52 protein-coding genes and 1 pseudogene (2 of these 53 cut by a window edge) are annotated in these 57,671 nt (G+C 39.9%); 15 read left to right on the top strand and 38 right to left on the bottom strand.

Annotated elements, in window-relative coordinates; genetic code table 11:
* The 4 genes from HRJ06_RS17955 to HRJ06_RS17940 form a co-directional block, all read right to left on the bottom strand.
* Nucleotides 1-88, bottom strand: the start of a protein-coding gene (locus tag HRJ06_RS17955) for an AIPR family protein (RefSeq protein WP_174734341.1). The gene continues 1,595 nt to the left of window position 1, outside the view; the window shows 88 of its 1,683 coding nt (coding positions 1-88); the start codon lies at nucleotides 86-88; its stop codon lies beyond the left edge, outside the window.
* A gap of 65 nt (nucleotides 89-153) precedes the next feature.
* The gene (locus HRJ06_RS17950) at nucleotides 154-1,134 is read right to left on the bottom strand and encodes a hypothetical protein (RefSeq protein ID WP_174734340.1); all 981 of its coding nucleotides are present in this window, start codon (nucleotides 1,132-1,134) and stop codon (nucleotides 154-156) included.
* 544 nt (nucleotides 1,135-1,678) lie between these two features.
* Nucleotides 1,679-2,032: a magnesium chelatase domain-containing protein gene (locus tag HRJ06_RS17945; protein ID WP_174734339.1), complete on the bottom strand. Its 354-nt coding sequence runs from the start codon at nucleotides 2,030-2,032 to the stop codon at nucleotides 1,679-1,681.
* Nucleotides 2,014-2,592 (bottom strand): transposase, encoded by a 579-nt coding sequence (locus tag HRJ06_RS17940; RefSeq protein WP_174734338.1) that lies wholly within the window; start codon nucleotides 2,590-2,592, stop codon nucleotides 2,014-2,016. Before HRJ06_RS17940 ends, HRJ06_RS17945 begins: the two co-directional genes overlap by 19 nt.
* A 768-nt stretch (nucleotides 2,593-3,360) precedes the next feature.
* Between HRJ06_RS17940 and HRJ06_RS17935 the strand changes: the two genes are divergently transcribed.
* Nucleotides 3,361-4,158 (top strand): hypothetical protein, encoded by a 798-nt coding sequence (locus HRJ06_RS17935; protein WP_174734337.1) that lies wholly within the window; start codon nucleotides 3,361-3,363, stop codon nucleotides 4,156-4,158.
* A gap of 114 nt (nucleotides 4,159-4,272) precedes the next feature.
* Here HRJ06_RS17935 and HRJ06_RS17930 read toward each other — a convergent pair.
* From HRJ06_RS17930 to HRJ06_RS17825, 22 genes and pseudogenes are all read right to left on the bottom strand, one after another.
* Nucleotides 4,273-5,002: pseudogene (locus HRJ06_RS17930) on the bottom strand (ABC transporter ATP-binding protein).
* Nucleotides 5,003-5,293: 291 nt separating this feature from the next.
* Complete coding sequence (locus tag HRJ06_RS17925) at nucleotides 5,294-6,661, bottom strand: fibronectin type III domain-containing protein (protein ID WP_174734336.1); 1,368 nt, start codon at nucleotides 6,659-6,661, stop codon at nucleotides 5,294-5,296.
* Between the two features lie 548 nt (nucleotides 6,662-7,209).
* On the bottom strand, nucleotides 7,210-8,205 hold the full coding sequence (gene galE / locus HRJ06_RS17920; protein WP_174734335.1) for a UDP-glucose 4-epimerase GalE: 996 nt from the start codon (nucleotides 8,203-8,205) through the stop codon (nucleotides 7,210-7,212).
* A gap of 146 nt (nucleotides 8,206-8,351) precedes the next feature.
* Complete coding sequence (locus HRJ06_RS17915) at nucleotides 8,352-9,752, bottom strand: lipopolysaccharide biosynthesis protein (RefSeq protein ID WP_174734334.1); 1,401 nt, start codon at nucleotides 9,750-9,752, stop codon at nucleotides 8,352-8,354.
* Complete coding sequence (locus HRJ06_RS17910) at nucleotides 9,752-10,402, bottom strand: CatB-related O-acetyltransferase (RefSeq protein WP_174734333.1); 651 nt, start codon at nucleotides 10,400-10,402, stop codon at nucleotides 9,752-9,754. Before HRJ06_RS17910 ends, HRJ06_RS17915 begins: the two co-directional genes overlap by 1 nt.
* Before the next feature lie 7 nt (nucleotides 10,403-10,409).
* Nucleotides 10,410-11,312 (bottom strand): glycosyltransferase family 2 protein, encoded by a 903-nt coding sequence (locus HRJ06_RS17905; RefSeq protein WP_174734332.1) that lies wholly within the window; start codon nucleotides 11,310-11,312, stop codon nucleotides 10,410-10,412.
* A gap of 1 nt (nucleotide 11,313) precedes the next feature.
* Nucleotides 11,314-12,768, bottom strand: coding sequence for an O-antigen polysaccharide polymerase Wzy (wzy, locus tag HRJ06_RS17900; RefSeq protein WP_174734331.1), 1,455 nt, complete (start codon nucleotides 12,766-12,768; stop codon nucleotides 11,314-11,316).
* Nucleotides 12,761-13,876 carry a glycosyltransferase family 1 protein gene (locus HRJ06_RS17895; protein ID WP_174734330.1) on the bottom strand — a complete coding sequence of 372 codons (1,116 nt, stop codon included), beginning with the start codon at nucleotides 13,874-13,876 and terminating at the stop codon, nucleotides 12,761-12,763. The genes wzy and HRJ06_RS17895 overlap by 8 nt, the downstream gene beginning before the upstream one ends.
* Nucleotides 13,873-14,787 (bottom strand): glycosyltransferase family 2 protein, encoded by a 915-nt coding sequence (locus HRJ06_RS17890; RefSeq protein ID WP_174734329.1) that lies wholly within the window; start codon nucleotides 14,785-14,787, stop codon nucleotides 13,873-13,875. The genes HRJ06_RS17895 and HRJ06_RS17890 overlap by 4 nt, the downstream gene beginning before the upstream one ends.
* Before the next feature lie 2 nt (nucleotides 14,788-14,789).
* Nucleotides 14,790-15,896, bottom strand: a complete 1,107-nt coding sequence (locus HRJ06_RS17885; RefSeq protein WP_174734328.1) for a glycosyltransferase family 1 protein — start codon at nucleotides 15,894-15,896, stop codon at nucleotides 14,790-14,792.
* Nucleotides 15,896-17,278, bottom strand: a complete 1,383-nt coding sequence (locus HRJ06_RS17880) for a phenylacetate--CoA ligase family protein (protein ID WP_174734327.1) — start codon at nucleotides 17,276-17,278, stop codon at nucleotides 15,896-15,898. The genes HRJ06_RS17885 and HRJ06_RS17880 overlap by 1 nt, the downstream gene beginning before the upstream one ends.
* Entirely contained in the window at nucleotides 17,279-18,253 is a 975-nt protein-coding gene (locus tag HRJ06_RS17875) for an SDR family oxidoreductase (RefSeq protein ID WP_174734326.1), read from the bottom strand.
* Between the two features lie 2 nt (nucleotides 18,254-18,255).
* Nucleotides 18,256-19,638, bottom strand: a complete 1,383-nt coding sequence (locus HRJ06_RS17870; RefSeq protein WP_174734325.1) for a nucleotide sugar dehydrogenase — start codon at nucleotides 19,636-19,638, stop codon at nucleotides 18,256-18,258.
* Nucleotides 19,639-19,656: 18 nt separating this feature from the next.
* Nucleotides 19,657-20,763 (bottom strand): glycosyltransferase family 4 protein, encoded by a 1,107-nt coding sequence (locus tag HRJ06_RS17865; RefSeq protein ID WP_174734324.1) that lies wholly within the window; start codon nucleotides 20,761-20,763, stop codon nucleotides 19,657-19,659.
* A 23-nt stretch (nucleotides 20,764-20,786) separates the two neighbouring features.
* Nucleotides 20,787-21,686 (bottom strand): SDR family oxidoreductase, encoded by a 900-nt coding sequence (locus HRJ06_RS17860; protein WP_174734323.1) that lies wholly within the window; start codon nucleotides 21,684-21,686, stop codon nucleotides 20,787-20,789.
* A gap of 28 nt (nucleotides 21,687-21,714) precedes the next feature.
* The gene (locus HRJ06_RS17855) at nucleotides 21,715-22,344 is read right to left on the bottom strand and encodes a sugar transferase (protein WP_174734322.1); all 630 of its coding nucleotides are present in this window, start codon (nucleotides 22,342-22,344) and stop codon (nucleotides 21,715-21,717) included.
* A 498-nt stretch (nucleotides 22,345-22,842) separates the two neighbouring features.
* A complete protein-coding gene (locus HRJ06_RS17850; RefSeq protein WP_174734321.1) occupies nucleotides 22,843-23,058 on the bottom strand; it encodes a type II secretion system protein in 216 nt (71 codons plus the stop codon).
* A 146-nt stretch (nucleotides 23,059-23,204) separates the two neighbouring features.
* Nucleotides 23,205-24,086 carry a UTP--glucose-1-phosphate uridylyltransferase GalU gene (gene galU, locus HRJ06_RS17845; protein ID WP_174734320.1) on the bottom strand — a complete coding sequence of 294 codons (882 nt, stop codon included), beginning with the start codon at nucleotides 24,084-24,086 and terminating at the stop codon, nucleotides 23,205-23,207.
* A gap of 81 nt (nucleotides 24,087-24,167) precedes the next feature.
* A complete protein-coding gene (locus tag HRJ06_RS17840) occupies nucleotides 24,168-25,988 on the bottom strand; it encodes a nucleoside-diphosphate sugar epimerase/dehydratase (RefSeq protein WP_174734319.1) in 1,821 nt (606 codons plus the stop codon).
* A 316-nt stretch (nucleotides 25,989-26,304) separates the two neighbouring features.
* Nucleotides 26,305-27,069, bottom strand: a complete 765-nt coding sequence (locus HRJ06_RS17835; protein WP_174734318.1) for a tyrosine-protein phosphatase — start codon at nucleotides 27,067-27,069, stop codon at nucleotides 26,305-26,307.
* A gap of 216 nt (nucleotides 27,070-27,285) precedes the next feature.
* Entirely contained in the window at nucleotides 27,286-27,990 is a 705-nt protein-coding gene (locus HRJ06_RS17830; protein WP_174734317.1) for a CpsD/CapB family tyrosine-protein kinase, read from the bottom strand.
* A complete protein-coding gene (locus HRJ06_RS17825) occupies nucleotides 27,983-28,732 on the bottom strand; it encodes a YveK family protein (RefSeq protein ID WP_174734316.1) in 750 nt (249 codons plus the stop codon). The genes HRJ06_RS17830 and HRJ06_RS17825 overlap by 8 nt, the downstream gene beginning before the upstream one ends.
* A 208-nt stretch (nucleotides 28,733-28,940) precedes the next feature.
* Here HRJ06_RS17825 and HRJ06_RS17820 point away from each other — a divergent pair, with 208 nt between their 5' ends.
* From HRJ06_RS17820 to HRJ06_RS17815, 3 genes are read left to right on the top strand one after another with little or no spacing between them, the layout of a single operon-like run.
* A complete protein-coding gene (locus tag HRJ06_RS17820; RefSeq protein WP_174734315.1) occupies nucleotides 28,941-29,726 on the top strand; it encodes an SGNH/GDSL hydrolase family protein in 786 nt (261 codons plus the stop codon).
* 36 nt (nucleotides 29,727-29,762) lie between these two features.
* On the top strand, nucleotides 29,763-30,503 hold the full coding sequence (locus HRJ06_RS23360) for a M14 family zinc carboxypeptidase (RefSeq protein WP_242035288.1): 741 nt from the start codon (nucleotides 29,763-29,765) through the stop codon (nucleotides 30,501-30,503).
* Nucleotides 30,439-31,647 (top strand): hypothetical protein, encoded by a 1,209-nt coding sequence (locus tag HRJ06_RS17815; RefSeq protein ID WP_242035287.1) that lies wholly within the window; start codon nucleotides 30,439-30,441, stop codon nucleotides 31,645-31,647. The genes HRJ06_RS23360 and HRJ06_RS17815 overlap by 65 nt, the downstream gene beginning before the upstream one ends.
* A gap of 39 nt (nucleotides 31,648-31,686) precedes the next feature.
* On the opposite strand, the gene HRJ06_RS17810 is transcribed toward HRJ06_RS17815, so the two are convergent.
* Together HRJ06_RS17810 and HRJ06_RS17805 are read right to left on the bottom strand one after the other, a co-directional pair.
* Nucleotides 31,687-32,586, bottom strand: a complete 900-nt coding sequence (locus HRJ06_RS17810; RefSeq protein WP_174734314.1) for an NAD-dependent epimerase/dehydratase family protein — start codon at nucleotides 32,584-32,586, stop codon at nucleotides 31,687-31,689.
* 240 nt (nucleotides 32,587-32,826) lie between these two features.
* Nucleotides 32,827-33,150, bottom strand: a complete 324-nt coding sequence (locus HRJ06_RS17805) for an AbrB/MazE/SpoVT family DNA-binding domain-containing protein (RefSeq protein WP_174734313.1) — start codon at nucleotides 33,148-33,150, stop codon at nucleotides 32,827-32,829.
* A gap of 162 nt (nucleotides 33,151-33,312) precedes the next feature.
* Here HRJ06_RS17805 and HRJ06_RS17800 point away from each other — a divergent pair, with 162 nt between their 5' ends.
* Both HRJ06_RS17800 and HRJ06_RS17795 read left to right on the top strand, forming a co-directional pair.
* Nucleotides 33,313-33,774, top strand: coding sequence for a hypothetical protein (locus HRJ06_RS17800; protein WP_174734312.1), 462 nt, complete (start codon nucleotides 33,313-33,315; stop codon nucleotides 33,772-33,774).
* 75 nt (nucleotides 33,775-33,849) lie between these two features.
* Entirely contained in the window at nucleotides 33,850-34,404 is a 555-nt protein-coding gene (locus tag HRJ06_RS17795; RefSeq protein WP_174734311.1) for a DUF3231 family protein, read from the top strand.
* A 74-nt stretch (nucleotides 34,405-34,478) separates the two neighbouring features.
* Here HRJ06_RS17795 and HRJ06_RS17790 read toward each other — a convergent pair whose 3' ends face one another.
* Both HRJ06_RS17790 and HRJ06_RS17785 read right to left on the bottom strand, forming a co-directional pair.
* A complete protein-coding gene (locus HRJ06_RS17790) occupies nucleotides 34,479-34,937 on the bottom strand; it encodes a DinB family protein (RefSeq protein WP_174734310.1) in 459 nt (152 codons plus the stop codon).
* Between the two features lie 39 nt (nucleotides 34,938-34,976).
* Nucleotides 34,977-35,219 carry a hypothetical protein gene (locus tag HRJ06_RS17785; RefSeq protein ID WP_174734309.1) on the bottom strand — a complete coding sequence of 81 codons (243 nt, stop codon included), beginning with the start codon at nucleotides 35,217-35,219 and terminating at the stop codon, nucleotides 34,977-34,979.
* Between the two features lie 249 nt (nucleotides 35,220-35,468).
* On the opposite strand from HRJ06_RS17785, the gene HRJ06_RS17780 reads away from it, so the two are divergent.
* Nucleotides 35,469-35,912, top strand: a complete 444-nt coding sequence (locus HRJ06_RS17780) for a C40 family peptidase (RefSeq protein WP_174734308.1) — start codon at nucleotides 35,469-35,471, stop codon at nucleotides 35,910-35,912.
* Nucleotides 35,913-36,493: 581 nt separating this feature from the next.
* Here the strand turns inward: HRJ06_RS17780 and HRJ06_RS17775 are convergent.
* Entirely contained in the window at nucleotides 36,494-36,643 is a 150-nt protein-coding gene (locus HRJ06_RS17775; protein ID WP_174734307.1) for a YwzD family small protein, read from the bottom strand.
* Between the two features lie 214 nt (nucleotides 36,644-36,857).
* Between HRJ06_RS17775 and HRJ06_RS23535 the strand changes: the two genes are divergently transcribed.
* From HRJ06_RS23535 to HRJ06_RS17760, 3 genes are all read left to right on the top strand, one after another.
* Nucleotides 36,858-37,946, top strand: a complete 1,089-nt coding sequence (locus tag HRJ06_RS23535) for a C40 family peptidase (protein WP_174734306.1) — start codon at nucleotides 36,858-36,860, stop codon at nucleotides 37,944-37,946.
* 508 nt (nucleotides 37,947-38,454) lie between these two features.
* Complete coding sequence (locus HRJ06_RS17765) at nucleotides 38,455-41,499, top strand: SH3 domain-containing protein (RefSeq protein WP_174734305.1); 3,045 nt, start codon at nucleotides 38,455-38,457, stop codon at nucleotides 41,497-41,499.
* 309 nt (nucleotides 41,500-41,808) lie between these two features.
* Nucleotides 41,809-41,946, top strand: coding sequence for a hypothetical protein (locus HRJ06_RS17760; protein ID WP_174734304.1), 138 nt, complete (start codon nucleotides 41,809-41,811; stop codon nucleotides 41,944-41,946).
* A gap of 69 nt (nucleotides 41,947-42,015) precedes the next feature.
* On the opposite strand, the gene HRJ06_RS17755 is transcribed toward HRJ06_RS17760, so the two are convergent.
* A complete protein-coding gene (locus tag HRJ06_RS17755; protein WP_174734303.1) occupies nucleotides 42,016-43,245 on the bottom strand; it encodes an efflux RND transporter periplasmic adaptor subunit in 1,230 nt (409 codons plus the stop codon).
* A gap of 17 nt (nucleotides 43,246-43,262) precedes the next feature.
* On the bottom strand, nucleotides 43,263-43,928 hold the full coding sequence (locus tag HRJ06_RS17750) for a hypothetical protein (RefSeq protein ID WP_174734302.1): 666 nt from the start codon (nucleotides 43,926-43,928) through the stop codon (nucleotides 43,263-43,265).
* A gap of 435 nt (nucleotides 43,929-44,363) precedes the next feature.
* On the opposite strand from HRJ06_RS17750, the gene HRJ06_RS17745 reads away from it, so the two are divergent.
* A complete protein-coding gene (locus HRJ06_RS17745) occupies nucleotides 44,364-45,986 on the top strand; it encodes an SWIM zinc finger family protein (RefSeq protein ID WP_174734301.1) in 1,623 nt (540 codons plus the stop codon).
* Nucleotides 45,979-48,804: a DEAD/DEAH box helicase gene (locus HRJ06_RS17740; RefSeq protein WP_174734300.1), complete on the top strand. Its 2,826-nt coding sequence runs from the start codon at nucleotides 45,979-45,981 to the stop codon at nucleotides 48,802-48,804. Before HRJ06_RS17745 ends, HRJ06_RS17740 begins: the two co-directional genes overlap by 8 nt.
* Before the next feature lie 784 nt (nucleotides 48,805-49,588).
* Here HRJ06_RS17740 and HRJ06_RS17735 read toward each other — a convergent pair.
* Nucleotides 49,589-50,884: a hemolysin family protein gene (locus HRJ06_RS17735; protein ID WP_174734299.1), complete on the bottom strand. Its 1,296-nt coding sequence runs from the start codon at nucleotides 50,882-50,884 to the stop codon at nucleotides 49,589-49,591.
* 53 nt (nucleotides 50,885-50,937) lie between these two features.
* Nucleotides 50,938-51,318: a MerR family transcriptional regulator gene (locus tag HRJ06_RS23530; RefSeq protein ID WP_174734368.1), complete on the bottom strand. Its 381-nt coding sequence runs from the start codon at nucleotides 51,316-51,318 to the stop codon at nucleotides 50,938-50,940.
* Nucleotides 51,319-51,535: 217 nt separating this feature from the next.
* On the opposite strand from HRJ06_RS23530, the gene HRJ06_RS17725 reads away from it, so the two are divergent.
* On the top strand, nucleotides 51,536-52,543 hold the full coding sequence (locus HRJ06_RS17725) for a DUF3231 family protein (protein ID WP_338421119.1): 1,008 nt from the start codon (nucleotides 51,536-51,538) through the stop codon (nucleotides 52,541-52,543).
* Between the two features lie 141 nt (nucleotides 52,544-52,684).
* Here HRJ06_RS17725 and crcB read toward each other — a convergent pair whose 3' ends face one another.
* The 3 genes from crcB to HRJ06_RS17710 form a co-directional block, all read right to left on the bottom strand.
* On the bottom strand, nucleotides 52,685-53,068 hold the full coding sequence (crcB, locus tag HRJ06_RS17720; RefSeq protein WP_174734298.1) for a fluoride efflux transporter CrcB: 384 nt from the start codon (nucleotides 53,066-53,068) through the stop codon (nucleotides 52,685-52,687).
* Nucleotides 53,069-53,449, bottom strand: a complete 381-nt coding sequence (locus HRJ06_RS17715; protein WP_338421118.1) for a fluoride efflux transporter FluC — start codon at nucleotides 53,447-53,449, stop codon at nucleotides 53,069-53,071.
* A 249-nt stretch (nucleotides 53,450-53,698) separates the two neighbouring features.
* Nucleotides 53,699-54,454 carry a DUF3990 domain-containing protein gene (locus HRJ06_RS17710; protein ID WP_174734297.1) on the bottom strand — a complete coding sequence of 252 codons (756 nt, stop codon included), beginning with the start codon at nucleotides 54,452-54,454 and terminating at the stop codon, nucleotides 53,699-53,701.
* A gap of 610 nt (nucleotides 54,455-55,064) precedes the next feature.
* Here HRJ06_RS17710 and HRJ06_RS17705 point away from each other — a divergent pair.
* Nucleotides 55,065-56,693 carry an SLC13 family permease gene (locus HRJ06_RS17705; RefSeq protein ID WP_174734296.1) on the top strand — a complete coding sequence of 543 codons (1,629 nt, stop codon included), beginning with the start codon at nucleotides 55,065-55,067 and terminating at the stop codon, nucleotides 56,691-56,693.
* A 58-nt stretch (nucleotides 56,694-56,751) separates the two neighbouring features.
* Nucleotides 56,752-57,671 carry the 5' portion of an MFS transporter gene (locus HRJ06_RS17700; protein WP_174734295.1) on the top strand. It continues 325 nt past the right edge of the window, so 920 of the gene's 1,245 nt are visible here — the first part of the coding sequence; its start codon is at nucleotides 56,752-56,754; the stop codon falls past the right edge of the window.

Raw genomic sequence — 57,671 nt, 5'->3', positions numbered from 1 at the left:
TTTTACCCTCATAATCTTTTAGGTCAATTTTCTCGTTGAAAGTTTCAACCAAATAATTTTTTATAACGCCCATATGAAATTGGCTCATATATTTATCCCCCAAATACACAAATTTAGCTATTATATAACATACGTTTTCTTAACACTTAGATTTCAAATACTATCTTCTTGCTCTTTTTCCATATACTCTTCCCGTATCTGAGAAAGTGTCTTCCCAGTCTCCTGATGAACAGCGAACACATAAGTCTGAATACTAGACCAGCCAAATAGTTCCTTTAACCATTTCTGCATGGAGATTTCTTCGCCATTAACCTCAACGTTCCCATTAGGCAAAAGTGTGCCTTCATCATCCCGACCTTTTGCAACGATCGTATCACCGGCTTTAACCACGCCCCATTCAAGCATTTCATTAATTTTAGGCAGCGCTCTCCGTGTGAAGCCCTTTTTCTGGGAACTACCTTTTATAGGGCTGTCTAAGAAATTCACATAGTAATCTTTATATGTACTTAATGGTAAAACCTTTTCAATATTTATATACACTTGGTCGGTAATTTTGTATGGTATCATTTTAAAGCAACTGATATCAACATTATTACTATTCAGCCAAGCAACAGCCGATAAAGTTTGTTCATCATAGTCAGATGAAACTAGTATGATTTTTTGATTCTTATTAAAGTTGCTCTCTGCACCATTTTCTCGCAAAAACTCAGTCAGTTTTCTAGTCCCAAGCTCTGCACTAGTTAACGAGCTCTCTTCAAATTCATTACGATATTTTTCGATGTATGGTGCATAAATTTTATTAACCAAATCCTCTGGATCCTCAATCGTTGCATAACTGGCTGCATATCGTATGGCTTGAAATTCAAAGGCCTCTTTTCGCCCTTCGATATCCCTACGATCTCTTTTAATTTCAACTAAAACAATATTTCCCTTATTATCAACAGCCGTAAGATCACTAATTCCATGCTGGGCGTTTCTAACTTGCTTACCAACAATGAGCATCGATTCTTCTTCATCACATATCATATCGATATTTTTTCGAAGCAATTCTTCGATATAACTTTCTTTGTAATTAAGTTCTGCAAAAGTAGTTGCGCCAATTTTTATTGCCTTATCATTGGATACATTGTACATATTGGGTGCCTCCCCAAAAAGACTAGTCAATTTTGATAATTTTACCATATCATATTTTGCGTAAATATGACTACTGTAACTGCTAGACTAGAGTAACAGTTTTTGCTAGATAATAATGAACACCTTTTCATCTATAATACCCTTAGTTAAGCTATGATGATATTTTCATCATAGTCATTAGTTAATAACTCAATAAAAAAGGTTTAAGGTAGCAGCCATCTTCTAGAAATTAGGGATATCTAAAAACACAGTTTATAAATACCTGGAGATGTCATTTGATGAGGCAACGGAATTAAAAACCGGAGAACAATTTTTGAAGCAAAAGTGTTCAAACTTAGTGAGCAAAAACTGTTCATAACTACTTGACGGTTACACCTATGAACCTCGTTGTAAATCATCAATCTTTCCACTCCTATTTATTCCTCACTTCCATAGATTGCATTAAGTATATAGAAAGTGGGTTAATTAAGGTAAACTGTTGATTCTTATTTGTTGAAATTTGTTTATCCTTATTTGTGGAAAACTGTTGATTCTAGTTTATCGTTTACAGCTGCACTCTCCCATCCAGCGATAAAGCCCCGATAAAACCTGTATAATCCGGGTTGTCAGCTTTAAGTTCACCAACACTCTGCAGCACGCTAATGGCCATTGCTTGGTCAAACATCGGACCGTTCTTTTTCATTTCGGCCGGTGAAAGATGAATGATTATTTTTTGTCCCAATAGAGAAATGCCGAGAGAATGCAGCACAGCAGATACCCTTTCCTTCGATTCCTTGACCGATGCATCAGGGAGCCCGACAATGATAATCGCATCCATTCCCGCCAGCGCCTTTACCTCTACTTCTACCAGGTACCCGTCAATCCCTCTTAATCCAATGCTTACCGCTCTTGCGCACATGCTTTTCCCGCCCCCTCATTCATGGTAACTTCTTTCTCAACGAATCTTTTATAGTGTTCTTCATGCGGTTCTCGAAAATAGGATAACGTTTTATTGGGGTTTACATGGGGATTATTCTGAAGACTTATATAGGAGGGATAACTGCTCAAACGATAATCAACAAGATTGGAGATCATTCTGGCCTCCAATGGATTCCGATGGATATAACGGCTTACTTCCAAAAAATAAGCATCTGTCTCAATGAGCCTGGCTCCATAACGGCCCTGGAAAACATGGCCATCTGTTCTTAAGCGCTGATTTAAATAAACGGCATAACGGGAATGCATTTCTTTCATGATGTGCTGGATATGATGGCAGGTGGTTTCAAGCTGAAGGTGAAGGTGGTTGGTCATTAAACAGTAGGAGTGTAATACAAAAGGCATCATGCTGCGGACATCTTCCATAATAGAAAGATAGGTTTCATAATCAATTGGATCGGTAAAAATCGCTGCCCGCCGATTCCCCCTGGCCACAATGTGGTACATGGCTCCCGGATACCAAATCCGAGGCTTCCTGGACATAAAAAAACCTCCTTTAAACACGCAAATATAAGAACGTGTGTTCCATTAATATTTTATGCCTTTTCCTCAGCCTTGTCAATACATGGAACCAGTCACAGACTCGTATTCTTATCGGCTGAAATGACGTAAGGTTCTATCTACAGAAAAAGAGACGTCACTTACCCAGTTTTCCCTAAGTAAATAACGCACACCATGGCCTGGCACCTTATTATAAAATAAGAGCTAGTCCTACATAGAGGACCAGCATCCTTTATCTCTCCGGATCAAAATTACACTAACCCCTGACCCTTTAACACGTACCCAGGGTCAGGCACCCAGATTTAAAAAACCACTTGCTGCCTTATTTCTTTACCAAATTAACGCACCGGGGGTCAGGCACCTTGTTTTGAATTATATACGGACATTATAATCGACTAATTCTGGACAGGCAATACCGTCAACTTACGGTTATTTAAGGGTGTCAAAAACACTACTCCGCTCCTCGGCGAAGCTACTTGATCCTTATTTGAAGGTAGCGGAAAAATTAAACAGTTAACCCGGTTCATTGCTATACAGCAAATGCCACGGATTACCATATCTTTATAAATGCGCAGCTTTTTCTTTTATGGACTTTTTTAATTATTGGATTGGGAGAATGGCACTAAAACTTCATAAAAGGAAAGGTAGTATATTGCAGAAGTGAACGTTGATTATACTAAGTAAGATAAAAGAATTATATAATATAATTCTAGTGGTTAGTTCAGGATTACTTGAAGGCGAGGTGATTAAATGATGTTAGAATATATAAAAAAATATAAATGGTTGATATTCTGTGGGGTCTTATTATTTTTAATTAGTCCTATAATAGTAAATGTTATTGTAACTCTTAAACCACCTTTTGGTATGGCAGTAGCAGAAAACAATGATTGGATTGGATTTTTCGGAAGTTTTTCTGGTGCACTAGTTACCTTAGTTGGTTTAATAGCTACCATATTATATACACACTATCAATATCGAGACCAGGATAGAAAGAGAATACAGCCATATTTTAGGATCACTCAATTTAAGAGTGAGGAAATACTAAAATTAGATAAAGATAAATATAAGTTAGGTATTGAGGCTGGATTTGCAGAAATTAAAGAGAGACCTAAGGATTTGTACTTGAAAGAAATTGAGTTTCATGGTGAAGTCAAAAACATTGGCCTTGGAAATGCGGTCGAAATTGGAATAAAAGATTTAAAACTAGAGAATAGAATATTAAAAACAAACGACCTTCAAGTACTGTCCACATATGCGCTTGAAGTATTAGAAATAGGTGAGAAATTTTATTTCGAAATAAGCCTTTTTGGACTAGTATTAGAGGAGAGTTATTTTACCACCGATTTTTCCAAAGCATCCGCGGACTTCGAGCAACAGAAAATTTCCCACCTTCCTAAAATAACATTTTCGTTTATTTTTACTTTTCAAGATTTGTTAGGTAATAAATATAACCAACAGGTTACATCCACTATTCAAATTGATTATCTTTTTGAGCAACACTACGGTCCATATTATAAAAGTGTAGATCCTCCCAAATTAATAATTTAATAGGGAGTTCAGAGTCCTAGTAGGATACCACCACTCTTTTAATTATAGAAGAGTGGGGACAGTTCTGAGCTTGCCAATCGGCAAACCCAGAACCGTCCCCATTTAGCCACCCAATTAATGAATACTTAAATAAGCTCCCTGCACGATTTCATTTCTCGCAAGTTCACTCGGCTTTCCTTTAATCCTTATTTTGCCGTTTTCCAACAGGTATCCCCAGTCGGCGACTTGCAGGGCTGCTTTGGCGTTTTGTTCGACTAAAATGATAGTAGTCTCTGATTGTTTGTTTTAGCTGATACAAGGTTTCAAAGATTTCTTCCACTATAATGGGTGCAAGGCCAAGAGATGGTTCATCGAGCAGCAAAATCTTCGGCCGTGCCATCAGTCCTCTTGCAATTGCCAGCATCTGCTGCTCTCCACCGCTCAAAGTACCTAAAGCTGCTTTCTCCTTTCTTTTAAACGAGGAAAGAGCTCGTACATTCTTCTATATCCTCTTCAATTCCTTTTATGACAGCTTTTGATGCCACGTATCCTTTATAACGGTTAAAAGCGCCAAGCCGCAAACTTTCTTCAACCATTAATTCAGGAAACATCCCTCTTCGTTCCGGAACAAGGCTTATACCTGTATAGGCAAGCTTTTCGGCCGGAACTCCGGTAATATTTTTTCTTCTAAAATCACTTGTCCCGATTTTGGAAGCAGCAAGCCTGCGATTGTATTCAATAAAGTAGATTTGCCGGCACCATTTGTCCCGATGATTGTACTAAGCTGTCCCTCTTTTATTTCCAGATTTACTCGTTTTAATGCATGAATGCTTTCACGGTACACATGCAAGTCGTTGACCTTCAAGACTGTTTTCGCATCCTCAGAAACATCCTAATACCTTTAAAACGCGGAATAGTTGGTGTAAGAAGAATAGGATATATTTCTTGAGAGACAAATTGACATTTGCCTATTTATATTTCTAAAAGGTTTAGTTTTGTTTTTTCATACATTTCTTCTTTAAAAGTACCAGACTCAGGAACTTACTGCCTTCTGTAATCCATACCCCTTGAAACAGAGCCAGTGAAAAAAATTTCTAACACCGAAGTATACAAAAAGCACCAACCACAAAATAAAGTTGGCGCTTTCTTAAAGAATCTATAACTTATAATAAGCAGTTTTTGTAAATGAACTATAATGCTTCTTTCCATTTACGACTTTATACGACCTGACTTTATAATAATACGTTTTGCCCTTCGCAAGAGATGTATTCGTAAAGCTTACTGTTGAACCGGATGTGATTGCTTTTACTTTGGTGTAGGTTCCGGTTTGTGAGGTGGATCGGTAAATCTCGTATCCGGATGCTTCATTGACTTTGGACCAGGATACTTTCAGCGAGGTGCTTGACACTTTCCCCAATGTGATTTTAGCTGGCGTGGCCAGCACTGGAATTGCACTCACTATGCCAGAGAATGAACTGTACACTTTTTTGCTTCCGATTGTCCGGTACGCCCTTACCTTATAGTAATAGGTTTTACCTGTTGCAAGGCTACCATTAATATAAGAACCTGTACTGCCGTTGGTAATGGTCTTTATTTTTGAATAGGTTCCGGTTTTTGAAGTTGCCCGGTATACCTCAAATCCTTGAGCTCCGGATACTAGTCCCCAGCTGACCTTTATAGAGTTGTATCCAGCGGATGCTGCTTTAGCTGCAGGGACCGGCAATACAGGCGCTGCACTTGTTACACTTGAATAGGAACTATAATTAGTTTTGCCGGACACAGTCTTGTATGACCTTATCTTGTAATAATACTTCTTTCCATAGGAAAGCCCGCTGTTTGTATAGCTGAAAGTACTATTGTTCGTTGTAGTTGTTACTTTTCTGTAAGTCCCAGTTGAAGAGTCGGCCCTATAAATCTCATAGCCTGTTGCCTCAGGTGATTTAGTCCACGTGATCCTGACTCGGTCATATCCCGCTAAAGCAGCCTTCGAGGAAGTACCAGCAAGAACTGGGATTGCACTCACAATAGTAGAAAATGAGCTGTATACCTTTTTGCTATATTGATACTGATAAGCCCTAACTTTGTAATAGTATTTCTTCCCTGTTTGCAATCCGCCGTTTGTGTAACTTAATGATTGAGGATAATCAAGGGTTGCAATCCGTGTATAGGTTCCGGTTGAACTATCCGCTCTGAATATCTCATATCCTACGGCATCAGGTGAAGGTCCCCAGGTTAACTTTACGCTCTTGTACCCGGCTGATATTGCTTTTGGAGATGTTGGAACCTTGAAAACAGGCTTTGCACTAACAGTTTGGGAATGCTGACTTTCGATCTGCTCTCCGTCTACCACCCGATACGATTTGACCTTGAAATAGTGCGTCACTCCAGGCTCAAGAAAATCTATCGTAACACTTAACGCACCGGGGGTCAGGCACCCTGTTTCGAAAGCATTTCTTTTAACTGTGTTTTTCATACATCGAATGAATGTATTTGTCCCATAAAGTTTTCTTTCCTTCTTACTCAAAGTTGGAAAAAACTTAATTTTTCTTTAAGCTTTCTAGTCAAAATATCATTTAGATGATGTAAGCCATTAGCAATATTTTTTAGTCTAGAAGTTACAAAACACCAGCAAACGACAAAACCGCACTAACCAAAAGTAAAAAACAGATCCACCGCATCCCCAACAAACCCGTGAAACATATCTGGGAACTTTAATCGAGGAGTATTGTGCCATTTATCATTAGAAAAAACAAAAACTCTGCAAGATAGCTCCCACAGAGTTTAACAACACAAATGTGAAACGTTACGTGAAACAAGATTTTCCGGGGCGTCACTGTGATGGAAACCTCAAGATGATATTACCAAATATACAATGGTAGTAAGCAATGACAAACTATATGAAATCTTACTTAAATATCCTCATAGAATGTTACGGTTAAAAATAACTACCATGCTTATTGACTTAGAAGAGGGTAAAATTATTGATGAGCAGATATTAAATTCATAAAAATATTAAGCATAACAAATATACCCGCCAAGCATTATGCCTAGCGGGTAATTTGCTAAATCACACTATTCTTTATAATTCTTTTCAAAGTGCCAAGCGTCACGGCACATGGATATAATATCACGTTTTGCTGTCCAACAAAGCTCTCTTTTAGCTTTTGAAGCATCAGCATAACAAGAAGCGATATCTCCAGGTCTCCGCTCTAATATTTCATAAGGAACTTCAGTACCATTTGCTTCTTCAAAAGCTTTCACTAATTCTAATACGCTGGTACCTTGACCAGTTCCTAAGTTATAAACATGAGCACCAATCTTGAGATTATCTAACGCTGCAACATGCCCTTCTGCTAGATCCAATACGTGAATATAATCTCTTACACCGGTTCCATCTATTGTTGGATAGTCGTTCCCAAAAACTCGTAATTTCTCTAATTTCCCCTTAGCAACCTTAGTTACATATGGCATCAGATTATTTGGTATACCATTAGGTACTTCACCAATTAAGCCACTTTCATGGGCTCCGACTGGATTAAAATATCGAAGAAGAGCAACTGAAAATTCTGGATTTGCTTTAGCTATGTCAGTTAGAATTCGCTCACTCATTGCTTTCGTTTCACCATATGGATTGGTTGTTGGTAAAAGATCCATAGTTTCAACAAAAGGAACTTTATTATCTCCGTATACAGTTGCAGAGGAACTAAATACAAACCGATTCACATTATATTTCTGACAAGCTTTTGCAAGAACCATAGTACTAACAATATTGTTATAATAATAATTTAAAGGTATGTCTACTGATTCTCCTACCGCCTTTAACCCCGCAAAGTGAATAACTCCGTCAATCTTGTAATTTCTGAAGATACTATCAATAGCTTCTGCATCTGTGACATCAATCTCGTAAAAAGTTACTTCTTTATTAGCTATATCCATGATTTTCATAACAGTCTCACTCTTGCTATTAGAAAGATTATCAGCAATAATGACTGAATGTCCTTGTTTCAGTAATGCAACACAAGTATGGGATCCTATATATCCTGCACCACCTGTTACTAATATGTTCATTGTATTTATACACACCTCACTTCATATATTAGCTAAATCTCTTTATTAATTAGTACTATAAAGACAATTTTAACTATAAGAATAATGCATCTATTACTCATATTGAGTATTGCTCAATGCTTTGAATGGTTCTCTGCTCTCTTAATTCATTTAAGAATAACCCTTATTGTCTTTGGAAAAACATATATACATACTCCCAATGCAAGCATCCATCTTAAAACTGTTATATCAATTATTAGATAGTAAGTACAACTTGTTATAACAACACAAATCATAGGAAATAGAAATACCTTTTTCCCAATCAACCTTGAATTAACTCTCCTAATTATGAAATAGTGTAGCAATAAAGAAAACAAGTATGAAACTAGAGTTGTAAAAGCAGCACCAATTGCCCCATAAATTGGTATAATAATTAGATTTAACAGTATATTTACTACTGCACTCAAAGCACTGATTGTTGCTATTACTTTTGTTTTCTTATAGTAATATTCGACGTCCATATAAAATGATGTATAATATATAATTAAAGATGAAAAAACAATAAACGGAATAAGATATATACCTTCCCAATACTCCGAAGTTGTCATGAATTTTAAAACTTCAGGAGAAACCAAAACAATGGACATTGCAATTCCAGTTACAATAAAAATATACTCTTTTGCCCTTTGATTAATGGTAGTTACTGATCCTTTTTTCATTTCATTTGTAAACCATGGTACCCATATACTTGCAAAAACACCTGTAAATAGATTTAGAACCATTCCAAAATTATATACTAAGCTGTATATTCCTGTTTCTGACGCACTTCTCATTTCCGTTAACATTATTCTATCAACTTGAGCAAGTATGATCTCTGACAGTGAATACGCAATTAATGGTAAAGACACATTAATTGCGTATTGCCAATATTCTTTATTATAAAATGTTTTCCCTTTAAACATTACTACAGTTATTAAAATGAGCCCAATTAACAAAAAAAACATTGCATTTGGAATTATTCTTCCTAGGTGTTCATTTTCCTTAAAGACATATAGTATTAGCGGGATTGCCGTAATAATAGTAATAAAGTTTGGTAAAATCATTAAGATGGTTCTTTTAATATATTTATATTCCATCATATATTTAGCTATCATACAGTTTATAACAAAACTGGAAAACGCTTGTATAAAAGCTAATATAAGTATAGTTTTTGTTAGTTGCAATTCTATAAAATTGCTAATAAAAATGGTAAAAGTCGATATTAAGAAAAAGCTGACTACTGATAATGTAAACATTGAAGAAATATATTTATTAATAGATTCTAAATAATCCACAAATGCCATTCTAATAGAGTTAGTCATACCTAAACTTGCTATTACAGTAAAAATTGAAACCCAAGCCAAATAATTATTCACAATTCCATAATCTTCTGTAGATAATATCCTTGTGAAAATTGGTATTGTTATAAAAGCTACTGCCTTGCTAAATATCCCACCAAAGCCATAAAAAATTGTAGCATTTAAATTTTTATTATTTTTAAATTTGGATATTCCTTTAATTTTCTTCATTATAAGTCAGGTTCATTCCAAAAGTCTTTTTTTATGAAAATCCCTTTCATTTTTCTTATATCTTTTAAAGGTAATTGGGTCCAGTTTATTTTTCTTAGATACTCAACGCTTTTTTCATCAAACCTTTTTTTTATAACCTTTGCAGGAGTTCCCACAGCTATTGAATATTCCTCAATGTCCTTTGTAACAACAGCACCAGCACCTATAATTGAGCCGTTGCCTACTTTGACTCCATCCATAATAACTACATTTGCCCCTATCCAGCAGTCATCACCTATAATTGTTTTCTTTGGCTTTGATTCAAAAAATGCAGGAACACCAAGAATATTGTTTTCACTATAAATCCTAGGTGAAGTACTCATGTAATTTATCGGATGTTGACTAGCTCCAATAACACAATTCGATGAAATGGATGTAAACGTTCCTATTTGTGTATTGGTAATGTTACAATTTGAATTTATATAACTGTAGTCTCCAACCACCGTGCCTAGTGACAAAGAAGTTTCAAAATCTATAATGCACTCTCTTCCAATTTGACATGAATTACTTATGTTATACGTATTTATTATACTTTCTGAATTCTTATATTTAAGACGTATAAGCTTAAAGTGATTGACAACATATCTAGGTATAAAATCTTTAAGTTTCAATTCTACTTCACCTTTCATGTAACTTTATAGATCTATAAGCTATTCCAATAGGATATAAACAAATGGTGAGTATCTTATACGGATTATTTCTAAAAATAGGCTCCTTAGCTTTTATAGAAAATCCTATATATTTTATAATAGAAATTATTTTCCGCTTTATTTTTAGTCCCCTAGATAAATATTGAGACATTCTAGCATGTTGCAAATAATAAAGTCTATATCCCTTAGGATTATTTAGCATTAATTTTTTGGCGTTAGTAGTATATCCATCGTCTAGATATTCACACAGGTAAATAATATCCCTTAATATTAACATCTTGTAATGTTCATCAATTTTCATCCATATATAAGCTTCAGATATAAATTTTTCTCCTTCTATATATGGGAATGGAAATTTTTTCAATACGTCTGTTCTATAAACTACAGCTAAATCACCTTTATAACTATATTTGTTATAAAGGTTATAAAGGGTTTCTGTTTTAATCTCTGGAAGCATAGTTCCACCTATAGGAGTATACGTTTTTACATTTCCTCTCATTGCAATTATACCGCTTAAATTCTCACTCTTCTCTTGTGTCCAGGAAGTAATTAATTTTTCTATTGCAGATTCCGTTATATAATCATCGGAATCTACTATAAAAAATAAATCTGTTTTACAATTATTAACACCCGTATTTATAGCTTGCATTTTACCTTTATTTTTTGTTTTTATATAAGTAATGTTAAGAATATTTTCCTTCTTAAAGGATTCTACGACATCTCTAGTTTTATCTGTGCTTCCATCATCTACTATTAACCAATCAAAATTCTTATATGTTTGTAATTTTAAACTACTGTATAAATTGTATAAAAGATCAGCTCTATTATATGTGGGGGTAAATACAGTAATTGTAGTCTTTTGATAACTCATTCTATCTTTTCCTTCCTCCAGCAAGTTCAAATAACTTAATCAACACCATTGGTATAATTATTCCATAAAAGATATTTCTTACTGATAATAAAAGCGGAGATCGTGCTGTCATTAAAAGATAATAAACTAATATGGCAATATATGCGTTTCTAACAACTTTGCCCTCACTAATAATCACGTTATTAAATATCCGCACAAGAATACCACCCCAAATTGGCATTAACAATAAACCAAACCATCCAAAATTATAGTAAGTCTCTGCAATTAATGAATATCCCGGTCCATAATTAATGTTCAGTTGGTTCATGAGCCAGACATCTAGAGCAGCGTAATTTGCAAAAGAAAATCCACCTAATAATAGGCTTGGTATTACTGCAAGAAAACTAGATAAATATGAGAAACCATAAGCGAAATCAATATTTTCAGGAATAAGTCTCATTGTTTCAATAAGGGGGTATATACTATAACCTAATTCGCTAATGAATGTAATGATAAAGTTCTCTTCCCCTATATTTTTAAAAAATATATTAAGAAATTCAGTGAATGTCTTATCACTTGTTCCTCTGTATTGTATGATTGTAACCGATAGGGCCATAATAAATATCCCTAGAATTACTAATAAAAGATTTTTTTTCCCTTTAAATGGGGAAACCTGGACATGATATAACCATAAAAAACTTATAAGTAAAATTAGGGCTAAACTTCTAACACCCGTTAAAAAACTCAATAATATATTAATTACAACTAAGGAAATAACAAAGTAACGTGCTATCTTAGATTTTCTATTAACAGAAAAAAACAAATATAACCCTGGAATGAAGAATATTTCTAATGAACTGATAATATTATTAACTGATGAAGAGTCATTCGCATTATTATACAGCGCTCCATAACCACTAGTAAGTGAAACTATAGCATTGTTAATTAAATTACTATAATAAATAGGTGCTGAAATTAGTAATAGGATTACACTAGTAATCAATACTGCACTTTTATTTCTCTTATTAGTAAAAATTTCGCTTTGGGAAAAGTTTGTAATAAAAGAATTCTTTTGTGTATATAATAAAGCTGCCAATTGGAATAATCCAAACCCCAAAACTGTATAAACTATTGGACCAATTAGAGCCTTATAATCGAACCAACTTAATACTGTTCTATCAATATTAATATTTAAAGCATTTAAAAATAGCAAACCTAACCAATAGAAATATGCAACTAGTACATAGATAATATAAGCGTTAAATACGGAATTAGTTCTTTTTATAAAAGTAAAAGTGCTTAATAATAACAAAAAAATTGATAGCCAACCCCAAGACTTAATCACAAATTCTGAATTGTACACTAAGGGTTGATACAATAAACATATAACACCATATATAATACATATTAGTAATAAAAACACATAATATATTAATGCGATATTCGCTTTTGCTATTGGTTTATTTGTATCAGTCATAGTAAATCTCACTCACTAGTCTAACGGATTCCTCTATTGCATATCCTCTATTTTTTATACTTTCGTTAATTATATTTTTATCTACCCTTTCTTTTTTACTTGACTCTATTATTTTTTTAACCCAAACTTCTTTTGACTCTTCTAAAGATAAAAACACAACTAAATCTACCCCAAAGTCAGATTCTATTGATATATTATTAGATACTACACATGATAATCCCGCCGCTTGTGCCTCCACAAGGGTAACTGGCAATCCTTCAAACAATGAAGGCATAAGTAAGACATCAAAAACATTCATTAAAGTTGATATATCTGAGCGGTTTCCTAAAAACAGAATATTATTATCTACACCTAAATCCCTTGAATATTCGATACATTCTTCCATCAATTCACCTTCACCAGCAAACAGCATTTTAAAGTTAATACCCTTTTCCTTTAATTTACTAGCAATTTCTAATGAAAATTTATGATTTTTAGTTTCTTTAAACGAGCCTACCTGTCCAATGATTAATGTATTATTCAATAAAGATAATGTTTTCTTTGTCTTTTGTATGTTATTTTCAGCCACTGTATATTGACTTAGATCAATTGCATTAGGTAATAACTTTGTATTTCTCAAATAATTGCTCCCGAACAAAAACCTCCCCGCATCATCTCCACACATTAAATAATGCGTACTATACTTCTTGATTAAGGACTTCATTATTGTATTGTATATATTTCTCTTAAATGTTGACTTTCGTGGATCAACTGTCGTATGAGAATGTGCTATTCTAATAGGAACACCCGCTTTTTTTGCAGCATACATCACAACTCCTATAGACAAAGATGTATGGGCATGGATAGCCTCTATGGACTGGGCCTTAATTAGATGTTTCAATTTACTAATGAGTCCTATAGCACCCAATTCTTTAATATTATTTATTCTGTGTATAATACCATCTAGGCTCTTAATCTCTTCATCAAAATAACAAGTTTCATCAGTATAATATAAAAAGTGGAACTGAAACTTTTCCCTATCGATATTTCTAAATATATTCATTAGCATCGTTTCAGCACCACCACAATTCATAGTACTGACTACCTGTAAAACGTTTATTTTGCTCATTTCTTAGCTCCCTGAAATTTATCTAAAAATTGTACTCTAAATCTGATATAAATATTTAATAACGTTCCGGGAATTAAAGAAAATAATGTCATTATTTTCTTTGGTGAATCTCTATAAAATTCTTTGTTATGTTCAAATATACTACTACTTACATAATGTATACATGATAAAAAACGTTTTTTTAATGTTGCCCCATAAACCATATTGATTTTTCTTGCATATGAGAATCCTTTTGGACTTTCAATATACTGCTTAAAAATTGTATTGCTAGAACCTGTATCCTGGTATTCTACATAACATAACACTTCATTCAGAATTAATAATTTATAATCTTGGTCTATTAAAGTATATTTAACACCAAGAGGTACAAGTCGTTCACCTTTATATTCAGGATAATCTTGATATCTTTTTATAACATCTGTCCTATATACAAGTTTTTTATCCCCTTTTCCTCCAGTAGCATAATAACTTGATAGAGTTGTATCTTTTAAATTATCAGGAAACCCTTTACCAATTAACCGGCCATCTAAAGTAGCATCCAATCCTACTAAACCCGCATAAGTTTCATCCCCATATTTCTCCCAAAATGTTAAGATTGTATCAATTGCATTCTCAGCTATTTGATCGTCTGAATCTATGCAGATATTAAGTTCAGTGCTAATATTATTATAGGCAGTATTGTGTGCTGTATGCATACCACCATTCTCTTTATATATATATTGTATTTGTATAATATCTTCATTAATCCATTGTTCAACTAGTTCTCTAGTATTATCTGATGAACCATCATCAATTATTAACCATATAAATTCTTTACATGTTTGATTACATAAACTTTTATATGTTCTATTTATTGTATGAGCTCTATTATATGTGGGGGTAAACACAGTTATCCTTGTTTTACTTACCATAGCTACTCCTTCCAATGCTCCAAATAAAACCTTTGAATCCACATAGATGTAGCTTCAATATCATAACCTTTTGATTTTATCTGCTCATAAGTGTTTTTTCTATTATAGCCAGTAGTATATTTTAATATCTTTTCAGCCCATTTTTCTTTCGAGTCCTGTAAGGAGATTGATTCAATTAAGTTTGTTAAATAGGCATCTTGTGGAATGGTGTCCGATACAATAGTGTGTAACCCTGCTGCTTGCGCTTCTATACTGACGATGCCTAAACCTTCATATAATGATGGAAATAAAAACAAATCCATTGCTTGAAGTAGATCAGGAATATCTGATCTCACTCCCGTAAAAATTACCGAATCAATCAGCCCTAACTCTTTGATTCTTTTTTCAATAAAAGGTCGTAACTCTCCATCTCCTACTAACAATAATATTGAATTATTGTATTTATCATGGACAGCATTAAAAATATCAATTAAAAAAAGGTGGTTTTTTTGAGTTTGAAACCTCCCTATATGACCTATTACAAACTTATCTTCAATCTTTAGTTCTTTCCTTTTAAGTGTTCTTATTTGTTCAGAGAATACATACTTTTTTGCATCTATAGCATTATTAAGAACTTGTGATTCATTACTTCTCTTGCCGTACATCCACTTTGCTGCTGACTCAGAGCATGCAAATAAATAGTCAGCTATATATCGTAAAGGATATCTCATTAAAAATTTAATATATGACTTTAATGTATGTTCTCCACCAGCAATATGGCTGTGACCTATTGTTAATCTGTTTAGTGATTTTGCAATCGATAAATAAATAAATGCTGGGGAGGTATGATGTCCATGAATTATCTTCCATTCTGGATGTTGGGAGATTAACTTCTCCCATTCTCTTTTATAGAAGTAATAGTTAGTTATTTTATATCTTGGTACTCTATAAATACGTCCTCCTAAACTTTTTATTTCTGCCTCATATGAATAACTTTCATCTCGATCATTAACAACAAAGTCAAATTGAATTTTATTTCTATCAATTTTCCTATATATATTCATTATCATCGCCTCAGCTCCACCTCTGTCTAGGCTAGCTAAAACATGTAATATCCTTAAGGGTTTCATTACATCACACCGTTTATCTTAACATTATTTTTTATCATTCTAAATTTTCCACTTCTCTCTCTAGGTATCTCATTAACATGGTTAATAATTATATTTGTGGCTTCACCAAATTTGTGCATAAACTCATCTTTCAATAGATCATCATACTCAGGTTTATATAGGTTTTGATCTACTTCAAGGTTAATAGTTATCTCATCAACTTTTTCTTGAATGGTTTGAGCTCTTATTAATGCGTTAGGCATGTTTTTAAATAAGTTTGCAACATTTCCGCCATTTATCTTTGCGCCTTCTGCGGTATATAAAAAATCCAGTCGACGACCTTGTATTTCCTTAACAGTAGTCAATTCATTACCGCAGTTACAGCTTTCACTTGTCTTATCACAAATCACTGCATCTCCAATACGATAACGAATTAATGGTGTACCATGAGTAGTAAAACTAGTGACTAACACCTCAGAGTTATCCTTTTCAAAATGTTCAAACACTCCTGATACTAATTCCATGTGTAATGTCTGATTTGCACATTCTGTAATAAAGGGTGCACCTTCACTCGAGGCATACTGATCATAAACCTTACACTTAAACACTCTCTCTAATAGTTCTCTTCCTGACTTAGTTAATGTTTCTGATGTTGGAAATATTGCAACGGGTTTAAACTTTAACTTAATATTATGACGTTCGATATATCCTGCAATATCACACATTGACATAAAAAAGCCATCTATTGCGTCAGGTTTAAATTCGTTCAATGATTCTACATAATATTTCATATTTTCTTCAGTAAGATGAAACGAAGAGTAAATCATTTGTTTACAAGCAACATTATATCTCCAAAAAACTTTTTTCCTTTGAGTGGGAGGAATTATGTGCTTCCCATTAAAAGTTGCACGTTTCATTTTTCTATGTTCAAAACCAACACGTCTTTTAAAGTGATCCAGAATAGCCATTCTTTTCATCATATCTTCCTGGCTGAATAAAACCACAAGTGACTTTCCTGTAGTGCCTCCCGTATGTCCTTCTACAGCCTCTTTTTGGCTTAAGGTAACTACATCCTTAATATTTTCTCTTAACATTTCCTTATCAACTATAGGTAATTTCTTAAGATCATTAATATTATGAATAGAATTAATATCAATATCCTTATATAAATCTCTATAAAACTTGCTATTATCTACTGCAAACTTAATAAAGTTTACTAGTTCTTTATGTTGGAAATCCAATTGTTCTTTCAAATTTAATTTATCAAATTCTGATAGGAATTTTAAATATTCACAATATACTTTCCCATAACGTTCCTTGTTACGCTGATAACCTGAGATTGACACCATCATATTTTGGAAAAATATTGGCGATTTATCATATATTTTCTCGAGTAGTCCCATTTATAAATTCTCCTTATACCACTGTATAGCAGCCGTAATGCCCCTCTCAAAACCCCAGTCTGGATAATATCCTAGAAAATCTTTTGCTTTACTAATATCAGCATTACTATGCTTAATGTCACCTTTACGATCTGGTCCAAATATCGGCTGAATATCTTTTCCTAATGCATTCAACAAATAGGTATAGATATCAATTAAAAACTCTCTTCCACCATAAGCAATATTATAGGCCTGTCCAGCCGCTTCATGGGATGCATTACAAGCCTTCAAGTTTGCCTCAATCACATTCTCGATATAAGTAAAATCTCTACTCTGCTTTCCATCACCATTAATAGTTGGTTGCTCATCATTAAGTAACTGTTTAATGAATTTTGGAATTACTGCTGCATAAGCACCATTAGGATCTTGTCTTCTACCAAACACATTAAAATAACGCATACCATAAGTATCAAGTCCATATAACTTTGTATAGATTTTTCCATACTCTTCATCTACTTTTTTGGTAAGTGCATAAGGTGATAATACATTGCCCTCTCTTCCCTCTTTTTTCGGAAGATTTGGCTCGTCACCATACACTGAAGAACTAGAAGCATAGACAAATTTCTTTACACCTGCTTGCCTTGCTGCTTCCATCATATATAGTGTACCTTTTATGTTTACCTCTTCATAAAACAAAGGCATCTCAATACTTCTTGGAACACTCCCCCATGCAGCTTGATTTAAAACATAATCGATTCCTTCACAAGCTTTCATACATGTTTCAAGATCACGAATATCTCCCTCGATAAATTCGTAATTAGGATTATCTAAAAACTCTTCTACATTTTCCTTTTTACCAGTTGAAAAATTATCTATCCCTCTAACTTTATAGCCTAAATTAAGTATTGCTTCTACTAAATTAGAACCAATAAAACCTGCTGAGCCAGTAACTAAGAATTTACTTTCATCTGGAAATTTTATATTTTCATACCCCAATGTTATAGCCTCCAATAAATAAATCCAGTATCTTCTGCTTCTTTTCTATTAAACATTCCTTTAAGGTCCATAAGAACACAATCTTTTCTATCATTTTCTATATCAAACTCAGAAGTTGCAGCTACTTCATTCATAGCTTCTAAATTTACATATCCAATTGGCCCAAACATCATCCTTACATCTTCCAATTGAATATCTTTAAATTCATCGTGTGGAACTGCAAAGATTATTGCATCCATTTCTTTTATATCTTCTATTTCACAAAGATTAATCCTATATTCACGCCATAAATCTTCTTTGTCAGCTTGAGGATCTACAACTTTAACGTCTACTCCGTACTCTTCTAATTCTTTTATTACGTCGACTACTTTTGTATTCCTGACATCGGGACAGTTCTCTTTAAACGTAACACCAAATATAGCTACTTTCGCACCATTTATTTGCTTATTAGCTTTAATCATTTTCTTTACCGTATTTTCGGCAACATATTTACCCATATCATCGTTTATTTTTCTTCCCGAAAGTATAATTTGGGAATGGTAACCCATTTGCTCTGCTTTATATGTTAAGTAGTATGGGTCAACCCCTATACAGTGGCCACCAACTAATCCTGGAGAAAAATTAAGGAAGTTCCATTTCGTTCCTGCTGCTTCAAGTACCGCTTTTGTATCAATTCCCATTTTATTAAATATAATAGAGAGTTCATTCATGAAAGCAATATTAATATCACGTTGTGAATTCTCTATGACCTTTGCAGCCTCCGCCACTTTAATACTTGCTGCTTTATGCACACCAGCTTCTACCACCAATTCATAAACCTTTGCTACATTATCTAAAGTCTCTTCATCTTGCCCTGCCACAACTTTTATAATAGTCTCTAGTCTATGAACTTTATCACCAGGGTTAATTCTCTCTGGTGAATAACCAACTTTAAAGTCTACACCACATTGTAGTCCTGATTCTTTCTCTAAAATTGGAACACAAATATCTTCAGTTACACCAGGATAAACTGTAGATTCAAAGACAACTATTGAGCCTATTGTCAAATTTCTACCCAAGGTGCGACTTGCTGATTCCACCGGTGTTAAATCAGGTGTATGATCATCTTTTACCGGAGTAGGCACGGCTACAATATGAAATTTCGCTTCCCTAAGACTTGCTTCATCTGATGTAAACTCAACTGTTGTGTTCTTAATTACTTCATTTCCTACTTCTTTTGTAGGATCTATACCACTTTTATAAAGTTCAACTTTTTGTTTATTTACGTCAAAGCCAATCACGTCAGCTTTTTTAGCAAAAGCAACAGCAATTGGCATACCAACATAACCAAGTCCAATTAATGAGATTTTCTCTTCTCTATTAACAATCTTCTCATATAATTTCATATTAAATTCTCCTTTATTTTATAAACCCATTGTCTGGATAATTGACTGATTAACAACCTTAACATCATATTTTTCTCTAGCAATCTTCTCGCTTTCTTGCCCCATGTTTTTGCATATCTCACGATTAGAAATCAAGTATTCCATCTTATTTGTTAACCCCTTGATATCCTTGACCTTTACTAAATATCCATTTAGTCCTTCGATAACTGTCTCCCTGCAACCGGGAGCATCACTGGTAATGATTGATCTCCCCATTGCCATGGCTTCTAATACTGTTTTTGGCGTACCTTCATGATATGATGGTAATACATAGGTACTACATTGAGAGATAAATGGTCTCACATCACTTTGTTCCCCAAAATATTCAATAACACCATTTTCTATATATGGCTTCAGCTCATCTGGTTTTAAGGCAGAAGGATTACTGTCATATGGGCCTACTAGTAAACAACGTACCTTAGGGTGTTTATCTTTAACTTCTCTACAAGCTTCTAAATATTCCATTATTCCTTTATCTTTAATAAGTCTACCAATATAGAGAAATGCTGGTTCTTCCGGAAATTGTGTTGGTTTGAATTTATCAAGATCTACTCCCGAACCATTAATTATTACCGTCATATTATCTTTTACTAAACCATTTTGAATAAATTCATTTTTATCATCTTGATTCTGAAAGAATACTTTCTTGCTACATTTGCAAGCAGCCCAGTATTCTACTTTCATTATTGTTTTTACTATTTTGTTTTTAAAACCTTCTCCCCTAAATATCGAACCAAGTCCAGCTATTAAAGGGTATACTTCAGAAACACCATTTAACTTTGCAGCTATACTTCCATAAACAACCGTTTTGGCTTGATATGCGAACACTTTATCAGGTTTTTCCTTTTTCATGAATGTATAAAGAAACCTTAAAGTTTTTAAGTCTTTGATTGGATTCATACCATTGCGTTCAACATATAGCTGCCTATAATCAATATTGTATTTTTCGAACTTTTCCTTCCATTCTGCTTCAGGCTCAGATCCTAATGCAATAACGGTATGACCATTTTCTATAAAGTCTTTCATCATATCCATACGGAACCAAAACAACGATGATGTATGGCTTGAAAGTACAGCTATTTTCATATTAATACTCCTACTCATTTTAGCTAGTTTCTATTTTTCTCTAGATACTCTTGAACTTCTATTTGTATTCCTTTTTCAAAAGTCATGGGATTATAACCGAAGTCACTAGTTGCACTATCGTGGGAATAGTTTCTGTCTTCTCCCATTCTCTGAACCCGTTCTATATAATCGATTCTTCGTAGTGTCAGAGTTTTAATAACTTTTGCCATCAGTACTCCTAAACTTAATGGTACACTGATGAAGACTGTTTTTTTATTAAGTTCTTTGCTTATTAAATTGAAAGTATCTATCATTCTAATAGGCCTTTCGCCAGATAGATCATAAGCGTCTCCATCAGACTTTACTGGAGACATTAATACAGTAAAAAACGCCTTCCCTAAATCTCTGGCATTCACTGGTTGAATTAAACTATTTCCACCGTTGATAACAGGCATGATTCTTAGTTTATCTATCATCTTAATAAACTTACTCATATTTCTATCACAGAGATCTCCATATATCATAGAAGGCCTTAAAATTGTAATTTTTGTCAGACATTTAGTATCGCTTTTTAGTTCGTTAATCTTTTGTTCTATTTTCTTATATCCTTCTGAGGCATACTTGAACTCCGAATAAATCCCTGTGGTGTGTACTAATATAGCCCTTTTTACTTTATTCTTAATAGCAGATTCAACAATCATTGGTGAATGGTGAATATTATAGATGTGCATTACCGTTTCTACACCATTCATCACACTACCGATAAAGTCTGGATCATCTAAATCTCCTACAACCTTTTCTATATTTAGGCCGCTTTTATCCAAAGGAGAAGTATTTGATGTTTCCCTAACAATACAACGAATAGAGCCTTCATATTTATTATCAATAAGTTCTTGTAAAAAGTATTTTCCCGTATGACCAGTGATTCCGGTGACTAAAAGCATTTCAACACCTCTATTAATCTATTTACTTTCATGAAGTTTCAGTCTCTTTAGTACTCGCAACTTCCTTCTTAACTCCGGTTCCACCTTCAACAACCCCGTCACTTTTCACTACACTAACGATGGTCCCGAGGAAGCACTTTACATCCATCCAGAGACTAATCTTCTCAACGTACTTCCCATCCAACTTCGCTTTCACTTCAATAGGAAGCTCGTCTCTACCATTAATCTGTGCCCAACCAGTTAATCCAGGTGGTACATCATTAGCACCATACTTATCCCGTTCAGCAATCAGGTCATACTGATTCCATAGTGCAGGTCTTGGCCCAATAATACTCATCTGTCCTACAAAAATATTCCAAATCTGCGGAAGCTCATCAAGTGAGGTTTTTCTCAAGAATTTACCCATCTTTGTGATATACTGCTCTGGATTTTCAAGCAAATGTGTTGGAGTATCCTTAGGTGTATCTATTCTCATAGTACGAAACTTCAATATATTAAAATGTGTTTTGTTGATCCCTACACGCTTTTGCTTAAATAAAACCGGTCCTCTTGAATCCATCTTAATAGCTATTATCAGAATGAAAAAAATGGGGGATAAGACAATAAGTCCTATTAAAGAAAGAATAATATCTATCAATCTTTTAACCTTTATATACATCCAGCTACACTCCTTAAAATTTGTTCTTTAGTAGATTAGGACTTCCTTGGAATCTTCAAAACTCCAATCAACTACTAAACCACTAAGATTGTTATCTACTACTGATAGCCACCTCGTAATATCTATTCAATCTACCATGCAAATACGAATTAGATATTTACTGTTTTAGCACTTCAAACCGAGTTTCTTCCTATTATATATACCATTCAATCAATCTATAAATCTCATTAAAATCGCCTCAAACCCTTATCCCGCAAGGTTTCTAGCCTTCAATCTAACCACGATACTCAGTTCCTCTATCATACTCAATCACTTAGATAAATTAAGTTTAAGCTACAAAAAGGCACTCCCCCTCCGCTTTCATCCTCATCTTCCGTTTCCTCTTCCTCCGCTTTCATCCTCATCTTCCGTTTCCTCTTCCTCCTCTTTTGAATGCACGCTGCAATGCACCTCTCCATCTTCATACCATGACTTGGACAAATCTCGCCTTCATATAAATCAAGATGCCCTTGAAAAAGTACATCTGACCAGGTATTCTAAATCTAGATAAGCTTCATACATTCTTTCGACTTCTTCCTGGTTAGCTAAGCAAACCTCACTCCTGGAATTCTCAATCACCGAAATTACAGATGGTACCGCTATTCCTGCCAAAATACCAAGAATAGCTATAACAGATATCAAGTCTATAAGAGTAAGTCCATTTGAATCCTTCATTTCATCTAATCCTCCCATTCTAGAATCATTGATTTCTTCTAAAATTTAATCTGGGAGCAATACATAACTTTATAACAAACTACTATCCACAAAAAAACAGCCCCCACCCATTACTAACCATCAGGTAGGAGCCTGCCTATCAACTTCTATTTAACCTTTGCCTTCTCCATCACACCATCCAAATACGATAGCAACTCTTCCCTCAACTCTGAATCCTGTAGCGCAAATTCAATCGTCGTTTTGACAAACCCGATCTTCTCCCCTACATCATACCGCTTGCCTTCAAAGTCATAAGCAAATACTCGCTGGATTTGATTCAGCTTCTGAATCGCATCGGTCAATTGGATTTCTCCGCCTGCTCCTTTTTCTTGCTGATCTAGGAACATAAAGATTTCCGGAGTCAAAATGTACCGGCCCATGATCGCCAGGTTAGATGGCGCTGTACCTGGTGCTGGCTTCTCTACAAAATTAGCAACTTGATATCTGCGTCCATCTTGCACTGAAGGATCAACAATCCCATATCGATGTGTCTCGTTATCCGGTACAGTCTGGACCCCAATCACGGATGCTAGTGTTTCTTCATACTGATTAATTAGCTGCTTTAAACACGGTGTATCGCTCTGAACAATATCATCTCCAAGGAGAACAGCGAATGGCTCATCACCGATAAAATTCCGTGCGCACCAGACAGCATGTCCTAATCCTTTTGGCTCTTTCTGGCGAATATAGTGAATATCTGCCAGGTTGGTCGAGTAGCGAACCTTATCCAACAGCTCCAGTTTGCCTTTTTCAATCAGGTTTTGCTCCAGCTCTGGCGCAAAGTCGAAATGGTCTTCGATGGCACGCTTGCCTTTTCCGGTTACGATGATAATATCTTCTATTCCGGATGCAATCGCTTCTTCGACAATGTATTGAATAGTTGGCTTATCAACAATCGGCAGCATCTCTTTTGGCATTGCTTTGGTAGCTGGCAGGAACCTTGTACCCAGTCCAGCTGCGGGGATGATAGCTTTCCGTACTTTTTTCATATCTAAGGGTCCTCCCTGAAAAAACCGCAAGGTTTCCAAATTCTTTTATTTAATGTTACAGCTGCTCCCTCTGTAACTTTTCTACTTCGCCACCAAATATATCTGATTGTCTCTCCGGTTAGCCAAGTTAATGACATATTCTTTCATCTCATTCGCATCCAAGCTATCAAACCGCTCCAGTAGGTAACTGATCTCAGCTTCCTGATCCAAAACCGCTTTTCCAATGAAGATCTTTGGAAAGATTGGCACTGGATGGATTTCTTTTTCGTTTAACAGCTCTTCGAACATCTTCTCTCCAGGCCGTAATCCGGAATAATTGATCCCGATTTCTTCTATAGTATAGCCCGACAGTTTGATCAGGTTTTTAGCGAGGTCGACAATCTTAACCGGCTCACCCATATCAAGCACAAATATCTCGCCGCCGCGCGCCAATGATCCAGCTTGAATCACAAGCCTGGATGCTTCTGGGATGGTCATGAAATAGCGCGTCATATCCTGATGGGTAACCGTAACCGGTCCGCCTGCCTGAATTTGCTTTTTAAATAACGGAATTACACTGCCACGGCTGCCGAGAACATTTCCGAACCGAACCGCCACAAATCGTGTGTTGCTTGTTTTATCCAATTGCTGAATGATCATCTCAGCAATCCGCTTGGTTGACCCCATTACATTCGTCGGATTAACTGCTTTATCGGAAGACACGAGCACGAAGGTAGCAACACCAAATGTATCAGCAGCTTCGGCCACATTCTTCGTTCCAAACACATTGTTCTTCACTGCTTCTTTTGGATTGTATTCCATTAATGGCACATGCTTATGAGCCGCAGCATGATAAACAACATCCGGTCTGTGCTCGTCCATCACTTCAAACATCCGCTCCCGATCCTGAACATCGCCAATCACCGGAACAATCTGAATGAACTCTCCATACTGGTTTTTCAATTCCATATCAATAAGATAAATGCTGTTTTCGCCATGTCCGACAAGGACAATTTTTTCAGGAGCGAACTTGCAGATCTGCCGGCAGATTTCTGAGCCGATTGAACCACCCGCTCCAGTGACAAGAATAGTTTTCCTAGAGACATACTCGGAAATACCCTCGATATCAAGCTCGACCGGCTCACGTCCTAAGAGATCTTCAACTTCAACATCACGGAAGGAACTAACCGGTACTTTCCCAAGCATTACATCTTCAATTCTCGGCATAATTTGTGTTCTCACTTTCGTTTTTGAGCATTCAGCAAAAATTGAATTTAATTCCGTTTTACTTAAAGAAGGAATCGCAATCACAATCAAATCAATCTGATATTTTTCAACAACTGCAACAAGATCCTTTGTTTTGCCGGCAATCGGCACGCCAAGAATATGAAGTTTATGTTTTCTTGAATCATCATCAATAAACGCCACAGGCTGTAAGCCAATCTCCTGGTTATTCAGCAGCTGCCTGACAACTAATGTCCCCGCCTGGCCGGCTCCGATGATTAACACCTTTTTCATATCTTTGTTTGATTTCATGTAGCTATCCCGGTATATACGCCATGCAAACCGTGAACCGCCAATCAATAACACATGCAGCATCCATGCCGTTACCAAAGCCCGCCCGTAAATCGGCAAACCTGCTAAGAACTGAAATACGGTTACAGTAGCAATCGAGAGCGTAACAGCCTTCGCAATTCCGGTTAGCTCGCCGATACTCGCATATTGCCACGCCTTGCTGTACAGCAGAAAAACAGAGGCGAAGAAATGATGAGTGATTAACAACACAAGACCACTTGCCAAAAGATTTTCATAGCTAAAGGTTTCAATTGACGGATGAAGGGGTATATAAGCTAAATAAATGGCAGAAAGAACGATTAATGAATCCAACCCTGCTAAGAACAACAACCGTTTACGGTAACTCATCCATATCCTCCTTATTAAATTAGTAGTCCAGTAAAAAAACTTTTACAAACTAAAATACATAGTCCAAAAATAAATATCTAATGAAAACACACGTGTCTTGACACGTGCTTTCATTAGATATTTATAATTATATGTAAAAGGGCATTAAACCCAACCTCACACCATACCAGCGACGACAAACGCGTCTAAGGCTTGCAAATTCTGCTTCCCACAGCATGGCCGAGTATCTCCTTTTATAACGGATAGGAGACATCACCGGTCAGTTTGGCTGACAAACCTTTGAAAGATTTTGCTATGCCAGTCTAGTAAAATAGTTCTAGAAAAGCCCTAAAAACTTTTTCTGTTTTACTCGTTGGGGTATTTCTTTGTAAACATTAAGCCCTTCTATTAAAAGCTCAGCATTCTCCTGAAACAAATACACCATATCCACTCCATAGCGTGAATCGATCATGTCAAACGCCTGCGCCATCTTGAAGGTGCGCTTTCTTACATTGTGGGCATCTGAGGCAATAAAATGCACCAGATTAGCTTCAATTAATTGGAAGCAGAATTTTGAGATATTTTTCCCAAAAACTCCGCTAATGCTTGAAGCTGTCAGCTGGGCAAGTGAGCCCTTTTTCACCAGGTTATACAAAAGCTCAGGACGTTCGATGATTTCCTGATTCCGTTCCGGATGAACAATTACTGGAACCAGACCTTTTAACTGCAGCTCATAAAGTAGCTGATCGGTATACCTTGGCACATGTCCTGACGGCAGTTCAATGAATACATACTGGGTTTGGTTTAAGGTTAAAACTTCCCCCAGCTCATAGTCCTTAAGCAATTCCCCGAAGATCGCCGGCTCCTGGCCAGGCAGCACCTTTAACGGAATTTTTTCCTCTTCAAGCCGTCTGTTCAGCGCCTGCGTTTTTTCAAGGATGATCGCAGCGGGATTATCGAACATACTGTTTTTATGATGAGGGGTTGCAATTATCGTGTGGATCCCTTCCTGGACCGCTCTTTGTGCCATTGCTAGGCTCTCATCCATATTCCTCGCCCCGTCATCAATCCCGGGCAAAATATGTGAGTGGATGTCAATCATCGCAATCCCTCATTTCCAGTAAAATGTAAATATACTAATTCCTTCTACCATCCTACCATCGGCTCATTTCTCGGTAAAGGGTGGTATTTTGTCGATAATTGTCGATTGAAGAAATATAGTGCATTATGCCCCTAGGTTTGCAGGGGTTCCGTCATAATAGTTAAACTTTACCAGACCAATCACCCAGTAAACAGTACCCATTTTGTCGGGTTTTGGTTATTTTGTATTCCCGTAGTAATAATAATAGTCCGAACTTTGTAGTTTTTTGTGGTTTAGTACAACACCTAAGAGCTTTGCTTTTGCCGCGACAAGTAGTTCTTTCGACTTACTTGCTTCTTCGATTTCCGTTTTTCCGCTATATGCAACGAGAATGACACCATCACACTGATTCGCGAGAACCTGGGCATCCGTTACAGCCAGCATCGGCGGCGTATCGAATACGATGATGTCGAATTTCTCTTTTACTTCTTCCAGAAACACACTCATCGCTTTGGATCCGAGCAATTCGGCTGGGTTGGGCGGTATTGGTCCGCTTGTCAGCACAAACAGATTGTCAATATCGGTTTTATTGAGCGACTTTTCCAAGGATACTTGCTTGGATAAGACGGTTGTTAATCCAAATGTGTTCGTCATGTTAAACGTGTAATGACTGGTCGGCTTTCTCAAGTCCGCATCGACTAACAGAACCCGCTTCTCTTGCTGCGCAAAAACAACGGCAACGTTGGAAGCTGTGGTTGACTTCCCTTCAGCCGGCCCAGGAGAAGTAACCATAATCGTTTTAACCTCTTCATCAACAGCCGAGAACTGGATATTCGTCCGGATTGTCCGGTATTGCTCTGAAATCGGTGACTTCGGGTCAAGTGCCGTAACGAGCTTCCGCTTTTGATCTCCCGCTGCTGTTTTCGGTGTTCTCTTAAACATCGGCCGACTCCCCTTTTCCTCTAGCCTTCCTGGCTGCTCTTCTAGATTTGATATCCTCAATTTGACTGGTGTCAATTACCGAAATCACACCAAGCACCGGCAAGCCCAGAACCTTTTCAATATCTTGCTGGTTCTTCACTGTATTATCAAAGTATTCTAATAGGAAAGCCAAACCAACTCCGGCCATCAAACCGACAACTAGTGCGATCGCGATGTTTAAGAGTGGCTGCGGCTTGATTGGCGACTGCCCTTCCGCAACTGTTGCTTTTGCGAGAATACTGACATTATCGACATTCATGATTTCGACAATTTCTTCTTGGAAGACGTTGGCGATTGTATTCGCGATGGTTGCTGCCTGGGCAGGCGACTCATCCTGAACTGATATATTTACCACCTGGGAATTTTGCTCGCTCGCAACCGTAACTTTACTGTTCAGAGCACCTGAAGTTATATCTAACTCTAAATCCTCAATAACGATATCAAGAATTCTCTGACTCTTAATAATCACGTTATATGTATTAATCAGCTGCAGGTTGGTTTGTACCTCACTGGGATTGTATATAGCTTGTTCATCTTTAGACTGGTTAACAAGAATTTGTGTTGATGCCTGATAGATCGGCGTTAAGAAATAAAAACTAACGGCCCCGCTTACTATGACTGCTGTAAGTGCAATCGCTACAATTAACACCATTCGTTTTCTCAGCGTCTGCAGCAGCTCTTTTAAACTTATTGTTTCTTCCATGAGTGCCTCCTGTTAATCTATTAAATTATCCTGTCAAATTATAGCACAAAAATTTGAATAAATTACCGATTATTAGCTTAATTTTGGTAAACTTGTCTATATACCCTTACGAACTTATTCTAAACCCCTTGGAACTCTATTAAAAGGTATTTTTACACATGGAATTATTTACAATTATTTGAAAGTCAAGGATGGTGCCTATTACATAATGAAAAATCTATTTATGGTATTACTGACGATTGCATGTGGGGTTATTTTACTGTTGGGAAATTTACATTGGAAAGAAAAAACGACCTTTTCAGGAGAAACGGTGAAGGCCGATGCCGAGAGCGGTTCTGGTGAGGAAGCGCTAGATGTATTTGCTGAGACCAATTCGCTGTATACCTTAACGGAAAATTGGCCTGAGGCGGCACGTGAAGCCTACCAGACTGCCCTTGAAGAGGAGCGTGTGTTCAAGATCGTGCTGATGGGGTCTCCGGCTATGGGTGTGGATGAAGGCGGCTGGTCCGTGACGGTTAAGGACGAGCTGGAGAATACATTTGGGGAAACAGTTGAGGTTCAGCTGAAAAGCTATGAAACGACGACGAGAGAGTTTGTCGATTCCGGTGGGCACGAGAAAATAGCCGCTGAAGAGCCGGACTTCCTTATATGGGAGCCATTCACCCTGACCGATAACGGAAAGGTCCGGATTGAGCATTCGCATGAATATATTAATGAAACGATTACAGCTGTTATCGCAGCAAACCCTGAAGCTGTAGTTGTGCTGCAGCCTCCCTACCCGCTATATCAGGCTAATTTTTACCCTGTTCAGGTGAATGCCCTGGAAAAGTACGCCGCAAAGATCGAGGTTCCCTATTTAAATCACTGGGAAGCCTGGCCAGATATGAATGACGAGGAATTGAAGAACTACTTAGCGGGCGAGCCAAGCGCACCAAATGAAATGGGCCACCAGGTGTGGGCTGATTACCTATTAGACTATTTAATTTCAGAGTAGGATAGTACGAGAGAGAGATTTTTAGGAGGAGAAACATTGCAAAAGGCTAAATTGCTGTTCATTGCTATTATTTTTTCATTATCTCAGTTCTTTTTCATCGGAGATGTCAGTGCTGCGAGTTCGACGATCGTTAATCCGAATCAAGTCTATTCCTACCATGATATGATCAATGACATTAATAAGCTTAAACAGAAATACCCTGATCTTGTTCACGTGAAAGTTGTCGGCAAATCGGAATATGGCCGCAATCTTTATGCGGTGTCGCTCGGCAAGGGGCCTGCAACTGTGTTTATCAACGGCTCCCACCATGCCAGGGAGTGGATGACAACTACTCTGAATATGGTAATGATCGAGCAATATGCAGCCGCTTACCAGAAGAATACGAAAATAAAAGGCTATGATGCTCGAAAAATCCTAAACTCGACAACGATTTGGTTTATGCCAATGATCAATCCTGATGGAGTCACGCTTCAGCAGGAAGGCTTAAAGGCGTTCCCGAAAAAGGATCATAAAGCGTTGATTAAGATGAACGCAGGCAGCAAAAACTTTAAGCGCTGGAAAGCAAACGGCAAGGGCGTCGATCTGAACCGTCAATACAATGCCGGCTGGAAAGCAATAAAAGGACCGACTGCTCCCTCTTATAAAAATTTTAAAGGCAAAACCCCAGAAAGCGCTGTTGAGGTAAAAGCAGTTTTAAAGCTGGTCGCCGAAATTGATCCAGAGATGGCGGTTGCCTATCATAGCAGCGGGCAAATTTTATACTGGAATTATACGTGACCATGTGTATGCAAAAAAAATCGGCAGCATGACCGGCTATCGTTTAGTCTATCCAGGCAAGAATCCGTCGGGTGGCGGTTTTACCGACTGGTTTATCGAAGCCAAGAAAAAGCCTGGCTTTACACCAGAAATTTCACGCTATGTGTATGAAACCAACCCGCCACTTTCTGAATGGTCTGGCGTCTGGAAACAAAATCAGGCCACCGGTTTATACACGGCCCAGGAAAGTGCGAAGCTATATGATGTGAAAATGAAGAAGGAAACCGATAAGCAGACGGCACAGCTGAAAACATTACAGACGAAGGCAGCCAAACTGCAAACAACATACCAAACGAATGTTAAAACCGTTAGTGATTTAAAAGTGACGAAAACATTTAAAGATCAATACCATTCTGTTGTAGCAGAAACTAAAAAGCTATCTGCTAGGTCCGCAAAGCTTCCGGCGAAATACCGCAGCAAGCTGAATGGCTACTATACTAGCATTAACACGTATACTGCCCGAGCTAAGCTGTTTATGGATGGAGTAGCTGCAGGTGATAAGCTTGTGAAGCAAACGGTTGATCTTGAAAACCGCTTTAAGGCTGGTAAGCTTGATCAAACAACGATCAATGCTCAGAAGCAGCTGAACACGTCAGTTACCGCTACACAGGAAACTTTGAATAAAATGTATGGCATCAATGTCCGCACTTTGGCCGGGAATAAGTATACACAGCCGGCGAAGGTGATCGTTCAGAACACTGGCTACGAAATTCAGCGGTATAGCTTGACGCTTGTTATTGAGAAGCAGGCTGCCAATGGAGATGCAGCCGGCGTAAGGGCTAACCTTGATAAGCTGACTGCGCTTGAAAACACGAGCAAAGCAGCAAAGGCAAAGAACCCAAGCCAGTTTAAAACATACTCTTTGATTGAGAAGCTGTTATTGGATAAGAAAATGGCAATTTTAGCGAAGCTGGCGGAACTAGAGAAGCCGGTTCCAGAACCGGAGCCGATCCCTGAACCTGAAACAGAGCCACTTCCGGATCCTGAGCCAGAGATAGCACCAGAGCCGGAGCCGGAAACGGAGCAGCCTGCTGGTGAAGAGCCTGGGGTAGAACAACCTAGTTCTCCTGTTGAAGATGAAACAGAAGTAACGCCAGCAGCATAAGGTAAAGCCGGACCATTTAATTGGTCCGGCTTTCTTCTTTTATATATTAGCTAAAGATAGCTGGTCCTCCGGCAATGCCTTGAGTGACCCATCCTTGTTCAAGACATTCCGCCATGTGTAGCGCGGTTCATAGCCGAGGATTTCCTTGGCCTTGTCGATTGACATCAGGGTTTCATACCCTTTTACATCCCTCTTCATCGCTACATCCGGGAAGTACTTTTTGACTAAATCCTGACTGAGGTCAGGCATGATTGTATCCGGTGCAGTTATATGGAAAATTTGATTCCCGAGATTATTCTTTTCTACCGCAAGCAGACAGGCATAGGCAGCGTCCCTGACATCACAATATGCCCAGGCATTTTTCTTTTGAATATCCTTTTGCTTTTCAGTCCAGTGCATGCCAGGAATTTTTTCATACTCATCAGGTTCGTAAATGTTCGCAAAACGCAGTGCAACGACCTGGGTTTTAACAAGCTTATGATACATTTCCGAAAGATTTTCAGTCAGACGCTTCGCCATGGCATAGGATGACTTCACAACCGTTGGCGACTCTTCGTCAACAGGAAGGTAACTTAGCTGATCCCCTTTGAACGGATACCCGAGCACCGTTTCACTAGAAGCCCAAACCAGCTTCGGAATTTTGAGATCCTTGCACGCCTCGAGAATATTAAAATTAACAAGCATATTGTTCTCAAAGATCGCCTGTGAGGTATTTCTTACATCCGTTGGAATGTTCCCATGATGGACGACCGCATCACAGCCCGCTAACAGCTGACAAACCTGGCCATAATCACGGAGTTCAGCCTGAATGAATTTCTTCGATGCTGATTCTTCCCGCAATTTTTTATCCGAGCCTGTCACCTCATGACCCGCTTCGAGTAATGTTCTTACCGTCCATCGACCGATCTTCCCCGCTGCTCCTGTTACTACAATTTTCACTATTTCCGCCCCTTTTATGGTTAAGTAAAAGCTGAGCATCTGAATGAATGTCCGCAAAACATTGGCATGATGCTCACAATTTCTTGGTTAGAATACCCACGAGTGTTGCTTTTAAGATGTAGAAAATATTGGTGCTTTCCGCTTCACGCAAAGCCAAAAAGCCCAATGGGAACATTGAGCAGAGGGAATAGTTTATGTGTGGAATTCTTTAATGGCTTTAAAAATGTTTTCAGCAAAAATTTAATGAGACCTTTCGTCTTGTTCCGTTTCCAGTGCCACAACAAACTGTTTCTTATCGGGCTCTACATATAAACAATATTCATCTTCCTGGTTTAGATCGAGCTGACTTCTAATTTCTTTCGGAATGTTAACTCCGCCCTTTTCAGAAATATAGCGTTTATGATCAAAGGTGCGGTAGTCAGCTTTTTTAATGATAATATCATCGTTTTCCTTCACCACGTCCACATGCTCACCACACGAAAACCCAAATGCCCGTCGCCAGCGTACCGGAAGAAGGATCACACCAGATTTAGGAAAGTTACGGCATCTGTACATTAAACTCAATTTGTCTCACCTCCCTGTTTACCCTTTGCCTTTCTATGCGGCATTAAACTTAAAATTCAAGAAATAAGCCATTTTGCCTAACAGGTGGAAGCTTTTGAATATATTCAATATAGATAGAAGAAACTACCTATGAACTTATTTTAAATATGGGGAGTTTATGAAATGTCCTTAAAAGTAATTCAATTCATCGTATTCTTGCTTCCTTGGGCCAGTTTGTTTTTTACTTCACAAAAAGTAATCAGAAGGTTTATGCCGGTCACCATTTTGACAGCCTTTTTGATGACGATAATTTTTCTGTTTGCGTATTCGTATGAATGGTGGGTAATTGAGAAATACATCATACCTTGGGGTAATATTATCGATGTCAGTTTTGCCTATGGCTTGTTTGGAGTCGGAACATTTTGGATCTTTCGGTTCACTTACGATAAATTTCTGTTATATGCTTTCGTCAACTTATTAATGGATGCTTTTATGTGCTTCGTTGGCCTGCCTTTGTTAGGAAAACTAGGCATTGCCCACTATAAAAATTTGGAACCCTGGCAGTATTTTTTAATCATTTATACCCTTTCCTTTGTGATCTACGCCTATCATAAATGGCAGGAGAAAATTTTTGTCGAAGGGTAGCTGTGCGATTTTTCTAATTTATTTACATTTTTAACAATTAAATGGAAATTATAATAGTGAGGAGGGGTCCGAAAGATGTCTAATCCATTTGAAGCAGCCTGGAACACGCTAAAACTGGCGATTGATAATACAGACGAACCAAAATCACCGCTCAACATCATCGAAGCCGGCGATTGCTGGAAGTACCTTACGATGGTTGAGGAATTCATCCGCTATGAAGAAATTGGGCTCAATACGACAACCGATGACGAGATAAAAGAAATGCTAACCGATGTGATTCAAGTATGTGAGAGCCATGTGAAAAAGTTAAGTCAATTTATGAGACAGGAAGGAATTCCGCTGCCTGACGTAACGTCAGCGAAACCCAATTCCAATTCAAAGGAAATCCCGCTCGGGGTAAAGTTAACCGACGATGAGATAGCCAATGGAATCGCTTTTAAGCTTGTGCAATGCTCGCGGACATGTGCCAAAGGCCAATCCGATGCGCTCCGAACAGATATTGGCGTAATCTGGCTGCAATTTTATTTAGAATGGGCAAGCTTTGGGGCCACCTTAAAAACGCTCATGCGGAAACGTGGCTGGATAAAAGTTCCCCCTTATTACTATCCGCCCGGGTCCCCAAATTCATAGAAATGCGAAACCGACCTATGTCCCACGAGGTTGGTTTTTTATATGCCAATGGCAACCCCAACAAAAAAGGTGACCTATTCAAGATGTGCTTCTATTTGTTCTTTATGTTTGGTGTCATGTTCTATTAATCCGCTGAAGTAATCGGCTAGTGTTATGTGTTCCATGCCTGGACATGGCTGATTGAATTTTTCTGCCGGGATTTTTCCTAGCAGGGCGACAAGTTCGGTGCGAGTGGATATGAATTCATTTATTAGATCGTTTTTAGAAATGCCTGATCTGGCATAATTTGATGCCTCTTTATTAATTGCATCTGGGTCCACGTCTATTTTTGGGAAACTCTCCCCTTTTAAAAGATAGGTAATTCTATTTTTTATGAGAAAGTCGTCCCATGAAATAAAATGCGAGATTACATCTGCTGTTCCCCAGGATCCTTCCCGGAATGGTTTGAACAATAGGTCATTTGGGATTTCTTTTAAAGGAATTGCCCATGCAATTAAGCTCATTTTTTGTGCAATTATCTCTTCGCTTTTCATTGAATGCTCCCTTCTGGTTAGTGCTTCCCACATAACCAGTTAGTTGACGGTAATGTTATTATCTCTCTTTGACTTCTTCCAGAAAACAAAGGCTGCAGCCAGTAATAGGACTGGTGTTAGCGCAACTAATTGCAGCGCGTTTTCTGCACCAGCGAAATAATAAGCAATGGGCAAAAACGCCACAGAGCTGACTACCAGTGCAATCCATGACTTACTAACAAACCCGTAGAAAAGGGCCACAATCGATAACACAAACGAAGCTTGCCATAATAGAACAACCACATTAAACCTCCCCTTTCACATTCCTCCCTACCTCTTATTTTACAATAAAATCCAGTTTATTTCCAGGTGACAGGCACCATCCAGTTAACTGGATGGTGCCTGTCACCTATTTTGGGTCGCCTATTTTGGCGAATTCTGTAATATATTTGTTACACAATTGCTATCAAAATGTCTCACAAATTGTCAGAATTCTATGAGATTATTATTTTATATTAAAAGTCTATTACTACTAACGCTCTGGAGGACCTTATGAAGAAACTATTAATTGCTACTTTATTGAGTTTTACGTTACTTTTTAGCGGATTAGCTGGAAGCATACAAACAGAAGCAGCTTCATTCAGTACTTCAGCGGCGAATATTGCACAAAAATATATTGGAAAGCCTTATAAATGGGGCGGCACTACTCCAAAAGGCTTTGATTGTTCCGGACTGGTTGGCTATTCGTTTAAGAAAGCCGGCAAAACTCTTCCCCGTACCGCAGCAGCGATGTACAAAACAGGGAAAAGTGTAGCTAAAAACAAACTGCAAAAAGGTGATCTAGTCTTTTTTAATACCAGCTCAAAAGGGGTCTCCCATGTTGCCATTTATATTGGAAATAATAAAGTCGTTCACTCCGTTACTAAAGGAGTCAAAATCGATAGTCTTTCAAACTCCTACTGGAAAGCTAGATATGTAGGTGCAAAACGGTTATAGAACACACACCTAAACCTTAGACTCAAGGTTCGGTTAACAAGAAGACAATAGTTTTGCGAATTTACCTTATAAATTAAAATAACAAGAGCCGTCGATTTCGCCTATTAGAAATCACGGCTCTTTTTTATTTCCATTGACTCTGCTGCGAAAATACCTACCGCTCCGGAAATACACTACGCTTTCCGCGGGCTCGAGCTGAGCCTCCTCGTTCGTCCCTCACTGCGGGGTCTCAACTTCTTCGCTATCCCGCAGGAGTCTTCGTGTATTTCCTTCGCTAGTGTTGCATCTATAAATGAATAGCAACTTGATTGGAGCGAAGGGCAGTCGACTCCAGCGGGAAAAGCAACAACTGAAGATCCCGCAGGAAGCGGTTTTCTTCCGAGGAAGCTGAAGTGTTGCCCGCGGAAAGCGACTGCCCGAAGCGGAAATCAACGCTGCTATTCGTCGCAGTATCTGTACTATTTTTTACATCGCTAATAATGTATTTTATGGTTTTCTATTTTGAATCGAAGTGGGAAAAAGAGTAGATGAAGGGCATAAAAAACCCACCCTCGATATTTGAGGATGGGATGGTATTTGCGCTATTCAGCATAGATAGTTTGCAGCTCTAATCTTAAATCTTCCAAAACCTTTTGGACGGTGATCTCTTTGTCGGTCGTCCCTTTTTCATAGGTCTTTTTGAGAAGGTTGTAGAAAAGTTCTTGATTACCTGTTGTTTCTGTCTTGTTCATTTACAGGTGCCTCCTAATTTCGGTCAAACAATAGACCTAGTTTATTATAATTCGAAGGAAATGTAAATAAGTTTCCAAGTTATTTTCTGACAAATTATTGAAACATACGAAAGTTGTAACTTTTTCCAACAAGTTTCATATTTTCTGAAAACTTTTGTCGGTTCCATGGTAATATATGTTTATTACTAGATTTAAAAGGAGTGAACGTTGTCACATGAAGAAAAAAGTTGTCTCTCTCGCCGCCTTCGCTATCCTTTCATCAACAGCCTATGCAGCAGCCGTGTCTGCGGATACCCACACTGTTAAAAAGGGAGAAACCCTTTCCCATATTGCTTTAAAGTACAAGCTAAGTGTCACTGAGCTGAAAAAGCTAAACGAACTGCGCTCTGATCTTATTTTTATCAATCAAACGTTATCGGTCTCAATTCCAGCTGCGCCGGCAAAGACTATTACTCCTAGTCCAACTCCAACGACGACTAAATCCACTACCGCCGATGTAAAAAAGTATAAAGTGGTCTCCGGCGATACGCCGAGCAAAATAGCCAGCAAGCATAAGATTTCATTGGCGGATCTGAATGCGTGGAATAACCTGAAAAGCCACCTGATCTATCCTGGACAAATGCTGATCGTTTCCAAAGGCCAAACAGCTCCTGTTGATTCGGCTCCAGCCACAAAGCCAGTTGCCACTCCTGTTGTTAATAAGCCGGCTGCACCAGTCATTGCTGTGCCTGTCCAAACAAAACCGGCCGAAGCAGCTTCTTATAAGATTGTTGGCGGAGATACGCTAGGAAAGATCAGCTTAATGCACGGGGTGACAGTTGCCCAATTAAAGAAGTGGAACGGATTAAGCTCTGACCTTATTTTTGTAGGACAAACCCTGAAGGTTAGCGATGGAACAAAAGCAGTTGCTGCGCCAGTGTCAAATGACAAACCAGCCTCACAGGCAAATGAAGTGATTGCAGAAGCCTTTAAGCACCTCAAGGTTCCTTACGTTTGGGGCGGCAGCACTTCAGCCGGCTTCGATTGCAGCGGCTTCATTTATTACGTCTTTAACAAATCTGGAATGAAAATGGGCCGCTTTTCTGCTGAGGGCTATTTTAACCGATCCTATTATGTTGATCAGCCTCAGCCTGGCGACCTTGTCTTTTTTGAAAATACATACAAGCGGGGCATTTCCCATGTTGGCATTTACCTTGGTAATGATGAGTTCATTCACGCCAACTCCAGCGGCGGCGTGATGGTGTCTAACCTAAATAGTCCTTATTACCAGAAACACTTTGATAGTTTTAAACGGTTTTACTAAAAAGTAGACAGGTTAAGTCTTCATTTGCTAGATTAGTAGGTTTCTTATCTTTTCCCGTCGAATGAGGGTTCAAACATATGAAGAAGGGTGAATCTTGGGGATTCGCTCTTTTTTTTGGATTCCGCGGGGCCATAAACCCGCAAACTTGGACAATAAACCTGTTTCTTAAAAAATAGTTCTTTTCGCCTATTAAACTTCAAAAAAACTGAATAGTACACAAGATCGACTGAAATTGCTGTATTCCCTCTACTTTATTCGACAAATCAACGGGACTTATGTACCACATTTAAACATATACCCTACTAAAATCCGGATCAGGTAATGTTTTCCACCTATTAAATATGATATCTAGATTCCGATATTATAAGTACAATAAACTTAAATTTACATAGTGAGAGGATGGATGGCTCCCTTTTTAGTACGAATCTATTAATTTTTCATACTTTTAATTGCAGCAGCTGGTTTTTTTGGAAAATTAGGGAGAAAGTAGCGTGAATGAATGAAACACATGGGGAAAGTTGTCATCCTCTCGACAGGAATTTTGCTTGGGAGCACCTATGCACCATATGCGGAGCTAGGAATCAATACTGTCGAAGCAGCAACGGCAACAGTTAAATTTGCAAAGACCTCTTATCAGACTACTGCCAACTTGAATATGCGGAGCGGTGCGGGCACAAATTTTAAAAGTGTAATGACCATTCCAAAGGGGAAAACAGTCACCTCTGCTGAGAAAACAGGCAGTTGGTTCAAGGTTTCTTATACTTACAAATCTGGCGGTAAAAATGTCACGAAGACTGGCTGGGTGAGCGGTTCTTTTATAAAGCCTGTTGCTCAGAAAGCACCTGCAGTAACGAAATTAAGCACAACTGTAAAAGTTCCGACTACAACCTACCAAACAACGACCAACCTTAATATGAGGACTGGCGCTAGTACAAGCTATAAAACGGTACTGACGATTCCAAAAGGCAAAACGGTTACAACAGGAGAAAAAATTGGGTCATGGAATAAAGTGACCTACACTTACACTTCTAAAGGAAAGAAAATATCCAAATCCGGCTGGGTCAGCAGCAGTTACTTGAAGGAATTTTACCAATACTCCGCTTTAAAAGGGACTTACTTTTTCACAAAGGGTACGGCTAAACTGCATTCGACACCAGATACAAAGAAAGCAGCTGTCAGCAGTGCAGCAGCTAACAATGGTTTGTATTCCACGCAAAAGGTTGTCAATAGTGTTGGGGAAACATGGTACCGCGTCTCTTTCCAAGGCAAGAATCTTTTTGTAAAAAGCACTGACGTAAACTCGCTGGCGTTTACCACTTTCGCTAAGACTGATTTTAAAGCAGCTAAAGATACCTATGTCTATCAATCTCATGGCAATGCTTATACCAAACTAGTAAAAATTCCGCAAGGCGCAGTTGTGTCGGCTACACAAAGGATCGGCGATTGGGTTAAGGTTTCATATGCAGGTAAAACAGGATATTTTTTCAGCAAGGATTTTACCACTTTTAAAGCCCCTGCTGAAACAAAAATCACTGCCGGGACTCAACTGACAACATCTGCTGTTTACTTAAGACAGTATGCTGATACAAGTTCATTGTCGCTTGGCATGATGCCAAAGGGAACAAAGCTCGTCCCTACCCACCAAACATCGAGTGGCTGGTTAAAAGTAACATGGAACGGTAAAACAGGGTATGTATACAAAACGTTTTTACAGCAAGAAGCTGTGAAGGAGACAAAACCTGTGGTTAATTTTACCGAAGAGAAGGTTGCTGCGTCCACCCATGTTGTCACAGCGAACCTAAACTTAAGAGAGGCACCAGATTCCGGGACAGCTGTCTTGGTTGTCGTTCCTAAGGATACAAAGGTAGTTCCAACCCATGAAACAGCAAACGGCTGGTTCAAAATCTCATATAGCGGAAAATCCGGCTATGTGTCTGGAAAGTATTTGACTCAGGAAGATCCTGAGGTGATAGAGCCACCGGTTGTTGAGGAGCCTGTTGTTGTTTCTCCTCCTGAGACACCAACTGTTCCAGCCGAGAATCCTAGCTTTACAGAGGCACAGATCGCAGCTGCAGACTACCGTGTGACAGCTAACCTTAACGTACGGTCAACGCCTGATGCTACGATCCAGAATGTGTTAACACAGATTCCGGTGAATACGATTGTGGTCCCTACTCACAAGACATCAAATAACTGGTTCAAGGTCACTTATGGCGGGAAAACTGGTTATGTTTCCGGTTCATACCTGGTTGCTATCGCTCCGCCAGTGGTTGAAGAGCCGCCTGCTGCGGAGGATAAAGCTTTTACCGAGCAAGCGATCACAAAGGCGACTCACCTGATTACATCTAACCTGAATTTCAGGGAATCGGCCGATTCAGCGGCTACCAGCTTTGGTGTGATTCCACAGGGAACGTTTGTGGTTCCGACCCATAAAACGTCAAATAACTGGTACAAGATTGTTTACGGCGGAAAAACGGGCTATGTGTTTGGCACCTATGTTCAGCAAGTTAAAACGGGAGCACCAGTCGACAGCCGTGAAGGCTATCAGTTCATTGACGTGCGTACTCAGTCGAATGTGACGGCTGCACAAATCAATAACTATATTCAGCTGGGTGCTCGCGGAAAACCAAGTGTATTGACTGGTAAAGGACAAGTCTTTATTGATGCAGGAAACAAGTATGGTGTGAATGCGCTGTTCCTTGCCGCACATGCCGTCCATGAAAGCGGCTTTGGAACATCTACCATTTCGCTTGGCAAATACAATTTGTTTGGATTTGGTGCGTTCGATCTGGCGCCATTCGTTGGAGCCTACCGTTTTGAAAGCATCGATGCGAACATTCAATATATTGCCCAAGAGTTAAAGGCCACCTATTTGAACCCTGCTAACTGGAAGTTCAAAGGCTACCATCTTGGCTACACGACGAAGACGATGAGCAATACTCGCATAAACGAAAGCAGTGAAGGCATGAACTTCTATTATGCAAGTGATGAAAAATGGGGCTTTAAAATTGCCCAGCATATGACGAACATGCTTCCATTCGATAAAGCATACTATAGCAAAGCGACTGCGAATACATCGATTCCAGCTGTACCTGGCAAGCCTGCCGGCGGTGACATCTTCCCAGAAATCAGCGCGATTGCGAAAAGCAGTTTGGCTTTGGTTACTAGCAAGGGAAGCACGGCTACCGTTAGAACACTGACAGCTGGCACGAAATTTACGATGCTCGAAAAATCGAATGATTATTGGGTGAAGCTGAGTGTCGACGGAACTGTGTATTGGACAAAGAGCATTAGTTTTGCATCTTACAGCTCGTACATGCAGGTTCTGAACCTTGGAAGAGTGACCGCGGCTTCTCTTAACATCCGGAGCGGCGCATCTACTTCTCACGCGATCATTGGCTCCTACTCGCTGAATGACTACGTGCACCTTGTCTTAAAAGCCGATAACACACTTTCCATGGACAGCTCTAAAACATGGTACGAAGTGAAATTGCCAAACGGAACAAAAGGCTGGGTCAGCGCACAATTTGTCATGAGAGAACTCATTAAGTAACAAGTATGAGTTCTGGTTTGGGATTGGGTTTGGGTGACAGGCACCATCCAGTTTTCTGGATGGTGCCTGTCACCCTTTTTAGTCCTTTCGACTTATTTCGACTGCTGCTGTTGATTATTGGTGTTAGTTACCGATATTATATTTATGGGGCAAACTCACTGAAAAGTGGTGACGCAAAGCTACAGGGGCTTCTGTCTTAAGAGAATCCTGCTTTTGGGCACTGGAACATCGATCGTGTGCAAAGCATTGAACAAACTCTTGAGACCATGCCAGCCAGCTGCCATCAAATTGCAAGGGAGTTTTTATTTGATGTCTAGATATGCATGGATTACACCGGAAGCAAAAATGCGCCGGAAAAAGAGAAACCAGCAGTTTCTCTACCTTTCACTTATCTTACTAACCATGATCCTAAGCGCACTCGTAACCATTATGCTTAGCAAGTTCTAAACACAAACAAGGTGATAGGCACCATCCAGAAAACTGGATGGTGCCTGTCACCTTTTTGTCACCTTTTTTTCATTTGAGGAAGGCTATTCCTACATATCTAAGAAGGTTTTTTTTTGTTTGGCTGGCGAAGGTGCTTTGTTGGAGGTCGGCTGTTTTGAGCGGGGTGATGAAGGCCGCTTGGTTTTGTTTGATTCTGGCTGGGTCGGTGATGATCATTTCACCGGTTTTGATGCCTTTTTTAACCTGGTATGTGCCGTTATGGTAAAGTCCTGTACTAAGCTCGCGCTGTTCGATTGTTCCTGCGCTAGTGAGCACATAGGCTTGGCTCGCATTACCATCTATCTCAACACTCCGCTCACCCAGTGTGACGACGTCAAGTACCTCATCGGTCACGACCGAGACCGAGACATGGGTTCCCTTGATGATGTCCAACTCCTCATCGTCGAGCCTGACGATAAACGGATAGCGGCTTTCCCTATCGACGGAAGCATCTTCTTCCGGAAACGAATAAATCTTGCCTAGCGTCCCCTTAGCCCGCTTTTTTAATATATCAGCAGAAATATAGACCGGCATTCCCTCAACCACTCTTTTTAAGTCAGTTTCAGTGAATATCCCCTCTACCCTTACAGCTTCGGAAATGATCGTTAAAATTGGATTTTCGAGCTCATGGCTGATTTCTTTTACCCGTCCTTTTGTTTCACTTGTGACCTGTAGTGGACCTTCATCGCCAAGTGCGAGCAGCTCCTCTCCGTTCTGGTCGATCTCCGAAAGAATCCTGCTTTGTTTGCGTTCGATATCATTGATTTCTTTTTCAATAGAGGCGAGCATCAGGTCTGGTTCGGAACTGTTCGGCTCAGTTGCATACCCATCGCCTGTTACCGGCATGCTTGTACTTTGCTGGGAGGCCGCAACAGTTTGTAGATAGGTAAGCTGATTGAGCTGATCATCTACTAGCGCCAATTCTCTCGTAAGCTGGTCGTTCTCCTGCTCAAGCTCGGCACGCTGGGCATCAAGTTCGTTCGATTCATACTCAAACAATGGCGTTCCTGGGATAAGCTTTTCACCTTTTTTAACAAGAAATTTTTTAAAATCAGCGGTATTTTCATCATAATAAACAAACTGCTCCTCAAGAGGTGCGACGACACCCGAGGCATTCAAGGTTTTCGTGATATTTCCTCTGGTGACCTCCGTCCAGTCCTTTATGTAGGAGGAGCGCTCAACCGGGCTGTTCGTTTTGAAGATTAAATAAAGGTTTCCTGCTATTAATATGACTGCAGCTGTTAAAAAAATCTTTTTCATGATCTCCCTCCTCCCCACTAGATGATTTTTTCAAATTGAACAAATGAAAAGAGAGCGGCTAGCAGCCAGAGCACAAGGTTAAGCCCGAGGACTATCACGAGGATCATAATTGGCCTTTTCCCAGTAGCCAGTTCTTTTATATATCTGTACTGAATAATAACTGCCCACAGCTTAAACAAGGTGACTCCAGCAAAAAAGAGTATGATAAATTGGTTGTCCATGAGCGCCTGGGCGATCGGGCCGAGCGAAAAGAGTGATGACACTTCCGCCAGTCCAATTGAAAGATTAATAGGAATTAGGATTAATTTTTCAAAAAGCAGAATAACGAGAACAAGCATCTGGATGCTGATTAGCGGCTTTAGCGCGATATCAGTCAGGGCCCAGAAAAACAAAGCAGGTGCCAGTAGGATCGCTGTGCCGTAAAAGAGACCCCGAAGAACTTGTCCAGCCATATATAAGGTTTTGTGCATTTCGTATTCTTGGGGCGGGAGTTCGGTCAAATTTCCGGACAAATATTCTGATCCGATTCCGAAGTATGCACTCCATCCATAAATTAAGCCGCTGATTATAGTCAAGAGCAGCACACCCTTCCAAAGCCCTGACCACGCTTCTTCCTTTTGAAGCCGGTACGTATATAGTTTGGGCTGAAACAGGCCGCGCTGAAGCTGGGTAAGTACCCTCATGTGTGTTTTCCTCCAAGTATGTATTAGAAAAAACGGCAAAACTGCCAAGTCATTTTTGTTTAGCGTTTAAACGATGCTGTTGATTTCCGCTCCAGCCGCCCCGCGGAAAGCGAGCATCCTGGAGCGGAAATCAACGACAGCACTTGTTATATAGAAACAAGGTTTACGGAAAAATTCGCAAAGGAAAATTTGCATATTAAATCTATTCCTCCTTTCTAGCACAAATCCCTTCCTTCTTCATAAAACTGTCACTGCCTCTCCTCAAAATGGTCCTTTTTGGGTATAATAAAGGAATATGGATTTTTTGGTTATAGGTAAAAATAAGGAAGAAGTATATTTCTGAAAATAATTAGCTAGTTAATATAAAGTATTTAAGGCAAGACGTTAGTGCATAAGGATTTTTCGGATAGTTACGGAAACGAGGAGAGATGATTCATGGCGCCGATTACAGAAACCCAAGCCGAATTGCTTCAGGCTGCCGCGGAAAAACTGTCACAAATGCTTCAGCCGGAAAATGAAAGTGATGTAAGACTTGTCCAAAAGGGCTTGATGCTGTATCGCCAAGGTGTGGTCAGCTTTGCAAGAATTGATGGAGATATGCTTAAAGCGGGTGTCCAGGATGTGACGCCTGTGGCGGCGAGCATCAACTTACATAACCCTGAAGACAGCCGCTGCTCGTGTCCAGGAGAAGCGTTTTGCCGTCATCGTCTTGCGGCGTTTTTTCAGGCTTATTCACGAACAGGCAGTGTGTCTGAGTGGGTTGAAGCTTGGCGCAAGCCCTTGCGCGAAAAAAATGTTGCTGAAACGTGGGGAGTGCAGCGAGCTAAGGATTTGCTGAAATCAGCGAACTCACTTGAGGCCTCTTATGATAATTGGATTAACACTTTTGAGGAAACGTTTGATTCGATTTTAGCGGATCAGGGCGCGCCAAAACCGTATGTAATCCCTGATTTGTTCCAGGCCTATTTGCGGAAGCTGCGCGCTGCAGCACCTGTTGAAAAGGAGTGGCGGATTCTTTATGAGCTTGTGAGCGGAGTGTATTCCTTGAACAGGCTTGCACGGTTTACCGGTGAGCTTGGCTATGATGATGAAACGGTCAGCCGCTATTATCGCTATTTGTTTCATTCTCTCATTGAGGATACCGAAAATGCAGCTGATAAATTGTCGTTTCAGACACTGCCGTTTTCGTTTGATGAATTTTTACAGCGGCTTGCTGAGGATGCAGCCCTGCTATTGGATGTTAGTGAAACGCTTGAATATGAAGGAATGTTCCTTTACCGGACGCTCTGGTCGGATGTGCTGAAAAAGACGGAATGGCGCGAGGCGGAACGGGACCGGCTTGAGACTGTCATCCAACAGGGATCAGCCGGATTGGAGCCGTTTGGGCTGATTCATCAGGATTTTCTCTCCCGAAATGATGAGCAGGCGCTGAAACTGCTTTCAAAAATGAATAACAATGCTCTTCCCTATATGCTGTACTGGCTTGAGCAGCTTAGTGAGCAGCGGGCGTGGACGCGGCTGATTCCGTATGCCGAGCTGTGCGTCCAGCGCTTAGAGGGCTATCTAGCTGAGCTTAATCATTATTATAAAAGCCGTGATTTTGCCAAAATGATGATTCGGCTGATCAAGCCGGCGTGCCGGGAAACGGGCCGTGCTGACCTGCTTGAGCGGGCGCTTATTCATGCCCTTCCCTACAGCTACTGGGAGTATGATGAATTTTTAGCGGAGGCTGAGTCATTTGATAAATGGGCTGAGCTCCAAACGATGGCCGGCTATGATGTGACGATGATTTCAAAGGATCAGCTAAAAGAGGTAGGCAAACGCGCCCCTCAGGTGCTGTTTCCGCTCTATCACCAATTTATTCAGCGGCAGATTGATATGAAAAGCCGCACCCATTACAAACAGGCTGTCCGCCAGATGAAGAAGCTGCGGACTCTCTATAAAAAAGTGAAGCAAATGGATGAGTGGGAAGCATTTATGGAAACGCTCCTCGTTCGGACGAAACGGCTTAAGGCCTTCCATGAAGAATGCAGAAAGGGAAAGCTAATCGATGATTAAAACACGCTATTTAAAAATAAATGTGCAGCCATATGAAGATCGCTTTTTCCTGAGTGCAGATAATTATCATGGAAAGAAGCTAGATCCTGCCAGATGGCAGCAGCTTCTGTTCCACAGCCATAAAGAAAGCTATTACGGCACAGTGCTCGAGGTGACGAAGCAAGACGGCGTGCCTGGCGTTGTACTGAGCGGCTGGCAGCTTGTCACCCTGTTCTCGAGCGAGGGCTTTAACCGGATGATTGAGTGGGACTGGAATGAGCTTGCGGAAACCTGCCTGGCTTCGAGCCATGCGATTTATGATGCGATTATTGAAAAAGAATGGTTCCCGGATTTTAACGGCCTCGGCGAGGAACAATTCCGCTGGAGGCTGCCTGAGCGGGTTGAGGATGAATTTGGCCCCTCGTTTTGGGAGGAATCTGTTGAAACTGGGACTGGTGAAATTGAGACGCGCCCGTTCATGGAGAATTTGTTCCACGATGCGCTGGAGTCTTATTTTAACGAAAATCGGGCGATGAAATACTTGCTGCGCGAAAAGCTGGATGTCCTGCGGAACAGTCAGCTTTCGTCCCGTCAGCTTGCTGCTTTTTTCGAGGAAGAAAGCTGGCTTGAGTGGATTGGTCTTAAGGAGGATCCCGCTCCGTTTACTGTTGGGATTCGGCTGGAGGAGCCTGAGGAAGATGCTACTGACTGGACCTTGTCATTATTTTTACGTGGGAAAGACAATCCGGACGTGATGATTTCGGCTAAAGATTATGGTGAGTTTCCGGCTGGCTGGGATCGCTATGATCATAAAATTGATCGTGATGAGGCGCGGATTTTAAGGCTATTGCCTGAACTTGATGAGGATGGCCATCTGAAAAGCCGGTTAGAGGAAGAAGATGCGTGGCAGTTTTTAACGGAGTCGAGCGAAACCTTGATTGCGCTTGGTGTTGAAATTCTCCTTCCATCCTGGTGGGAAGCGATCAAGAATGCAAACCTCAAGGTAAAAGCGCGTCTGAAGGGCCAGGCGAGCCACCGGCCGTCGTTTGTCGGCTTAAACGCGATGCTTGATTATAACTGGCGCTTTTCGATGAATGGCGTTGACTTGAGCGAGGATGAATTCCAGCAGCTTGTCAGCGAGAAGCGGCGTCTTGTCTATATTAAGGGCAAGTGGGTCAAGCTTGATCCCGGCTTTATTAAGCAGATTCAGGATTTGATGAAAAAAGCCGACCGCGAAGGCTTGCAAATCCGCGATCTGTTGAGCCAGGAGCTTGTTCCAGATGAGGAGAAGCTTGAATCTGATTTGCATGATAACGCCTCGTTTGCGCGGATTCAGATTGAATTAAACCGGCACTGGAAGCAAATGATGCGCCAACTGTCGGAAACAAAGGAAATTCCCGAAGCTCCAGTGCCTGAAGGCTTGCATGGTGAACTCCGCCCTTACCAAAAGCTTGGCATGAGCTGGCTGCTATTTTTACGGAAGCACGGGTTTGGCGCGTGTCTTGCCGATGATATGGGACTTGGAAAAACGATTCAGCTGATTTCGTATTTGCTGTCGGTGAAGGATGAAGAAGGTGACGGCACGGCGCTGATCATCTGCCCAACTTCTGTGCTTGGCAACTGGCAAAAAGAAATTGAGCGGTTCGCGCCGAGTCTCAAGGTATACCTGCATTATGGCTCGACCCGTTTAAAGGGTGAAGAGTTTGAAGCAGCTGCCCGGGAAGCGGACATCGTGCTGAGTTCGTACGGGTTAACGCACTTGGACTTTGAGAGTCTTGAAGAGTTTGAGTGGAGCACGGTTGCCATTGATGAAGCGCAGAATATTAAAAATGCGGAAACAAAGCAATCCCGTGCGGTTCGCGGCTTAAAGGGCAAGCATTTTGTTGCTTTGACTGGGACACCGATGGAAAACCGCCTGTCCGAGCTGTGGTCGATTTTCGATTTTATCAATCATGGGTATCTCGGCAGTGCTGGCCGCTTTCAAAAGGAATTCATTTTACCGATTGAAAAAGAAGGCGACAAAGCAAGGATCACTCGCCTGCAGGCATTAGTCCGGCCGTTTTTATTAAGGCGGACAAAGAAGGATGAAGAGGTTGCGCTCAATTTGCCGGATAAGCTAGAGCAGAAGGAATATTGCCCGCTGACCGCGGAGCAGGCTTCGCTGTACGAGCATTTGGTACGCGATACGTTTGCCGATATTGAAAAACTGACCGGCTTCCAGCGCAAGGGCTTGATTTTGCAGATGCTGAGCCGCCTGAAGCAGCTGTGCAACCACCCTGCCCTTTATTTGAAGGAAGAAAAGCCATCCGGGTTGATCGACCGGTCTGCGAAGATGGAAAAACTCGTCGAGCTCGTTGGTTCGGTCCTCGAGCAGGATGAAAGCTGCATTATTTTTACCCAGTATATTGGGATGGGTGACATGATCCGCAAAGTGCTGAACGATAAGTATGGCATTGAAGTGCCGTTCTTGAATGGCAGCACGCCTAAAGCGAAGCGGGACGAAATGATTGCCCGGTTCCAGGACCGCAAATATCCGGTCTTCCTCTTATCGCTTAAGGCGGGCGGAACTGGATTGAACCTGACCGCAGCAAACCATGTTATTCACTATGACCGCTGGTGGAATCCCGCTGTTGAAAATCAGGCCACTGACCGTGCGCACCGCATCGGCCAAAGCCGTTTCGTGCATGTTCATAAAATGATCTCAACCGGCACACTTGAAGAGAAAATTGATGCCATGCTTGAGAAAAAACAAGCATTGAACGATGAAATCATCCAGAGCGACAGCTGGATTACCGAGCTGTCGACTGGTGAGCTGCAGGATTTGGTTGGCCTGGGGTAGATTAAATTTAGATTGCTGGAGCCTGATTCCCTTATGGGGAATCGGGCTCTTTTTATTTGAAGTTCTCTCTTGGATAGGTTATAGGTTTTTTGAAAAATCGTAATTTGCCTTTCGGTTGGTGGGTGCGGTAGTTCACGATTTGGACACGGGTTTGGCAATAAAATCATTTTTATGATCGATAAACGAGGATGAACGATGCATAAATGACCATGTTTGATCGATAAACGCCCGCCAATGATGCATTAGTCCACAATTAGGTCTCTCATGGCAGCCAATGGCTGGTGGTTCTATCTTCATACCAGGTTGGACATTTATGATTGGTACAAGCTTAGTTTCGTGAATTGCTCCCGCTGCAGTGCTTTTAGATTGTTGGAGCCTGATTCCTTTTGGGGAATCAGGCTCTTTTTAGCGGGCTATGGGCTGGAAGTTGTATGGAGATTTGGGATCGGGTTGTATGTAATCCGCTCTATGATCAGGTTGTAGGTTTTTTTGAAAAATCGTAATTTGCTTTTCGGTTGGTGGGTGGGGAGTTCACGATTTGGACACAGGTTTGGCAATAAAGCCATTTTTATGATCGATAAACGAGAAGGAACGATGCATAAAATAAAATGTCCAACCTATAAATGTCCGCCAATGATGCATTAGTCCAAAATCAGGTCTCCCATGGCAAAAATCCGCCTGTCGCAAAGCCCATATAGCCTATTTAAAGTAGCGTGCAGCAGGAATTTGCCCAAAATAAGCATAAAAACCGGATCTCCCTAAGGAAATCCGGCTCATTCACACCTTATTGCTTTAAAACTTCTAAATATTGCACATGGTGGCTTTCCATTTCGTGAACTTTGAAGAGAAATCCGTCTGCTTCTATCTCTGTTCCGATTTCGGCATCGAAGTTCTGGGTTAAGAACCAGCCGCCGATTGTATCGACTTCTTCGTCCGACAAATCTGTTCCTAATAGGTTGTTAACATCGTTAACGAGCAATTTACCATCTAAAAGATAGTGATCATCTTTTATTTTACGGATTTCCGAGATTTCATCTTCATCGAATTCGTCTCTAATCTCTCCAACGATTTCTTCGATGATATCCTCAACCGTAACGACTCCTGAAGTTCCGCCGTATTCATCCATTAGGATCGCAATATGGGTGCGTTCTTTTTGCATTTTTACTAATAAATCGTGGATGTGAATCGTTTCGATGACACGGATAACTGGGTTAATAAAAGAATTCAGCTCGAGTTCGCGGTCTTTTTCAGTTTCAAATAGCTTTGCCGTTAAAAATTCCTTAATATTGATGAATCCGAGAATATTATCTTTGTCCCCATCGACTACCGGGTAGCGGGTGTAGTTCTCCTCTTTAATAATATTCATAACATCGTTTAGAGTATCTGAGATGGAAATCGTGACGATCTCGGTACGCGGGACCATGATTTCTTTGGCGATTCTCTCGTCGAACTCAAAGATATTGTTCATATATTTCAATTCGTTTTTATTGATTTCGCCGCTTTCATAGCTCTCAGATAATAAAATACGCAATTCTTCTTCTGTGTGAGCTATTTCATGTTCAGAGGCAGGTTTTAAACCGAACAGGCCAACGAGAACACGGGCAGAACCATTCAGGAACCAAATAATCGGATACATTAATTTATAGAACCAGATAATCGGAACTGCGAATAAGAGCGTAACCGCTTCTGCTTTTTGAATCGCCACCGTTTTCGGGGCAAGTTCACCTACGACAACATGCAAAAAGGTAACTAGAGAGAAGGCAATTCCAAATGACAAAACGGTTGTTACGGATTCACTCAGCGCAAATGCACGAACTACAGGAAGCAACAGCGCATCCACAGTTGGCTTTCCTAACCACCCAAGCCCTAGGGCCGTGACTGTTATCCCTAACTGGCAGGCTGACAGGTATTCATCCAAATGGCTGACAACATGTTTTGCTGAGAGTGCACCTTTTTTCCCTTCAGTAACCAATTGATCGATTCTTGACGTACGTACTTTAACAATAGCAAACTCAGTTGCTACGAAAAACCCGGTTAAAGCGATTAAAAGTACAATTAAAAGTAAATTTATAGTGGTCAATTAGCAGTCTTACTTAGTAAGACTTCCACCTCCTGATTTAGTAAGTTATCTATTTAGCTTAGCAGCAAGATCAGCGATTGAATAAGTGTCAGGCTTTCATGTGATACATGCTTTTTTACACATTCGCGATTTTGCTGATCGCTCTTTTCTAGTTTACCCAATACCTTAGAAACGTCTTTTTCTAAGCTTTTCATTTTAAGCCTAAGCTCGAGGACGTCTATTTCTTCTGTATCCTTTTCAAGCAGGCGTTTTTTTATAATTTCTAATGACATTCCGTCTTTTTTACATTTCTCGATAAAATTGATGCGCTCAATTGAAGCAGAGCTATAATATCGGTAATTCGAAGGAGAACGTTCTGCTTCTAATAATCCGAGATTTGTATAATAATCTATCGTTCTCTTTGTAACATTAACTTTATCTGCTAACTCCCCGATCCTTAGCTTCTTCGCCCCAATGGTATCACCTCAAACTATCACGTTATGGTTATGTTGCTTATTATACAACCAGTATTGTTTCTTAACAATATCATTTTTAAAATTAGCTTTAAAGAATTGCGTCGGTCAAGAAATTAAACAAAAAATAAAATTATAATGTGAATTCCTTTTGGGAAACCTACCCATAAATTGGTCAATTTCGGGAGGTAAACAAAAGGTGGAGCAGGAACAAACAATTCCATTAACATCGGTGGAACTAACAGGATTGCACCAAACTTACATTAGTGACAGTATGGCAGGTTGTGTGTACAGCCATTTTCTTGAAACAGTCAAAGATCCAGAAATAAAGATGGTTGTTGAGCATGCACTTGATATTTCAAAGCAGCGTGTTGAGAGGATCAAAGGAATATTTACGGAAGAGAATATCCCTGTTCCGATTGGTTTCACTGAACAGGATGTGAACTTAGAGGCACCTCGGCTATTCTCGGATAAATTTTATTTAACCTATATTAATCAAATGGCAAAGGGAGGACTCTCTAATTTCGGGTTTCTTTTGCCGCAAATGTTTCGCAATGACGTCCTTACACTTTTCTCAAAGTGTCTCTCGTCAACAATCCAATTAAATACTGAGGCTACCCTTCTTTCATTAGAAAAAGGACTGGCCATACGCCCGCCAACGATTCCGTACCCAGAAAAAGTGGAATTTGTTCATAAGCAATCCTTTTTGGTGGGATTTTTTGCAGAAAAACGTCCGCTAACCGGAATGGAAATTTCAAGTCTCTACGCTAATATTCAAACCAATAATCTCGGTGAGGCAATGGCCATAGCCTTTGGACAGGTTGCACAATCTGATAAGATCCGTGATTATATCATGCGAGGCAAACAAATTTCAGAAAAGCATATCAATATTTTCAGTTCTCTCCTGAGGGCGGAGGAGCTTCCCGCACCGCAGACATGGGAACAAGAGGTAACCGATTCAACGGAAGCTCCATTTTCTGAAAAGCTTATGATGTTTCACTTTGGGATGATGAATTTTTCAGGAATCAGCAATTATGGAAGGGCACTTTCCACAAGCCAGAGAAGCGATCTGGCCACTGCCTATTCCCGCTTAACAGCGGAGATCCTAAAGTTCGCTGAAGATGGGACAAATATTATGATTAATGAAGGATGGATGGAACAACAGCCTATGGCTGCTGACCGGAATGATTTAATTAAGGGGTCTTGAAAAGAAGCAGAGCCGGCAAGATGAAATGAATTGCCGGCTTTGTTTTGCTTGTTCATTTGGATCTTTGACTATTTGTATGATCATTTTCGAATTGCTAGCATACAGCAAAAATTTCGTATGCTGAGAAATATGTAAAGGAAATCATAAAACCTTCCCGACCTGTAGGCCTAGCAAAAACGTTAACAGACTGCCCCCAATTGAAACCCCAAAATACAAAATCGCTTTTTTGTAGAGTCTTTGCCTTAATAAACCGATTGTCTCCATGCTGAAGGTCGAAAAGGTTGTAAAAGCCCCGCAGAAGCCAATTCCGAGGAATAGGAAGAGTGGATGTTTATAGGCTCCTAGAGGAATGGTTTGATAAGCAAGTCCGAAAAATAGCCCTAACCCAAAGGATCCAAGCACATTGACTATTAACATCGCGATCGGAATTGGGGGCTTGGGGTACTTTTTCATAAGGGCAAGCCCGATTAGATAACGCGATACGGCTCCCAATGCACCTCCCAAACTTAAGGTTAAGATGCCCATTTATTTCACCTCGCTCCATTTTGTTCCCAGAACTAGCCCGATAAATGCGAAAACAAGACCAGCAAATAACGAGATTCCCAGATAGACCATTGAATCACCGAGGGAGAAAACATTGCCTAAATACAGCGTATCCGCAGCAAGGGTTGACATAGTTGTAAATCCTCCGCAAAACCCGACTCCTAAACCAAGCTTAATCCATTCCCGAAATGGCCGGTTGATCATCCAGCCGGTTAAGAACCCCAGCAGCAGGCTCCCTGCAATGTTTTCGAAAATGGTGCCAATCGGGTATCCGGCAAATAAAGTATATACATTTAAGTAGTATCTGAGGAGTGTTCCCAATGCACCGCCCAAGCCGACTGCTAAGATATTTTTAAAAATCACGATTCAACACTCCTGCAAAAAAACTTCTTTACGTTCATATGTAAACTTTCAATCTCATTATATAATACACCACTGATCTATCCTACTACTGGGAAAAAGGTTGAATAAGAATGCTGTAAAAGCGGACCGGGGAAGACAAACTCTGCGGGATGAATTTTGAAAATCGCCGTGAGGAGGCGGCTGCCTAGTTATGATAATTCTTACTTTCTTTAAACGTTTATGGACAAGGTGAAGTGTTCAAAATCCCAGTCATAGCCCGCTTTTCAAGCTTAATGCCCAATAATAAGGTGACTCTTGGAGCAATACGGTTGGATGAATAGAACTGAGCCAGGATTCGGTTACCAGTCTGTTGGCATGATCCTTTGACAGCTGGAAAACCTCCATAGCCGCTTCCTTAATTTCCTCAAACAGTGCAGGATCAGCCTTTTTGATATGGGAGTTTGCGGCATCCTGAATCCCTGTTGTCATGATTCTTTCTTTAGTTAAACATTTGACCGCTTCGGAACTATTAAGTGATAGTTGATCCTTTGTTGTTGAAATCATGAATTGATCGTTAGTTTTAAAATGGCCTCCCGCAATCGGGCCAAACACAAAGTCGAGATCGTGTTGATATCCTTTGCGGCACTGAAAAACAAATTCCTTCCAGGCTAATTTTTGTTCCTTCCAGTCAGACTGATCTGGGAATGGAAACCTTTTTCCTTTAAGCTTCTGCAAACAGTTTAAGCCAAAATCGAAGGCTACTATAGCGGGAAGCCGTGCATCTGGGTGGTTCAGATAATCTATTTTGCTCATTTGCACAGTCTCCAAAAGCTTCGCTGAGACTTGTAATCTTTTTGCACGCACGTCAGCCCATCTAATTGCTTGTTTCATGCTATGAGTGACATAGAAACCCCTTCCAAAGTCCGTATTTGGTCTTTGAGCATCAAGAATAATTCCGTATTCTTTTATTAAGTTTGCAGCAAACAAATTAGTGCCATGATAAACGGTACGCCCCACCTTAAGCACGGTCATCCCCCCTCAAACAGGATTGAACAGTTTATTCTATGTAACGAAAGATTGGCCTGTAACCCTTTGGGGCTGGAATTTGAAGTTCAAAAACCAGGCAAAGTACAAAAATGCAAGTTCCTTGAATAGCCTCGACAATCCTTCATGTGAACCCGACTGGTTGGCTTCGATAAGCGCTGGAGAGCTTGAAGGTGATGCTGGACTTGGATTTCGTCAGGCAAGATCAATGAGGAACTGAGTGTTGGGAGTCGAATACGAGGCTGATTCGGACTGCCCAAGCTGGAAGGGTTGATCGGTGTCCGAATGTTTGGCTTGGGAATTATCCACCACAACCTAAACTTTTAAAAAATTCCTACCAATTACATAAAACCGGCCAACTGCTAAGGAAAAACGGGAGTATTGGAGAGGGCTTTTCGGATCTCTTTGAAAGGGAGCTAAACTAAATACCTATTTAAATTGACCAGTTCGCAAGCGGAAAATAATTCTAAATACCCCCTGCCAAGCTGGTTAGTTATTTGAAAGTAGAGATCAGTTGACATTTTGAAATACTTATCCGTAAAATCAACTTTATGAATGGAAAGCGTTAACATACGAAATGGAGGAACTCACCATGAAGCAAGCACCCTACCTAAGTGGCTGGTCCCACCTTTGGAAAATGCATCAACAGGCCAAGGATTTGTTGTTGTTTACAGCAACTGGATCAGCTAAAAAGCCAAATACTGAACAAAGAGCTCAGCAACAATCTGGCCCTGGTCCGTCATTCACAAACAGGCAGAAGGCTGGATTAATTCTTGGGCCAGCCTTATTTGTCTTTCTGCTGTTGTTTTTCCATCCAGATGGCCTTTCGGAACAAGGCATCGCAATTCTCGCCAGCACAGCATGGATAGCGACGTGGTGGATCACGGAAGCGATTCCTATTCCGGCGACATCCTTGCTGCCCTTAGTGCTATTCCCTTTGACCGGAGGCCTAGATGCCAACCTGACAGCATCGTCCTATGGCGATAATACGATTTTTCTCTTTATGGGCGGATTTCTGATCGCCTTAACAATGCAGAAATGGAACCTTCATAAAAGAATTGCCCTTTTCATTATTACCTTGATTGGGACAAGTACGGAAAGGATAATTATGGGATTCATGATAGCTACAGGATTCCTGTCCATGTGGATATCCAATACAGCTACGGCAATGATGATGGTCCCTATTGGTATGGCAGTTATCTACCAAGTCACTGAACAGCTTAAAAAATCAACAGGCTTGGATCCGCAGGATAAGAACTTCGGTAAGGCGATTATGCTAGGAATAGCGTACAGCGCCTCAATTGGCGGGCTTGGAACGTTAATCGGAACGCCTCCTAACACACTTTTTGCTGCAGCTGTCAATGAGCTTTATGGAATTGAAATCTCATTTGCACGCTGGATGTTATTTGGTGTGCCAATAGCTGCTATTATTCTAGTTGGCGCGTGGTATTATCTAGTAAAAATTGCTTTTCCTATGAAACTCAAAAGTCTCCCTGGCGGCCGCGAGGTAATTTTAAAAGAAAAAGCTTCTCTCGGAAAAATGGGAATGGAAGAGAAAATCATACTGGCCGTTTTTTCACTGACGGCGTTTGCCTGGATCACCCGCTCTTTCCTGCTGAGTAATTTTATTCCAGGGTTGAACGATACGATCATTGCGATGGTCGCAGCTATAATTTTATTTATCATCCCTTCTGTTAATCATAGGGGAACATATCTTTTGGACTGGGATACAGCCAAGCAGCTGCCTTGGGGAATCCTGTTATTGTTTGGGGCAGGTCTCGCAATTGCCGCTGGTTTTCAGGCATCAGGCCTGGCACAGTGGATCGGCCAGCAGCTTACAGTCTTAAATGGCGTCCGGCTAATCTTCATTTTGGTGATTGTGGTAACACTGGTAATCTTTTTAACTGAAATAACCTCGAATACAGCGACTGCAACAATGATGTTTCCGATCATGGCCTCTTTGGCCGCGGCAATCAACGTACATCCATACAGCTTAATGATCGGAGCTGGACTGGCTGCTAGCTGTGCGTTTATGCTGCCAGTTGCAACACCGCCTAATGCTGTCGTTTTCGGATCCGGCTATTTATCTATACCCGATATGGCCAAGGCTGGGTTCTGGCTAAATATACTTGCAATCCTGCTCGTAACACTGGCAATCTTCTTTTATATGCCTTTAGTTTGGGGAATAGATCTTAATAGCTTCCCGGCACAATTAAAATAGTATTAAGAAGGGACGTTAGCTTTACGGCTATCGTCCCTCTTCTGGAAGGACTGCTAAAATGACCTTAGAGGTGCACGAAAAATACTCCCAAGAACTTTATACTGCTAAGGACAGAGGCTACTGGAAAGCGATTATTGCCCTTTTGTTTGGATCTCTGCTTATTTTTTCCACACTATATTCTTTCCAGCCGCTTCTTCCAGTATTTGTTGATCAATTTAATATTACTCCTACTCTTTCAAGTCTGGTTGTTTCTTCTTCTGTCTTTGCCATGTTAATGGGTTTGCTCATATTGGGATTTATTTCTGATAGATACGGAAGAAACCGAATTATGATTCTGTCGATAGTGGTCACTGTTTTAACACTACTAGCCATGCCATTTGCAAATTCCTTTGCATTGATTGTATTCCTAAGATTAATTCAGGGTTTCTTTCTCGCGGGAATACCAGCTGCGGCCATGGGGTTCCTAGGAAGTGAAGTAGCTCCAAGAAGTTTGGGGATGGCCATGTCTGTATATATCGCAAGCAATGCCCTAGGCGGAATGGGCGGACGAGTGACAGCAGGATATCTGACCGATCTATTCGGCTGGAAAACGGCATTTTCCGTTTTTGCCGGATTTGGCTTGATAGCAGCCATACTATTTATCTGGCTGCTTCCGCGCGAACGGTTTTTTAAGAAGTCGGCGCAGCCGGTAAGCCATGATCTAAGAGGAATGGCGGTTCATCTAAAGGATCGAAAACTAATCCTTTATTTCTGTGTCGGCCTGATTCTGCAGATTGTCTTCACAGCAGTTTGGACTTACTTGCCATTTTATTTGCAAGGCGAGCCATTTTCAATACCGCTAAAATGGATTTCACTTACTTACTTTGCTTATCTATTGGGTGTAATCGCCCCTCCGATTGCGGGAAAGCTCTCTGCTCATTACAGTCTTAACAGTGTAATGGCCGCTGGTATCATTTTCTTTTTCATCGGCGTCTGGTT

This window comes from Mesobacillus harenae (assembly GCF_013343715.1).
GTDB lineage: Bacteria > Bacillota > Bacilli > Bacillales > Cytobacillaceae > Mesobacillus_A > Mesobacillus_A harenae.
The sequence above is the reverse complement of the archived record's forward strand: the minus strand, read 5'-3'. Positions and strand labels throughout refer to the sequence as shown.

What these genes read in the sequence shown, in the direction of transcription:
- HRJ06_RS23535 (WP_174734306.1), top strand. Translation starts at nt 36,858, where the DNA reads ATGAAGAAAAAAGTTGTCTCTCTCGCCGCCTTCGCTATCCTTTCATCA.
- HRJ06_RS17870 (WP_174734325.1), bottom strand. Translation starts at nt 19,638, where the DNA reads ATGAAATTATATGAGAAGATTGTTAATAGAGAAGAGAAAATCTCATTA.
- HRJ06_RS17890 (WP_174734329.1), bottom strand. Translation starts at nt 14,787, where the DNA reads ATGGTAAGTAAAACAAGGATAACTGTGTTTACCCCCACATATAATAGA.
- HRJ06_RS17790 (WP_174734310.1), bottom strand. Translation starts at nt 34,937, where the DNA reads ATGAAAAGCGAAGAGATAATTGCACAAAAAATGAGCTTAATTGCATGG.
- HRJ06_RS17755 (WP_174734303.1), bottom strand. Translation starts at nt 43,245, where the DNA reads ATGAAAAAGATTTTTTTAACAGCTGCAGTCATATTAATAGCAGGAAAC.
- HRJ06_RS17760 (WP_174734304.1), top strand. Translation starts at nt 41,809, where the DNA reads ATGTCTAGATATGCATGGATTACACCGGAAGCAAAAATGCGCCGGAAA.
- HRJ06_RS17880 (WP_174734327.1), bottom strand. Translation starts at nt 17,278, where the DNA reads ATGGGACTACTCGAGAAAATATATGATAAATCGCCAATATTTTTCCAA.
- HRJ06_RS17825 (WP_174734316.1), bottom strand. Translation starts at nt 28,732, where the DNA reads ATGGAAGAAACAATAAGTTTAAAAGAGCTGCTGCAGACGCTGAGAAAA.
- HRJ06_RS17940 (WP_174734338.1), bottom strand. Translation starts at nt 2,592, where the DNA reads ATGTCCAGGAAGCCTCGGATTTGGTATCCGGGAGCCATGTACCACATT.
- HRJ06_RS17830 (WP_174734317.1), bottom strand. Translation starts at nt 27,990, where the DNA reads ATGTTTAAGAGAACACCGAAAACAGCAGCGGGAGATCAAAAGCGGAAG.
- HRJ06_RS17740 (WP_174734300.1), top strand. Translation starts at nt 45,979, where the DNA reads ATGATTAAAACACGCTATTTAAAAATAAATGTGCAGCCATATGAAGAT.
- HRJ06_RS17850 (WP_174734321.1), bottom strand. Translation starts at nt 23,058, where the DNA reads ATGAAGGATTCAAATGGACTTACTCTTATAGACTTGATATCTGTTATA.
- HRJ06_RS17780 (WP_174734308.1), top strand. Translation starts at nt 35,469, where the DNA reads ATGAAGAAACTATTAATTGCTACTTTATTGAGTTTTACGTTACTTTTT.
- HRJ06_RS17820 (WP_174734315.1), top strand. Translation starts at nt 28,941, where the DNA reads ATGAAAAATCTATTTATGGTATTACTGACGATTGCATGTGGGGTTATT.
- HRJ06_RS17855 (WP_174734322.1), bottom strand. Translation starts at nt 22,344, where the DNA reads ATGTATATAAAGGTTAAAAGATTGATAGATATTATTCTTTCTTTAATA.
- HRJ06_RS17945 (WP_174734339.1), bottom strand. Translation starts at nt 2,032, where the DNA reads ATGTGCGCAAGAGCGGTAAGCATTGGATTAAGAGGGATTGACGGGTAC.
- HRJ06_RS17795 (WP_174734311.1), top strand. Translation starts at nt 33,850, where the DNA reads ATGTCTAATCCATTTGAAGCAGCCTGGAACACGCTAAAACTGGCGATT.
- HRJ06_RS17765 (WP_174734305.1), top strand. Translation starts at nt 38,455, where the DNA reads ATGGGGAAAGTTGTCATCCTCTCGACAGGAATTTTGCTTGGGAGCACC.
- HRJ06_RS17865 (WP_174734324.1), bottom strand. Translation starts at nt 20,763, where the DNA reads ATGAAAATAGCTGTACTTTCAAGCCATACATCATCGTTGTTTTGGTTC.
- HRJ06_RS17895 (WP_174734330.1), bottom strand. Translation starts at nt 13,876, where the DNA reads ATGAGCAAAATAAACGTTTTACAGGTAGTCAGTACTATGAATTGTGGT.
- galU (WP_174734320.1), bottom strand. Translation starts at nt 24,086, where the DNA reads ATGAAAAAAGTACGGAAAGCTATCATCCCCGCAGCTGGACTGGGTACA.
- HRJ06_RS17840 (WP_174734319.1), bottom strand. Translation starts at nt 25,988, where the DNA reads ATGAGTTACCGTAAACGGTTGTTGTTCTTAGCAGGGTTGGATTCATTA.
- HRJ06_RS17935 (WP_174734337.1), top strand. Translation starts at nt 3,361, where the DNA reads ATGATGTTAGAATATATAAAAAAATATAAATGGTTGATATTCTGTGGG.
- HRJ06_RS17800 (WP_174734312.1), top strand. Translation starts at nt 33,313, where the DNA reads ATGTCCTTAAAAGTAATTCAATTCATCGTATTCTTGCTTCCTTGGGCC.
- galE (WP_174734335.1), bottom strand. Translation starts at nt 8,205, where the DNA reads ATGAACATATTAGTAACAGGTGGTGCAGGATATATAGGATCCCATACT.
- wzy (WP_174734331.1), bottom strand. Translation starts at nt 12,768, where the DNA reads ATGACTGATACAAATAAACCAATAGCAAAAGCGAATATCGCATTAATA.
- HRJ06_RS17835 (WP_174734318.1), bottom strand. Translation starts at nt 27,069, where the DNA reads ATGATTGACATCCACTCACATATTTTGCCCGGGATTGATGACGGGGCG.
- HRJ06_RS17745 (WP_174734301.1), top strand. Translation starts at nt 44,364, where the DNA reads ATGGCGCCGATTACAGAAACCCAAGCCGAATTGCTTCAGGCTGCCGCG.
- crcB (WP_174734298.1), bottom strand. Translation starts at nt 53,068, where the DNA reads ATGGGCATCTTAACCTTAAGTTTGGGAGGTGCATTGGGAGCCGTATCG.
- HRJ06_RS17750 (WP_174734302.1), bottom strand. Translation starts at nt 43,928, where the DNA reads ATGAGGGTACTTACCCAGCTTCAGCGCGGCCTGTTTCAGCCCAAACTA.
- HRJ06_RS17705 (WP_174734296.1), top strand. Translation starts at nt 55,065, where the DNA reads ATGAAGCAAGCACCCTACCTAAGTGGCTGGTCCCACCTTTGGAAAATG.
- HRJ06_RS17885 (WP_174734328.1), bottom strand. Translation starts at nt 15,896, where the DNA reads ATGAAACCCTTAAGGATATTACATGTTTTAGCTAGCCTAGACAGAGGT.
- HRJ06_RS17775 (WP_174734307.1), bottom strand. Translation starts at nt 36,643, where the DNA reads ATGAACAAGACAGAAACAACAGGTAATCAAGAACTTTTCTACAACCTT.
- HRJ06_RS17915 (WP_174734334.1), bottom strand. Translation starts at nt 9,752, where the DNA reads ATGAAGAAAATTAAAGGAATATCCAAATTTAAAAATAATAAAAATTTA.
- HRJ06_RS17905 (WP_174734332.1), bottom strand. Translation starts at nt 11,312, where the DNA reads ATGAGTTATCAAAAGACTACAATTACTGTATTTACCCCCACATATAAT.
- HRJ06_RS17860 (WP_174734323.1), bottom strand. Translation starts at nt 21,686, where the DNA reads ATGCTTTTAGTCACCGGAATCACTGGTCATACGGGAAAATACTTTTTA.
- HRJ06_RS17950 (WP_174734340.1), bottom strand. Translation starts at nt 1,134, where the DNA reads ATGTACAATGTATCCAATGATAAGGCAATAAAAATTGGCGCAACTACT.